This is a genomic window from Deinococcus planocerae (genome assembly GCF_002869765.1).
GTDB lineage: Bacteria > Deinococcota > Deinococci > Deinococcales > Deinococcaceae > Deinococcus > Deinococcus planocerae.
In genome coordinates, this window is sequence record NZ_PNOR01000028.1 from 1 (window position 1) to 57,512 (window position 57,512).

A 57,512-nucleotide genomic window follows, 5' to 3' on the forward strand; every position below is an offset into this window, starting at 1 on the left:
TCGAGCCGGTCGCGGGCGCCGCCCTGCTCGCCCTGCGCGCGGCCCACGCGGGGACGGGCGACCTCGGCGGGTGGCGCGCCGCCCTGGAGGAGACGCTGCCCCCGGAGACGCTGTTTCGCACCTGAACGTTCACCCCTGAATGTTCCTAGGAGACCCGATGACCCCCCCGCTCGCCTTGTCCGGCCTCTACATCTACCCCATCAAGTCGGCGCGCGGCGTGGCGCTGGACCGCTCGCGGCTCGATCTGTTCGGGCTCGACCTCGACCGCCGCTGGATGGTCGTGGACGCCGCGGGCCGCCAGGTGACCCAGCGGGAATGCCCGCGCATGAGTCTCGTCGGGGTGGAGCTGACGCCGGGGGGGCTGCGCGTGACGGCGCCGGGCCTGCCCCCCCTGGCCGTGCCGCGTGAGCCGGGCGGGCCGCCGCGCCTGGTCCACATCTTCCACCAGCCCGTGCACGCCCGTGTCGTGGGCGGGGAGGCGGCGGAGTGGTGGAGCGCGTACCTGGGCACGCGGGCGGCCCTGGTCTTCTTCCCGGAGGAGGCCGAGCGGCGCATGAACCCGCGCTTCGGCACCGCGCGCATCGGGTTCGCGGACGGCAACCCCCTCCACCTCGTCCACGAGGCGTCGGTCGCGGACCTGAGTGGCCGCCTGCGGGAGCCGGTGACGCCCGAGCGATTCCGGCCCAACCTCGTCGTGCGCGGCGGCGCCCCCTACGAGGAGGACGGCTGGCGGCGCATCCGGGTCGGAAGCTTGGAGTTCGAGGTGGTCGAGCCGTGCGCCCGGTGCAGCGTGCTCAATGTCTCGGACGGGCGCATGGGCGGCGAGCCGCTGCGGACCCTGGCAGGCTACCGGCGCCGGGGAAGGCTGGTGGAGTTCGGGCAAAACCTCGTCCACACCGCCCAGGGGGAGGTGGCGCTGGGGGACCCGGTGACCGTGCTGCGGCGGGAGGAGGGGGCGTGAGCGACCGGGAGCCTGCCGGAACCTTCACACGGTGGGCGGTCTGACCGTCTGGGGTGGGCGGCTCGCCTACGGTGGGCCTCCAGGAGGTTTTATGAGCAAAGTGCTGTTCACGACCCAGGCGACCGCGCACGGGGGCCGCGCCGGATACATCGAGACTCCGGATCACCACCTCGGCGTGAAGCTGAGCGTGCCGCAGGAGATCGGCGGCGACGGCGGGGTGGGGACCAACCCCGAGCAGCTCCTCGCCGCCGGGTACGCCGCGTGCTTCCAGAGCGCCATCGGCGCCATCGCCCGGCGCGAGAAGATTTCCTTCGGCTCCTCGCGCGTCACGGGCGTGGTGGGCCTGATGCGCGACGACCTCGGCTACGTCCTCGACGTGGAGCTGCGGGTCGTCCTGCCCGACCTCACCCGCGAGCGCGCGCAGTACATGATCGGCGAGGCCCACAAGCTCTGCCCCTTCAGCCGCGCCCTCCAGGGCAACGTGGACGTGCGCCTCGTGCTGGAGGACGAGGGGCTGGTGGAGGAAGGGCAGGAGCAGGTTCAACAGCAGGCGTGAGCAGAAAGGTCGGGAGCGCGGAGTCCGACTCGGGGCTCCGCGCCTCCTTTCGCTCCCTCTGATCCCCGGCGCGGGTGCGAGGTGGAGCAGAGGGCTGCCCCGCGATTTGGTAAACCGCGTCGGCCCCCGGGGTAAGGTGCCGCATGGACTACGCGCGTCTCGGACAAAGCGGCCTGAAGGTCTCCCGCATCTCCCTGGGCACCATGACCTACGGCGACCCCGCGTGGCGCGACTGGGTGCTCCCGGAAGACGAGAGCCGCCCCTTCGTCGCCCGGGCGCTCGAACTCGGGATCAACTTCTTCGACACCGCCGACATGTATTCCCTCGGCGCCAGCGAGGAGGTGCTGGGCCGGGCCCTGCGCGACTTCGCCCGGCGTGATCAGGTCGTCATCGCCACCAAGGTCTTCAACCCGATGGGGGAGGGGCCGAACGACCGGGGGCTCTCGCGGGGGCACATCATGGACGCGGTGCAGGCGAGCCTCAAGCGGCTGGGCACCGACCACATCGACCTCTACCAGATTCACCGCTTCGACCCCGAGACGCCCATCCTGGAGACGATGACGGCCCTGCACGACCTCGTGCGGATGGGGGCGGTGCGCTACCTCGGCGCGAGCAGCATGCTGGCCTACCAGTTCGCCAAGATGCAGCACGTCGCCGACCTCCACGGTCTGACCCGCTTCGTCTCCATGCAAAACCATTACAACCTCGTCTACCGGGAAGAGGAGCGCGAGATGCTGCCCCTTTGCCGCGAGGACGGGGTGGGCGTCATCCCCTGGAGCCCCCTGGCGCGCGGCTTCCTCGCCGGGAACCGCCCCGCGGGCGGCGAGGCCCAGACCACCCGCGCCCGCAGCGACCGCTTCAGCCACGCGCTCTACCACACCGAGGCCGACTACGCCGTCCAGCGCCGGGTGGTCGAGGTGGCGGGGCGACTGGGCGTGTCGCCCGCCCAGGTGGCGACCGCGTGGCTCCTCCACCAGCCCGGCGTGACGGCCCCCATCGTCGGCGCGAGCAAGATGCCCCACCTCGAAGACGCCGTGGCCGCGCTGAACGTGCGCCTCAGCCCCGAGGACCTGCGCGCCCTGGAGGAACCCTACGTGCCCCACCCCGTGCTCGGCCTCTAGCCCGGGTACACCTCCGTCCTCAGCCCCGGAAAGGCCGCCTCCAGCTCGCGCGCCAGTTGCCGCAATCCCCACAGCTCGGTGCGGCGGTGCCCGAGTGCCACCACGCCCAGCCCCAGCGCGCGGGCCGCCTCCTGCGCCGAGGGCCGCAGTTGGCCCGTCAGGTAGACGTTGACCCCCAGCGAGTGCGTTAGCCCGAGGAGCTCCGGGTTCATCGCGTTCATCAGGGCCACCCGCACGCGGGACGGGTCCACGGGGCCCCACGAGCGGTCCTCGCCCCGCAGCTCGTCTGTCAGCGCCCGGTGGAAGGCCCGCCACTCCCCCTCGGGCGGCGTGGCCGTCAGGCCCACCGGGCGACCCTGCCAGAAGAGGGGCCGCACCTCCTGCCAGCCCAATCGACCCGCGAGGCGCAGGTTGGGCCCGGTCGTCAGTTGCAGGTCGAAGCCGTCGTGCGCGTTCAGGACGCCGAGGGCGGGCAGGGCGCCTCCCAGCCGCAGCGCCCGGTGGAGAAAGAGGGCGTCCACCTCCACACGGTCCGGCAGGTCGGCGGGTTCGAGCGCGAGGCCGAGGGAGGCGACCTCCGGGGGCCCGGCCCGGAAGAGGGGACGCGGCTCGTCGAGATGAACGTGCAGCCAGCGGGCCAGATCGTCGAGGCGGGCGCTCACCGGGTCAGCCTGCCTTTCGCCCGGACCGGGCGCCGCGTGGAATCACGCAATGGCGAGAGTCTTGCCTCCCCGCCGGGCCCGCCGTCCTCCGCCACCCCCCGCGCGAATCGGCCCGGGATGAGAAAAGGGCCCTCTATACTGAGCGCGCCATGAAGCACATCCTTCTCTCCGCCGCGTTGCTGCTGGGGTTCGCCTCCGCCGCGCCCCTCACCGTCACCATCCTCCACACCGACGACCTGCACGGGCACGTCGATCCCGTCAAGGTCGGGGAGGGCACCTACGGCGGTTACGCCCGCCAGACGGCGCTCGTCCGGCGCTACGCGGCGCAGGATCCCAACCCCCTGGTGCTCTCGGGCGGGGACACCTTCCAGGGCACCCTCTACTACAACGTCTACCAGGGCCTCGCCGACGTGCTCTTCATGAACTACCAGGGCTATCAGGCGATGGCGGTCGGCAACCACGAGTTCGACAACGGCCCGGAGGCCCTCGCCCGCTTCGCGCAGAAGGCGCAGTTTCCCCTCCTCGCCTCCAACCTCGACCTCAGCGCCGAGCCGCTCCTGAAGGACCTCGTGAAGCCCTACGCGGTCCTGAGCGTCGGCGGGCAGAAGGTGGGCGTGATCGGCGCGGTGACGCCCGACCTGCCGCTGATCTCGTCGCCGGGCCCGAATGTGAAGATGCTCGAACTCACCGGGAGCCTGAACGCCAGCGTGAAGGCCCTTCAGGACCAGGGCATCGACAAGATTATCCTCGTCTCGCACCTCGGCTACACGCTCGAGCAGGAGGTGGCGAGGACGGTGCCCGGCCTCGACGTGATCGTGGGCGGGCACTCCCACACCCTGCTCGGAAGTTTCGACAACAAGGACTTCCCGCCGAGCGAGGGACCGTACCCCACCGTCGTGCAGAACCCCGACGGCAACCGCACCCTGCTCGTCGCCGCGTGGGAGTGGGGCAAGGTGCTCGGGCGCCTCCAGGTGACCTTCAACGACGCGGGCGCGGTCGAGAGCTTTCAGGGCAACCCCATCGTCGTCTCCGCCGACCTGCCGGAGGACCCCACCGCCCGGCGGATGATCGATACCCTCAGCGTGCCCATCGCCGCCCTGCGCCGTCAGGTCGTGGGCACCACCGCGAACGGCCTGAACGGGGCCCGCGAGGTCGTCCGCCGCCGCGAGAGCACGATGGCGAACGTCCTCGCCGACGCGGCCCTCGACGCGGCGAAGAACGCGGGGGCCACGGTCGCCTTCGTGAACGGCGGCGGCGTGCGGTCGAGCATCGACGCGGGCCCGATCACCTTCGAGGAGGCGATCACCGTCCAGCCCTTCGGCAACACGCTGACGGTCCTCGACCTGACGGGCGCGGAGATCCGGCAGGCCCTGGAGCACGGGGTCGCCACCTGGAGCGAGAACAAGGGCCAGTTCCTCCACGTCTCGCGCGGCATGAGCTACACCTTCGACCCCACCCGCCCCGCCGGGAGCCGCGTCACCGCCGTCACCGTCGGCGGCCAGCCCCTCGTGGATACCCAGACCTACACGGTCGCCATGAACACCTTCACCGCGAAGGGCGGCGACGGCTTCGACGTGTTCAAGAACGCCAGGGGCCGCCGCCTCGACACGGGCACCCTCGACATCGACATCCTGGTGAACTACCTCCGGGCCCGCCCGACCACCGACGCCCAGAACGAGGGGCGCATCGTGATTCAGAACGAGCCGAAGTAAGGCAACTCCAGCAGGGGATGGGGCGCGGCATGGAGGGTGGCCGCGTCCCTCTTCCGTCATCCTGAGCACGGAGCACATGCCCTGGAGCCTGCGGCGCAAGACCGGCTCGGCGTGACGACGTTCTGTGCGGGACCGTCTAGCCCCGCCCGAACTGCGGCGCCCCCTCCCTGATCCGCAACACGCTCTGCCGGAAAAACTCCGGGTCGTTCAGGGCGCGGGCGACCGTGTACGCCCCCTGGACGGCGGTGAACAGGTCGTCTCCAGCCGAGGGCGGCAGGCCGAGCAACACCGTCCGCTGCCGCAGGGCGCCCAGGTAGAGGCCGACGGTCTGCCCCGCCCGCGCCGCCGCCGGGTCGCCGAGCGCGCGCAGCTCGCCCGCCAGCGTGCCGAAGGGGCAGCCGAACTGCGCCGCGCCGGGCGGGTCGGCGAGCAGCCAGTCGAAGTACGCCTCGAACCACGCGCGCGAGGGCAGGGGAGAAAGCCGCGCGAGCAGGTCGAGCAACTCCGCCTCGCAGGCGTCGAGCGCGGCCCGCACGAGGTCTTCTCGCGTCTTGAAGTAGTAGTACATGTTGCCCAGGGGAACGCCCGCCGCCCCGGCCACGTCCTTGAGGGTCGTGCCCGCCACGCCGCTCTCCCGGTAGAGCCGCAGCGCCACGGCCACGATGTGCTCCCGTTTGCTCTGCATCCCTCACCTCCTGCCTGGTTCAAGATGCCATGAAGTCCGCCCGCACCCCGCGAGCCGCTCCCGGGCCTACTCTCAGTTGGAAAGCTGACTGAGTGGAACTCCGGGCGCAAGCCGTGGCCTGGCAGGGTCCCCTTTCGCCTGTTTTCCCAAGGAGGCTCTATGTCGCACCACCCCCGCCGCCCGCTGCTCCTCGCTGCCCTGACGACCGCCCTGCTCGGCTCCGCCCTCGCGGGAGGGAGCGCCGGGGCCGGGCAGTCGGGTGACCTCGACATCAACGGTGCCCGCATCCACTACGTCTCGCAGGGGAGCGGTACGCCGATGCTCCTGCTGCACGGCTACCCCCTCAGCGGCGAGCTGTTCTCGCGCAACCGTGACGCGCTGGCCGCCGCCGGGTACCGCGTGATCACCATCGACCACCGGGGTTATGGCCGCAGCACCGCTCCGGCGGGCGCCCCGGGCAGCCTGGAGACCTACGCGCAGGACGCCCTGGCCGTCATGGACCGCCTCGGCGTCCAGAGGGCGATCATCGGCGGGATGAGCATGGGTGGCCCGATCGCCTTCGAGATGTACCGCCACGCCCCGGGGCGCTTCCTGGGGCTGATCCTGATCGACACCATCGCCAATCCGGCGAGCATCGTCGAGCAGAACCTCTGGAAGGGCATGGCGCAGAAGGCGAGCACCTACGGCCCGCAGTCCCTGGCGCCCGAACTCCTCAAGGACATGCTGACGGGCGAGACGCGCACGCGCCGCCCTGCCGACGCCGCGTTCCTCACCAACATAGTCAAGCAGGCCAGCGTGGCGGCGGACGTGGCGGGGGCCAACGTGCTCGCCACTCGGCCCGACTCCATCCCGACCCTGAAGACCATCACCGTGCCCACCCTGATCATCGAGGGGCTCGAAGATACCGTCTACCCGCCCGAATTCTCCCTGAAGATGGCGCAGAACATCGCAGGCTCGAAGCTGGTGGTCATCCCCGGCGCCGCCCACGCCGCGATCTTCGAGAAGGCCGACGCCGCCAACCGGGCGATCCTCGACTGGGCCCGCACAGTCCGCTGACCCGGAGAGGAGAGGGCACGCCCGGACCGAAGAGCTGGGGCGCCCTCCTTTTCCCGTGATGGCCCTCGCCCCCGTGAGCAGGCCCCTCAGGACCGAGAACAGCGTGTCCATCCCTCACCCTCCCCCACGTTCGGGACCGCCCACCCACCAGCGCCGCCGCGTCGCGTTCGCGGTCAACAGGGGGTGGTCCCGGCGTTCGCCAGGTTCCATTTCCCGCCAACCGTAGCTGAGGCAGGAAAACGTCTCCGGGCCCAAGGAACTCATTCCCTTCACCCGGCGAATGTGTCGCCTCACAGCGTGAGCAGGCTTCGGCGCACCCGATCTGACGGCAGCACGGCACCTGATCCTCTGTGCAGGCTCGGTCTTGAGCCGTCGGGGGAAGGGGCCACCTGTCCCCGTCTCTGGCCGCCCTCAGCCACCCTATGGCGGTTCGGGTAGGCTCAGCAGAAACCGGTTACGATACGACGCGACTCGCCCCGGTGGCTAGACGGCTAGACGAGTATGTGAAGTATTGCTCCAGGTTCTCTGGAGACCTGTAAAGGAATTCACCCAAATTCGGCGCTCTGGAGCCGCTAATCTCTGGAAGGTTCCGGGGCACCTTTCGGCCCCCGGCTCCGGAGGCGAAGGTCATTGTTTGTTCCGCCTCCGTGAGAATTCTCAGCCTATGTTCTGCTTCCAGGAACATATTCGTCAGGCATTGGTCAGACCCACTGCACCTGTTTCCCGTGGGAGGAAGCTTCTCTTGAAAAAGATCAGTCTGAACACCGGCTCACGTGTCGAGGCTCCCGCCCTGATCGTGATCTCGCACCTCCGCTGGGACTTCGTGTTTCAGCGGCCCCAACACCTGATGACCCGCGCGGCGCGCACCCGCCGGGTCTTCTATGTGGAGGAACCGATTTTCGGCGCCGGACCCGACCGTCTGGAGCCGAAGGTCGACGCCAGCGGCGTGACCGTGCTCACCCCCCACGTGGAGGAGGGCCACAGCCCCGCGCAGTCCCAGACCCGCACGGCGCGGCTGCTCGGCGAGTTCGTGCGCGACGAGGGCCTGGAGACCTACGACCTGTGGGTGTACACGCCGATGGAGCTGCCGGTTACTTCGGGTCTGCGTCCACGCGTCACGGTGTACGACTGCATGGACGAACTCGCCAACTTCAAGGGCGCGTCTCCCGAGCTGCGGGAGCGCGAGGCCCGGCTCTTCGCGCAGGCCGACCTCGTGTTCACCGGCGGCCACCGCCTGTACGAGTCCAAGTGCGAGCAGCACGACAGCGCCCACCCCTTCCCGTCGAGCGTGGACGTGCCCCACTTCATGCGGGCGCGGACCGGGCCCGAGGACGCCGCCGACCAGGAGGGGCTGCCCCGCCCCCGCCTGGGCTTTTACGGGGTGATCGACGAGAGATTCGACATCGCCCTTCTCGGTGAGCTGGCCCGCCGCCGCCCGGAGTGGCAGTTCGTGCTTCTCGGCCCGGTGGTGAAGATCGACCCGGAGGAGCTGCCGCGCGGCGAGAACCTGCACTACCTCGGCATGAAGAAGTACGCCGAGCTGCCGACCTACCTCGCGCACTGGGACGTGGCGCTGCTGCCCTTCGCGCTGAACGAGGCGACCGAGTTCATCAGCCCGACCAAGACGCCCGAGTATCTCGCCGCCGGAGTGCCCGTGGTCTCCACCGGCATCCGCGACGTGATCCGGCCCTACGGCGAGCGTGACCTCGTGCGGGTGGCCGACGGAGTGGACGCCTTCGAGGCCGCCTGCGCCGCCGCCCTCACCGAGGCGGGCACCCCCGCCGCCGAGGAGCGCAGAGAGCGGGCCGACCGTTACCTCGCCACCCTCTCGTGGGACCGCACCTGGGCCGAGATGAGTGCGCTGATCGAGCAGGCCGCCGCCGAGCGCGTGGCCGTCGCGGGGGTGGCCGATGACTGAGCCGACCTCCGCAGGGCAGGGCTTCGACTATCTCATCGTGGGCGCGGGTTTCGCGGGCAGTGTCCTCGCCGAGCGGTTGGCCTCAGGCGGCAAGCGCGTCTTGATCGTCGACCGGCGGCCCCATATCGGCGGCAACGCCTACGACTGCTACAACGACGACGGCATCCTGATCCACCCCTACGGCCCGCACATCTTCCACACCAACTCGCGGGAGGTGATCGACTACCTCTCGCGCTTCACGAAGTGGCGGCCCTACGAACACCGCGTGCTGGCGAGCGTGGACGGTCAACTCCTGCCCATCCCGATCAACCTCGACACGGTGAACCGGCTCTACGGCCTGAACCTGACCTCCTTCCAGGTCGAGGAGTTCTTTGCCTCGGTCGCCGAGAAGGTCGATCAGGTGCGCACCTCGGAGGATGTGGTGGTCAGCAAGGTGGGGCGCGACCTCTACAACAAGTTCTTCCGGGGCTACACGCGCAAGCAGTGGGACCTCGACCCCGGCGAACTCGACGCCTCGGTGACGGCGCGGGTGCCGACGCGCACGAACCGCGACGACCGCTACTTCGCCGATGCGTTCCAGATGATGCCGCTGCACGGCTACACCCGGATGTTCGAGAACATGCTCGCGCACCCGAACATCAAGGTGATGCTGAACACCGACTACCGGGAGATCGCGGAGTTCATCCCCTACGGCCACATGATCTACACGGGGCCGGTGGACGCCTTCTTCGACTACTGCTACGGCAAGCTGCCCTACCGCAGCCTGGAATTCGTCCACGAGACGCACGCCGTAGAGCAGTTCCAGGCGGTCGGCACGGTGAATTACCCCAACGACTACGCCTACACGCGCATCAGCGAGTTCAAGCACATCACCGGGCAGCAGCACCGCCACACGTCGGTCGTGTACGAGCTGCCGCGCGCCGAGGGTGACCCCTACTACCCGATCCCCCGCCCCGCGAACCAGGAACTGTACAAGCGGTACGCCGCGCTGGCCGACGAGCGCCCCGACGTGACCTTTGTGGGCCGCCTCGCCACCTACCGCTACTACAACATGGACCAGGTGGTCGCCCAGGCGCTGACGACCTACAAGAAGCTCACGGCGGTCACGCCCGAGCCCGAAGTCCAGCCCGTCGGCTGACCCCAGGAAGGTGAACACCCGCCCGGCCAGCCAAGGCGTCGGGCGGGTGCTTCCTTTCCGCCTCAGCAGGTCCCTCGTCGAGGTGTGTGGAGGGGAGCAGAGGGCCGAGGGCGGTCCTCTTCGCCTTCTGCCTTCCGCGACGTTCGATGGGAAAAGGTGGTCTTCTTGACGTGTCAGGCCCCGGAGGGGAGCGCGAGCGAAGAGGCTCATGTTGAGCGTGGAGAGGCTTCGCCGCGCTCAGCATGACAGCGTTCTTGTGCCTGATGCCCCAGTTGACTGCTGCCCTAATTGAACAGCCGCCGCAGGTCCGCCGTATACTTCGCCAGCTCGTGCGGCGGGGCGAAGGTCTCGGCGGCGCGCAGCCGCAGCTCGAGGACCTCGCTCTCGAAGGGGTCGATCCGCAGGTACTGGTTGGCGAGGAGGACCACCCGGCGGTGGTCGCCCTCTGCCTGCACCCGCTCCATCTGGCGCCGCAATTCCAGCGTGAGGGCCAGCAGCGCCTCGTCGCGCAGGCCCTCGGCCCACTCGCTGTCCTCCAGGTCGGGGAGGAAGGGGCCGCGGTAGAGGGCCAGGGCGCGCGCCGTCTCCCTGCGGGCCAGGGCCTCCCGCAACGCGTGCAGGTCGAGGTCCACGTGGACGTCCCGGCCCAGGAAGTAGCGCGGCGCCTGGTGCGGTCCCTCGAAGCGCACGATCTGGGCGCCGAGCCGGTCACGCAGCTCCTTGAGGCACTGACGCATGTACGCGGCGCCACTCTTGGGGTCCTTTTCCGGGAAGAGGTCGAGCTGCATCTCCGCCCGCGTCCGCCCTGGGCTCAGGGTGATGTACACGAGGAGGGGCACCGTCCCCCCGTAGGTGAAGCGCACCTCCTCGCCGTCCTTGTGCACCGCCTGCCGCCCGAGGGTCTGCACCTGCACGGTGATCACCCCGTCCTCGGGCAGGGTGGGCGCCCCCGCGAGGTGCGCGAGGCGGTCGAGCAGCGGCTCCATGTAGGGCGCGATCTCGGGCTCCAGCACCGCGTAGTGCAGGAGTTCGCTCAGTTCTTCCAGGTCGGGGCGGAATTCGCCCAGTTGCCGCAGCCGCAGCATGTGGGTCAGGGCCTCCTTGAGCGCCGAGGCGACCGTCGCCTCCTGCCGCAGTTGCAGGGCCGCCGCCGCGTGGTGAAGCTGTACGCGCACGAGTTCGGGGCTGGTGCCCGCCTCCCGGAACATCTGCGCGGCCCGCTCCAGGTCGGCCACCGCGCTCGCCGGGTCACCCCGGCGGCGGGCGACCACCCCGCTTGTCGCCCAGAGTTCGGCGGGCCACTCGGCGGGCACGCTCCCGAAGCCGAGCAGCGTGTCCACCGCCCTGCCGTGCTGACCGACGAGGCTCTGGTGCTCGGCGAGGCGGGAGACCACCCAGACCCGCAGGTTGTGGTCTTGCAGGCTCTCGGCAAGAGGCCGCAGTTCTTCGAGCACGTGGATGTAGGTGGGGTAGTCGCCGTTCAGACGCAGGAGCTCGGCCTCGCTCGTCATGAGCAGCGCCCGCAGGCGTGGCGAGTCGGCCTGCTTGAGCGTCCGCTTGGCCTCCCAGAGCGTCTCCCGCGCCTCGGCAAACTCGCCGTGGGCGATCTGGAGTTCGAGCAGGTTCCGCAGGGCGCTCAGGCGTGGGGCGGGGTCGGGCAGGGTGGGCAAGACGCCCACGGCCTCGGAGAGCAGCAGTTTGGCCCGTCTGGGATTGCCGAGCAGCGTGTACATCTGCGCGAGCGAGACGGTGACCCGCGCCGTCCATTCCTCGTTCCCCAGCGCCACGTAGCCGTGCCACGCCCGCTCCACCCGCCGCAGGCCCTCCGCCGTCTGCCCCGCCTGAAACTCCGCGACGCCCCACCAGCGCAGACACCGGAGCAGCACTTCTCCGCTCAGCCCCGGCGCCATCGTCTGAAGGTGCGAGGCGGCCTCCTCGAAGCGCCCCAGCAGCCGCAGCACGTTGCCGAGTTCGACCTGCCCCTCGGGGTCCCCCAGCAGGCTCGCCTTGGTCAGGGCGAGTTCAGCCTCCTCCAGCCGCCCGGTGTTGAGCAGCGAGATCCCCAGAAGACTGTGTTCACGCGCGGTCCGCGCCCTCCCGCTCAGGAGCGTGACGACCCCCTCATACTGCCCGGCCTCGAACTTTTCCTCGACGTCGCTCATCACATGATCCCCAGTTCTTATACGACTCTTCCTTTACCTTGAATCTATGAAAAGCGACACGGGACGGAAGGCTGGCCTGGTTTTCATTGCTATCCTGACGAGTGCATTGACGTTGGCACAGGCCGCCGGGGCCAAGGACTTCGGTCAACGGAGCGTTCAGGAACAAACCGGGGTGTCCGGCGCGCAGGGTGGGGCGAAAGACTTCGGGCAATAAATATGGCGCGCCCCCAGCCCCAGCGCCCCAAGGACAAGCCCGCCCCGCCGGTGCAGCCCGTGCAGGCGACTCCTCGTCCGACCCTGCCCATCATGCTCGGCGGAGCGGTCGACTTCGGTCAACGTTAGAATACACCCCTTCACACGCCGTTTCTCCCGGTGCCTCCCGCCCGGGAGGTTTTCCTTTGGCCCGGTGTATGAGCTTCCCCCGTCAGGAATATTAAGTTTTTCATTCGCCATTGATGCCCTTCCCCCATCCTCCGCACGGCACAATGCCCGACAGGTCTTTCGCCCGGGAGGGCCTGAAGTCCGGCGCCATCTGCGCCCGGTCTCCCTCCCGGCGACGCCGCCTTCCCTTCCAGGAGAGTCCTTGAAGGAACATTCGTTGCAGCACTCGGGTCCGGGACATGGCCGGAGGGGGCCGTGTTCCCGGCGCGTTCGCCGAGCGGGTCGGGCGAACGCGGCAGGGGGAAGTTCGATGGACAACTTGGAATTGTGGGTGGGCGTCGAACCCACCGTGAGCCGGGTCGGAGACGAGACGATGGACCAGCTCGTCCTGGGCGGTTTCGACCGACGACCCCACGACATCGACCGCCTCGCCTCCACGGGCGCGAAGGCCGTGCGCTTTCCGCTGCTGTGGGAACGCACCGCGCCGGGCGACCTCGCGGACGCCGACTGGCGCTGGGGCGCTGAGCGGCTCGCCCGCCTCGCCGGGCACGGGCTGGAACCCATCGTCGGCCTCGTTCACCACGGCAGCGGGCCCTTTCACACGCATCTGCTCGACCCGGGCTTCGCGGACGGGGTGGCCGCCTATGCCCGGGCGGTGGCCGAGCGCTTCCCGCACCTGACGATGTACACGCCCGTCAACGAACCGCTGACGACCGCGCGCTTCTCGGCGCTGTACGGCCACTGGTACCCCCATGCCCGCGACGAGGCGAGCTTCTGGCGGGCGCTGCTGCACCAGCTCCGGGCGACCGTGCTGGCGATGGCGCAGATCAGGAAGGTCAACCCGGGGGCCCGCCTCGTGCAGACCGAAGACCTCGGGCACACGTCGAGCACGCCCGCCCTGCGCTATCAGGCCGACTTCGAGAACGAGCGGCGCTGGCTGAGCCTCGACCTCCTGCTGGGCCGGGTGGACGAGACGCACCCCCTCTGGGGCTACCTGCGCTGGGCCGGGGTGGACGAGCGCGAGCTGCGCTGGTTCGCCGAGCACCCCTGCCCGCCCGACATCGTGGGCCTGAACGTCTACGTGACGAGCGAGAGATTCCTCGATGAGCGGTTGCACCGCTACCCGCCCCACACCCACGGGGGCAACGGGCGGCACCGCTACGCCGACGTGGAGGCCGTGCGCGTGCGCGGCGAGGGGCTGGGCGGCCCCGGAGAGCGGCTGCGCGAGGCCCACGCGCGCTACGGCCTGCCCCTGGCGATCACGGAAGTCCACCTGGGCTGCACCCGCGAGGAGCAGCTCCGCTGGCTGCACGAGACGTGGCGGGCGGCACAGGCCGTCCGGCAGGAAGGGGCCGACGTGCGCGCCGTCACCGCCTGGGCGGCCCTGGGCGCCTTCGAGTGGAACAGTCTGCTGACCCGCCGGAGTGGCCACTACGAGAGCGGGTTGTGGGACGTTCAGGCCCCCGAGCCGCGCCCCACCGCCCTGTTCGGCCTCGCCCGCGACCTCGCCGCCGGGCGCGACCCCGCCCACCCCGTGCTGCGGGGCCCCGGCTGGTGGCGGCGCGGGGAGCGGCTGATCTTCCCGGCGCACGGCCCGGTGCGTGTGGAGAAGCCCGCCGGACCGCCCCTCCTGATCACGGGCGGGGCGGGCACCCTGGGCCGGGCCCTCGCCCGGGCGTGCGAGGGACGCGGCCTGCCCTACCGGCAGCTCTCCCGCCGCGACCTCGACATCGCCGACCCGGCCTCGGTCGAGCGGGCGCTGGACGAGCACCGCCCCTGGGCCGTCCTCAACACCGCCGGATACGTGCGGGTGGACGACGCGGAGGCGGACCCCCGCAACGAGCGCGAGAACGCCCTCGGGCCGCGCCTGCTCGCCCGCGCGTGCGCGCAGAGCGGCGTGCGGCTGCTCACCTTCTCCTCGGGCCTCGTGTTCGGCGGGCGTAAGAGCCAGCCCTACGTCGAGTCGGACACCCCGGGGCCGCTGAACGCCTACGGGCGCTCCAAGCTCGCCGCCGAGCGGGCCGTGCTGGAGACCCTGCCGGACGCCCTCGTCGTGCGGACGGGCGCGCTGTTCGGTCCCCGGGACGGGCAGAACTTTGCGGCCCACGTCCGGCGTGAACTGCGGGCCGGGCGCCCCGTGCGCGCGGCGGGCGACCAGATCGTCTCGCCGACCTTCGTGCCCGACCTCACCCACGGAGTGCTCGACCTCCTGATCGACGGGGCGGGCGGCCTGTGGCACCTCGCCAACGCGGGCGCCGTGAGCTGGGCGGAGTTCGCCCGGATGATCGCCCGCGCCTGCGGCCTCGACCCCCTTCTCGTCGAGGAGGTGCCCGGCTCCGCCCTCGGCCTCCCCGCCCCGCGCCCGGCCTCCAGCGCCCTGGCGAGCGAGCGCGGCTGGCTCATGCCGGACCTCGCGCCCGCCCTCGCCCGCTGGAGCGCCGACGTGGAGAGCGCCGAGCGGGAGATGCTGGCCGCGGACTGAGCCCCGCCCCTGCCAGGAGGGGGGAACGGCAGGGGAGAGGGGCGCGCGGCTGTTGTTCCTCCTCCGTCGTTCAGGGGGGGAGGTCGTCTCGTCAGAGTGTTCCGCCGATGCCGGAAAGGTTTTGCCCGGCGGCGACCGAGAGCGCAGCGAGCGCTTCGAGCACCGCGTCCTGAGCCTGCAAGCGGGCGAAGCGGGCCTGCTTGAGCGCGAGTTGCGTCCCCTGAAGCGTTACCGCACTGATCGTCCCACTCCTGAGCCGCGCCGCGTCCTGGCTGTAGCTCTTCTGCGCGGCGGCCTCCCGGCTTTGCGCCACCCCAAGCTGGGCTGCCGCGTTCTGGGCCGTTTGATACGCCCCCGCCAGCGTCGTCTGCGCATTCTTCTGCGCCGCGTCGAGGCTCCGCTGGGCGTTTGCCAGCGTCGTCCGTGCGTCCGCCAGCGTCCGCGCCGGGGTGAAGTCGTTGTCGGCCAACCTCACGGCCAGTTGCGCCTCGGCCACGTCCTGCTGGGCACTCACCACGCCCGCGAGGTTGGCATTCAGCCCCGTCCGCAGTGAGGCGAGGCTGGTCTTGAGCGAGGGCACGTTGGGGGCTCCCGCCGCCCGCACGTCGCTGCCCAGTCCGGTGAGGGTGGCGAGGCGGGCGGAGGCGAGGTTGACCTGGGCGCGGGCGTCGGTGAGGTCCTCGCTGCTGCCCGCCAGCGTGTTCTGGGCCCGCTGCACGTCAAGGGGGGTGGCGTTGTTGACACTGAGCTTGACCCGCGCGACCTGCAAGGCCTTCTGGTCGACCTGCACCTGGAGGGACTGGAGTTCAACGTTCTCCTGCGCCTCCAGCAGGGCCGTGTAGGCGTTCACGGTATTTTGCAGGGTGGAGAGCCGGGCGGCCCGGAGCCCCACCCGGGCGAGGGCTTCGGTGTTGCGGGCTGAGAGCTTGGCAGCGGCGAGGGTGTTGGGGTCGGCCTGGGCGGCGCGGTTGGTGGCGGCGGCCTTGTCCAGGTTGGCCTGGGCCGTGCGAACGTCCGCTCCATTGGCGAGGGCGGATTGCACCGCACGGGTGAGCGTGACGGCGGACTGGGCCGTCGCCGCCGGGAGCAGCAGTGCGGCGGACAGGAAGACGAAGGGAAGGGCACGCTTCACGGGGCGCCTCCGGCGGCGTTCTGGAGTCGGATGAGATCGAGTTGCACCGTCACGCGCGCCTGCACGAGGTTGCGCCCCGCCTGATCCAGGGCAATCTGCGCGCTCGTCACGGCGTCGGCGGTCCCGGTCCCGGCCCGCAGCCGGGCCTGCGCGGCGCTCAGGGTGGCCTGGGCGACCTGTACCTGGGTGGCGCCCGACCCCAGGGCCGTGAGGTTCGTCTGCGCGGTGCTGTAGAGGGTGCGGACGCTCAGCTCCGCGTTTTGCTGGGCCACCTGCACGCTGAGCTGCGCCTGGGTGACGTTCGCCTGCGCCGCCGAGAGCTGGGCGCGCAGGGCCGGAGAGTACACCACGTAGCTGCCCGTGACGCTGGCGACCACCCGGTTGCCCGCGCCGCTCCCGCCGAAGGGCACGCTGTAGCCCACCCCGGCGTTGCCCGCCTGCACGTCGAGTGTGGCGCTCAGCCCGCCGCTGGTGGCCGGGCCGTAACGCAGGCTGGCCGTGAGGTCGGGCAGGCGCTGGTCGCGCTGCTGTTCCTCCAGCGTCTCCTGGGCGGCGGCGAGGGTGTTCTGTGCCTCGATCACGTCTACCGTATTCGTTCTGGCACGGGTGACGAGAGTATTCAGGTCCGGCAGGGTGAAGGCGCCCGCGGGTTGGGTGGAGAAGGTCACCCCCGTCAGGCTCTGGCCGAGCACCGCCGCGAGGTTCAGCCGGGCGACCTCCAGGTCGCTGCGCGCCTCGAGCAGGGAGGCCTGGGCGAGCTGCACGTTCGCCTGCGCGCTGAGCACGCTCTCCTGGGTGGCGTTGTTCTGGGCGCGCTGGGTGCGGGCGATCTCCAGTTGGCGTTGCCGCAGGGCCAGGGTGTCCTGAGCGAGGGTCACGTCGCGCCCGGCGACCACGGCGGCGAGGTACTGCTGGTACACGTTGAGCCGCGCGCTGGCCTGGGCGGCCTGGAGGCTGGCCTGCGCGAGGGTGAGGCTGCGCTGGGCGGTCCGCAGACTGTTCTGGCCACTCGACCACGGCAGTAGGCCCAGGCTCGCCTGCACGCCGACGCTGCCCCCCAGGCTGCCCGCGGTGGAGGTGGTTGTGCCGTCGTCGGCGGTGGCGGTCGAACCCCCCGCGTAGCTCGTGCTGCCGGTGACGCTGACGCTCAGGCCCAGGGCGCGGCGGGCGGCGTCGAGGTTTTGCCCGGCCACCTGCACGCTGAGCTGGGCCTGGGTCACGCCCGGCGCCTGCGCCAGCCGCGCGAGGGCCCCCTCCAGCGTCAGCGTGCTCGGGTTCGCCGAGGAGGGGGCTGCCGGGCCCGGGGTGGTCTGCGCGCAGGCGCCGCCCACGCCGAGGGCCAGCGCGAGCCCCAGGGCCAGGCGCCCGCCGGACCGGGGGATGGGTGGGGGGGAAGGCCGGGTCATGCGGCCCAGCCTGCGCCGCGCCCGCGAAGGGGCCGCGAAGTGTTGTTGAAGGTTTGTCGAAGGAGCCGGGGCGCGCTGGGGCCACCCTTCGCGGCGGGGAGAGAGGCGGGGCGGGGGCGCTGGCCTTCGTTCAATCTTCGCTGACGACACCTACCATCTAAGCATGAGCGCCCTGATCCTGATCGTGGAGGACGAACCCCAGCTCGCGGAGGTGCTCGAAGCCTACGCCCGCCAGGAGGGCTACCGCACCGAACGCGCCGCCGACGGCCACGCCGCGCTGCGGGTCTACCGCGCCGCCCACCCCGACCTGATCCTGCTCGACATCATGCTGCCGGGCCGCGGCGGCCTCGACGTCCTCAAGACCGTGCGGCAGGGCGGCTCCACCCCCGTGATCCTCGTCACCGCCCGCGCTGAGGAAACCGACCGAATTGTCGGCCTGGAGCTCGGTGCCGACGACTACGTGGTCAAGCCCTTCCGCCCCCGCGAGGTGATGGCGCGCGTGAAGGCGGTGCTGCGGCGGGTCGGCGCGGCCCTGGACGACACCGAGCGTCCGCTGCGGGTGGGGCCGCTGGAGGTCGACCGCCGGGCGGTGCTCGCGCGGGTGAACGGCCAGGCGCTCGGCCTCACCCCGGCGGAGTTCCGGCTGCTCGCCCACCTCGCGCAGGTGCCGGGGCGGGCTTTCACGCGCGAGGAGCTGCTCGCCGCGGCCCTGCCCGACTCGGACGCCCTGGAACGGGTGGTGGACGCGCACCTCGCCTCGGTGCGGCGCAAGCTCGACGCCGCGCGGGCGGGGGGTCTGCTCCACACCGTGCGGGGGGTGGGCTACCGCCTGGAGGCGCCCGCTTGACCTCACCCCCGCCCCGCCTCCCGCCCCGCCCACGCACGCCCAGCCTCGCGGTGACGCTCCTGCTCGCCATGCTGCTCGTCGTGGGGCTGGCGGTGGGGGGCATGTTCCTGTTTTCCAACCTCGCCGTGCGCCGCGAGATCGCCCGCCTGCCGCCCGAGGTCCAGACCTACCTCCGCGAGCGCCAGGAGGCCGAGCGCCGCGGCGAGGAGCCGCCCCCCCCGCCCCGTCCCCCGTCCCGGACCGACGACCCCGAGGCCGCCCCCTCCGGCACCGGCGCATCAGGGTCGGGCACCGGGAATGCCGACGCCGCCCGTTCGCGCGGGTACCGGGGGGGCGGGCTTCCGGTGGTGCTGAGTCCCCGCGCCCGCTCCTTCGTCCGCGACGTGCAGACCAGTCTGGTGCAGGGGGGCCTCGTCGCGGCGGCGGTGGCGGCGTCCCTCAGCCTGCTCCTCGCGCGCCGTCTGGCCCGCCCGATCACCGCCGTCTCGTACGCGGCGGCCCGGCTGGCGCGGGGCGACCTCTCCTCCCGTGCCCCCGTCCTGAGCGGCGAGCGCGAGGTGGCCGACCTCGCCCACACCTTCAACGAGATGGCGGGGAACCTCCAGGCCCTGGAGCGCGAGCGCCAGCAGGCCGTCGCCGACATCGCCCACGAGCTGCGCACTCCCATCGCCGTCATGCAGGCGCGCCTCGACGCCCTCGAAGACGGCGTGTACCCCCTCGAACCCGGCCAGATCGCCCTGCTGAGCACCCAGACCCAGCTCCTGACCCGCCTCGTCGGCGACCTGCGCACGCTGACCCTCGCGGACGCCGGGCGGCTGGGCCTGCACACGCGGGAGGTGGACCTCTCCGACCTCGCTGGGCAGGTCGTGCGCGACCTCGGCGACCGGGCCGGGGCGCGCGGCGTGGCCCTGGTCCTCCACGCCGTCCCCGCCCCCGTCGTGGCCGACCCCGACCGGCTGCGGCAGGTGGCGGCCAACCTCGTCGAGAACGCCCTGCGCCACGCCCGCGCCCGGGTCGAGGTGTGGGTGGAGACGGACGCCGACGCCGCCCGCCTGCATGTGGACGACGACGGCCCGGGCATCCCCGAGGAGAGCCGTGAACTGGTGTTCACCCGTTTCGCCCGCCTCGACGAGAGCCGGGCGCGGGACACGGGGGGGAGCGGCCTCGGCCTCGCTATCGTGCGCGCCCTCGCCCACGCTCACGGCGGGCAGACGAGTGCGGGCCCGTCCCCCCTCGGCGGCGCGAGATTGACCGTGAGCCTGCCTCTGCACCGAGAAGGCAGCCTCGATGTGAGGGGGCAGACACCATAGCGGCCAGCCGTCAATTAATACAAAGCCTTGTCTGGCACTCCCTGCCGCCGATCCTTGCCTCACGTTCGCCCGTCTCTTCGATCGGTCGGTTTTTCGCAGGTTTTCTGTCGCAAGGAGCCTCCACCGCGCTCCTGCTGTGCCCGGTTGCCTAGGCGGGAGCGATGGCAGGGGGTGGGATGCAGGGCGTCCTGGATGCACGTTTGGGTGTATTAATTATACCGGTGGCTGGGCTGGGGAGGCGTCTGCCTTAACAGCGGGTGCAGGCGGCGTTCATCCCCCTGGGGCGCGGGGGGTGAAGGGTAGGGGGGCTGTGGCCGGCGAGGACGCTGCCCACGGCATCTCACCCGAGCCCGGTTCTCAGGAGGACCCTGCCATGACCACGTACCGCAAGCTGGGCCGCAGCGGCCTGCATCTCTTTCCCATCGGCCTAGGCAGTATGCAGTTCGGCTGGAGTGCCGACGAGCCGACCTCGCAGGCCATCATGGACGCGTACTACGAGGCGGGCGGCAATTTCATCGACACCGCCGACATCTACACGACGTGGACCGAGGGCAATCCCGGCGGCGTCTCCGAGGAGATCATCGGGCGCTGGATCAAGGCCCGAGGCAACCGCAATGACATCGTGATCGCCACCAAGGTGCGCGGGCCGATGGGGCAGTTCGGGGGCGAGGGAAGGAAGTCAGTCCACCAGCGCGAGGGCCTGTCCCGCCGCTGGGTCATGCAGGCCTGCGAGGACAGCCTCCGCAGGTTGCAGGTGGACTACATCGACCTGTACCAGGCCCACTGGATCGACAACCAGACCCCCATCGAGGAGACGCTGGAGGCCCTCACCGAACTCGTGAAGCGCGGGTACGTGCGCTATATCGGTTGCTCGAACTACTCCGCGTGGCGGCTGATGCAGGCGCTGTGGACGAGCGACCGGCGGGGCCTGGAAGCCTTCGTGAGCATCCAGCCCGAGTACAGCCTGCTCTCGCCGACGCGGGCCAACTTCGAGCGCGAGCTGATGCGGGTGTGCGAGGCCTACGAGATCGGGATCGTGCCGTGGAGCCCGCTGGGCGGCGGGATGCTCACCGGCAAGTACAGGCGCGGCCAGCCCCTCCCCGAGAGCGTGCGGGCGGACGAGAACGCGCGGCGGCGCTTCAGTGACCGCAACTTCGACATCGTGGAGACGCTGGAGGCGGTGGCGGGGCGGCACGGGGCCAAACCCGCGCAGGTGGCGCTCGCGTGGCTCCTGGCCCAGCCCATGATGACTTCCCCCATCATCGGCGCGAACAACGTCACCCAGCTCGGGGAACTCCTCGGCACGCTGGAACTCCAGCTCAGCCCCGAGGACCTCGGCGAGATCACCCGCGTCAGCGACTGGGAGCGGGCGAGAACCGAGCTGGAGACGTGAGCGCGGGAGCAGTTGGGGAGGGAAGGGCGCTCCCGACCCCGCGCGGAGGAGAAACGAGCACCGAGCCATGACGGACACGAACCCAGAACCGGGCCTCTCCTCGCAGCCCTGGGGCACGGCGCCGGACGGCCAGCCTGTCACGCTCTACGAGTTGCGGAACCGAAGCGGCCTGCGGGCCCACATCACGGACTTCGGGGGCGTGGTCGTGCGCCTCCTCACGCCGGACCGGGAGGGCAGACTCGGGGACATCGTGCTCGGCCACGACCGGGCCGAGGGGTACTTCGACCTCGGCACGTCGCCCTACTTCGGCGCGCTCATCGGGCGGTACGGCAACCGGATCGCGGGCGGGCGCTTCACCCTGGACGGCAGGGCGTACGGGCTCGCGCGGAACAACGGCCCCAACGCCCTGCACGGCGGCGAGCGGGGCTTCAACCTGCGCCTGTGGCAGGGGCGGCCCATCGACGGTGAGAAGGGTCCCGCCCTCGCACTCTCGTACCTCAGCCCGGACGGGGAGGAGGGCTACCCGGGGAACCTCGCCGTGCGGGTGACGTACACGCTGACGGACGACGACTCCCTCCAGATCGACTATCAGGCGACGACGGACGCGCCCACCATCCTCAACCTCACGAACCACACGTACTGGAACCTGAGCGGCGACGCGGGGCGGGACATTCTCGGGCACGAGTTGACGGTGCACGCCGACCACATCACGGCCATCGGCGGGACGCTGATCCCCACGGGTGAGCTCCGGTCCGTGGAGGGCACGCCCTTCGACTTCCGGGAGGGGAGGGCCGTGGGGGCGCGGGTGGACGAGCCGGACGAGCAACTGCGCTTCGCGGGCGGCTACGACCACAACTTCGTGCTGCGGGACGGGGAGGGGCTCAGGCCCGCCGCCGAACTCCGCGACCCCCTCTCCGGGCGGCGGGTCGAGGTCCTCACGACCCAGCCGGGAATGCAGTTCTACTCGGGGAACTTCCTCGACGGCTCCATCGTGGGGAAGGAGGGCCAGGTCTACGGGCACCGCTGGGCCGTGTGCCTGGAGACGCAGCACTTTCCGGATTCGCCCCACCACCCGGAGTTTCCCTCCACGGTGCTGCGGCCCGGGGAGCGCTTCACCTCGCGGACGGTGTACGCCTTCTCGGCGCGCTGAGCACGGCGCCGGGGGGGGGGGTGCGTGAGAAAGGGCACCCGGGGGGGCGGCGGGGTAAGAGCGGTGAGACAGGCCGGGGCTCAGGGTGGAGGAAGTTCCGCGCGGACTCCTCCTCCCGCGGCGCCCGGAGACGCCTGCCCATGTCCACCCCCGCCCAGTTCGCGCGTTACCACCGGCTCGTGCAGGTGCTCGCCGACCTCGCCCGCAGCAGCCGGGACGTGGGGGCGGTCGTCCAGACGGTGCACCGGCAGGCGGAGACGCTCTTTTCCACCCACGTGACCCTGCTGGCGCTGCTTGCCTCGCCGGAGGAGTGGGTGTGGGAGCTGTACGAGGGCCGCCAGCACACGACGAGCCGCCTGCCCTTCTACGAGGAGGGCGTGGTGGAGCAAGCGCTCGGCGGCCCGCTGTCGATTCCCGACCTCACGGCGTACCTCACCGAATTCCCCGTGCGGGTGCGGCGGGTGCTGAGCGCCGAGGAGGTCGTGCTCGACGTGCGGGAGATCGAGGACGAGGCGGAGAGCGTGCACGCGCTCCTGCTCGTGCCGCTGGAGATCGGGGGGAAGCGGGTGGGGGTGCTCTCCATCCAGAGTTACCGGGTGCACGCCTTCGACGAGACCGACCTGCTGTTTCTGGAGCTGCTCGGGCAGCACGTCGCCATCGCCCTGGAAAATGCCCGCTGGCACGCGCAGCTCGAGCGGGCCACCCTCACCGACCCCCTGACCGGCCTGCCCAACCGCCGGGCCTTCGGGGCGCGGGCCGAGCGGGCCCTGGGCGCGGCCCAGACGGGCGAGGCCGCGCCCACGCTCGTGCTCCTGGACATCGAGCGGTTCAAGGGGATCAACGACACCTTCGGGCACGACGTCGGCGACGAGGTGCTCGTGACCGTCGCGGAGGTGCTGGGACGGGCCCTGCCGCCGGGGGCCGCCTTCCGGCTGGGGGGCGACGAGTTCGCCCTGCTCGTGGAGGGAGACCGGGGGGAGGTCGGGCGGGAGGTCGAGAGATTGAACGCGGCCCTGCGGGAGGCGCGGTGGCCGCCCGGCGTCGGCCCGGTGTGTCTCAACGCCGGGGCGGCGCGGGCGAGGCCGGGCGACTCCCTGAGCGTCTGGCTGCGCCGCGCCGACCAGCGGATGTACCACGCCAAGCGGGGCTGCGCCGACCGGGCGGGCACGCGCTGGGGCCTCGACTTCGGCCCCCTCGACTTGGGCCCCCTCGACTTGGGCCCGGCCCCGGGGTGAGGGGATGGGGAGAGGCCGGGGTCAGCCCCAGGGCTCCCGGGCGAAAGACAGGGCGGATGAAGCCGCCACCCCGGGAGCAGCGAGGCCTCCCCGGCGTCGGAGGTGACCCTTCTCTCCGCTCAGGGTAACGACGCTTCTTCTGGCGAATGTTCCGGGACAAGAGGGTTCACTCCTCTCCGTGTGACGAGCATCCCTTGTTGGGCCGAGCACACGCCGCCCGAGCCGACGGGACTCCCCTGTACTCTGGCCGGAGCGATGGACACCGACCTCCCCCACGCCCAGGCCCGACTCCTCCGGCAGACCCTCCGCTCACAGGGCCAGGCGCTGGGGGACGAGGCGGCCCGCGCCGTGGTGGCCCGGTTCTGGGAGCAAGCCGGGGCGAACGGCTCTCCGCTCGGCAGGCTGGACGAGGCGCTGCGGGAACACGGCCTTGCGCTGGACGCGGGGACACGCTCGCGGACGGCCTGGACCCTGCTCGGCGTCGCTGCTCCGGGGGCCGTGCGGTTGACGCCCGGGGCACGGGGCAGGCTCACCCACCTCGTCGAACTCCACGACCTGTCGCTGCCGTCGCGGGCCCGGGAGGTGGGGGGGCAGCTCGCCCGGGAGCGCACGCTGACCGCCGACCTCCGGCGCGCCCGCCCGTGGCTGGGCGGTGGGGAAGGGGTGCGGGACGTGCTCGCCGCCGTCTTCGACAACGAGTGGAGCGGCTTCCTGAGTCTGCTCGGCGAGTTCGGCCCCTGGGTCTATGCGCCCAGCGTCGCCGACCTCCAGGCGCTGTCGCACCGTTACGCGGCCCTCGTGCGGCTGGCCGCGGGGAGCCGGGAGGAGGACGTGCTCGCCGCCGCCGTGCGGCTGGGGCGTGCCTCCCCCGCCGGGTCCCTCCTTGCCCGCCTGGAGGCCACGGCCTACCGCGCCGGGGGTGAACCGCCGTCCCGGACCCCGCCGCCCAGCCCGGACCGACTCGTGGAGGTGGAGCAGACGTTCTGGGACGCCGCCCAGGAACAGGCCCGGGGGCAGCGGGACCGGTGGGCCGCCCGGCGCCGGACGTAGGTTCCATTCCCACCGCCCTCCGCAGGTCGTGAGGCGAATGTTGACAATTCCCCAAGCGCCTGTCATCCTCTTTTTGAACGTTCAAATCATCTGCCCGAGGGGGTGTCATGACCCGAGCCACGCTCCGGGATGTTGCCGCGCACGCGGGCGTCTCGCACCAGACCGTCTCCAACGTGCTCAACGACCACCCGTCCATCCGCCCCGCCACCCGGGAGCGCGTGCTCGACGCGATCCGTGCCCTCGACTACCACCCCAACGCCGCCGCCAAGGCGCTGCGCGAGTCGCGGGTGACCACCCTTTGCTGCGCGTTTTACGGGCACGCGGCGGACGAGATCAATGATCCCTACCGCAACCTGGTGCAGTCGGCCTTCATCGCGGAGGCGAACGCGCGGGGGTACTCGATCACGACGGCGATGTTGCAGGGGGGGCAGCCGGAGGGTCTCCGGGCCCTGCGCACCGCCTTCCTGGGCCGCAGCTTCGGGGGCGTGGTGGTGGTGAGCACGACGCTGCCGCCGGAGTGGATGCGGGCCCTGGAGGGCTGGGAGATTCCCGCGGTGCTGTTCGACCGCTCGGACCCGGCGGGGGGGCTGCCCTCGGTGACCGCCGACTACGCGGGGGGGGTGGCCGGGCTCGTCGCGTACCACGTCGCGCGCGGGCGGCGGGACCTCGCCCTGGTGGGGCCGGGCGACGACTTCGGCACGAGCGCGGTGCTGCGCCGCGAGGGCTTCCTGGCGGCGGCGCGGGCCCACGGGGTGCGCGCCCGGATCGAGGAGGGGGCCTGGACCGCCGAGGCGGGGGGGGGCGCCTTCCGGCGGCTGTGGGGGGGGGGGGAGCGCCCGGGCGCCGTGCTGTGCGGCAACGACCGCATGGGGGCGGGGGCGCTGTTCGCCGCGCGGACGCTCGGGGTGCGGGTGCCGGGGGAGGTGGCGGTGAGCGGCTTCGACGACTTCGAGTTCGCGCGCTACACGGCGCCCAGCCTGACGACCGCCCACGTGCCCCACGGCGAGATGGCCCGCCTCGCGGTGCGGCGGCTGCTGGGCCGTCTGGAGGGCCACGCGCCCGCGCACGAGAGCGCCGAGATCCGGCTCCCCGTCACCCTCGTCCCGCGCGAGTCCGCGTAACGGAGGTTCGTATGACCGCTCCCGTCCAGACGGAATCCGTCGCCCTGCCCGCGCGGGCGCCCACCAAGCGCCGCTCACCCGGCTGGCTGGCGGGTTATCTCTTCATCCTCCCCGCGATCGTCGGCTTCGCGGTGTTCTACCTGTACCCGGCGCTGCGCGGCCTCCAGATCAGCTTCACCGACTGGAACCTGCTCAGCCAGCCGAGGGACGTGGGGCTCGCCAACTACCAGGAGGTCGTGCGCGACCCCAAGTTCTGGTCGGCGCTGTGGATCACGGTGAAGTACGTGCTGTGGAATATCCCGCTCCAGACCGTCCTCGCGCTCATTCTCGCGGTGGCGATGGACCGGCTGGTGAAGAGCATGTTCGTCAAGGGCCTGCTGATCGTCCCGTACCTGCTCTCCAACGTCATCGTGGCGATGATCTTCCTGTGGATGCTCGACCCGCTGCTGGGGATCGTGAACCAGTGGCTCGACCTCACCCCGCTCGGCAAGCAGCCCTTTTTCACCTCCGCCGAGCAGGCGATTCCCACCATCGCCCTCGTGAACGTCTGGAAGCACGTGGGTTTCAACGCGCTGCTCTTTTACGCCGGGCTCCAGGCGATCCCGCGCACCGTGTACGAGGCGGCGGCCATCGACGGGTCGAGCGAGTGGACCACCTTCCGGCGGATCACCCTGCCCCTCCTGCGCCCGGTGACCGTGTTCGTGCTCGTGACCTCGGTGATCGGTTCTTTCCAGATCTTCGACACGGTGGCGGTCACGACCCAGGGCGGTCCGGCGGACGCGACGAAGGTACTCGTGTACTACATCTACCAGAACGCCTTCTCGTTCTTCCGGATGGGCTACGCGACCGCGATGAGCATGGTGCTCTTCGCCATCCTGATCGTGTTCACCCTCGTGCAGATGCGCCTGCTGCGCGCCAACGAGTCGGACCTCGAATGAAGCCCACCGACCCGGGGAGACGAACGTGACCACCGTCCCGCACACCGACACGGCCCAGCCCCCCCGCCCCCGCAGGCCCTTTCCCCTCGGCAGGCTGTTCGCCTACCTCGGCCTCGCGCTCATCATCTTGATCTCGCTGTTCCCGATTTGGATCGTTCTAAAGACGGCGCTGACGCCCACCCGGGCGCTGTTCACCGAGGCCGCGTCGCTGTGGCCGAGCGAGCCCACCCTGATCAACTTCCGGCGGGTGCTGGGGCTGGTCACCCTGGAGGAGGCGCAGGCGGCGGGCGGCTCGGGGAGCGCGGTGAATTTTCTGAACGCGATGAGAAACAGCCTGATCTTCACCGGGCTGATCGTGGTGGGGCAGACCTTCTTCTCGGCGATGGCCGCCTACGCCTTCGCGCGGTTGCGCTTTCCGGGGCGGGACGTGATCTTCACCCTGTTCCTGATCGCCATGATGATTCCGGGGATCGTCCTGTTCATCCCCAACTTCATCACCATCCGCAACCTCGGCTGGCTGAACACGATTCCGGGGATGGTGGCCCCCTTCGTCCTGATGACGCCTTTCGCGGTGTTCTTCCTGCGGCAGTTCTTCCTCTCGCTGCCCCGGGAGACGGAGGAGGCGGCGGTGATCGACGGGGCCGGGCCCTTCACGATCTTCTGGCGGATCACGCTGCCCATGAGCCAGGGCCCCCTCGCCACGCTCGCCATCCTGACGGCGATCGGGATGTGGAACGAGTTCTTCTGGCCCTTCCTGATCGCCAAGGACGAGGCGTCCTACACCCTGCCCGTCGCCCTCCAGGTGTTCCGCACCCAGACGCCGCAGGGCGTGCCCGACTGGACCGGCCTGATGGCGGGCACCTTCGTGGCGGCGGTTCCCGTCTTCCTGCTGCTCGTCTTCCTGGGCCGCCGGGTGGTGGAGTCGCTCGCCTTCAGCGGCACGAAGTAAGGGAGGTCATGTGAAAGGCACCCGCTCCCCACCCTCCCCGCGCGCCCGCACCCTTGCACCGCCCACCCCACTCCCCACGGAGGGACACGTATGAAAAAGCTCCTGACCCTGACCGCCGCCCTGACCGCCCTGACCAGCTCCGCGAGCGCGGCCACCACCCTCCAGTACTGGCTGTGGGACGCCAACCAGCAGCCCGCCTACCAGCAGTGTGCGAACAACTTCACGAGGAAGAACCCCGACATCACGGTCAAGATCACCCAGAAGGGCTGGAACGACTACTGGACGGCCATCACGACGGGCTTTGTGAGCGGCACGGCGCCCGACGTGTTCACCAACCACCTCGCGTACTTCCCCGAGTTCGCCCGGAACAACCAGCTCGTGGATTTAGGCCCCCTGATCAAGCGGGACAAGGTGGCGACGAACATCTACTACCCGGGCCTCGCGCAGCTCTGGACCAAGGACGGCAAGCGCTACGGGCTGCCCAAGGACTTCGATACGGTCGCCATCTTCTACAACGCCGACCTGCTGGCGAAGGCGGGGCTCAAGCCCGCGGACCTCGCCAACCTGACCTGGAACCCGAGAGACGGCGGCACCTGGCAGCGGACCATCGCGCGGCTGACTTTCGACAAGCAGGGGAACAACGGTCTCTCGCCGAAATTCAACAAGAGGCAGGTCGCCCAGTACGGCTACATGACCCCCTACGGGGCGGGCTTCAACGGCCAGACCGAGTGGGCCTTCTACACCGCCACGACCGGCTGGAAGCACAACAACGGCCTGTTCGGCACGAAGTACAACTACGACGACCCCCGCTTCGCCCAGACGATCCAGTGGCTCGCGGACCTCAACCTCAAGCAGGGGCTGATCCCGAGCTTCCAGGAGGTGCAGGCGAGCGGCGGCGACTCGCTCTTCCGCGCGGGCAAGGCCGCCATGGTGACGAACGGGTCGTGGATGATCAGCGACTACACGACCAAGCTGCCCTTCAAGGTCGGCATCGCGCCGCTGCCCAAGGGCCCGGACGGCACCCGCAAGAGCATGTTCAACGGGCTGGCCGACTCGATCTGGGTGGGCTCCAAGAACCAGGACGCGGCGTGGAAGTGGGTCAAGTACCTCGCCTCGGCGGAGTGTCAGAACACCGTCGGGCGCACGGGCGTCGTGCTGCCCGCCATCCCCTCGGCGACCAACCTCGCCGTCGCGGCGCACAAGGCCCGGGGCGTGGACTCCAGCGTCTTCGTGAATCAGGCCAAGGCCAAGAACGGCACCTTCCTCTTCCCGATCACCGACGCCGCCGCGCAGGTCAACGACATCATGACGAGCACCATGCAGCGGGTGTTCCTCGGTCAGGCCAAGGCCGCCGACGTCCTGGGGGACGCCAACGCTAAGGTCAACGCCCTGTTCAAGTAAGGTGAACCGGCGGGGGCTCCCGGTGCTCGCTGGGGGCCCTCCTCCCACCACGTGAGAATTGAACGTTCAACACCTCGCCTCCCACTCTCCTTCAAAAGGTGTCCCATGACCTCTCCCAAAATCGCCATGATCGGTGCGGGCAGCACCGTCTTTGCCAAGAACCTGCTCGGGGACATCCTGGGCTTTCCCGAACTCGCGGGGGCCGACGTGCGCCTCTTCGACATCGACCGGGAGCGGCTCGACGTGACCGAGCAGGTCGCCGGGCGGGTGGCGCGGACGCTCGGCGCGCGGCCCACCGTCACCGCCACGACCGACCGAGAGCGGGCGCTCGACGGGGCCGACTTCGTGATCAACATGATTCAGGTGGGCGGCTACAAGCCCGCCACCGTGACCGACTTCGAGGTCCCGAAGCGCTACGGCCTGCGCCAGACCATCGCGGACACGCTGGGGGTGGGCGGCATCATGCGGGCGCTGCGCACCGTGCCCGTGCTGCTCGACATGAGCCGCGACATGGAGCGGCTGTGCCCGGACACGCTGCACCTGAACTACGTCAACCCGATGGCGATGAACATCTGGGGCCTCGCGCGGCAGACCCCCATCAAGACGGTCGGGCTGTGCCACTCGGTGCAGCACACGGCCTACGAGCTGTCGCAAGACCTCGGCATCCCGGTCGAGGAGATCGACTTCCTCTGCGCGGGGATCAACCACATGGCCTTTTACCTGAAGTTCGAGCACCGGGGCGAGGACCTCTACCCCCGGCTGATGGAGCTGGCCGAGTCCGGCAACGTTCCGGCCTGGAACCGGGTGCGCTACGAGATGCTGCGGCGGCTCGGGTACTTCGTCACGGAGTCGAGCGAGCACTTCTCGGAGTACGTGCCGTACTTCATCAAGCGGGGGCGCGAGGACCTCGTGGAGCGGTTCAACGTGCCGCTGGACGAGTACCCGCGCCGCTGTGAGGTGCAGATCGAGGGCTGGGAGACGCTGCGGGAGAAATTGCAGGACAAGGACGCGCCGCTGGAGGTCAAGCGCAGCGTGGAGTACGGCTCCCTGATCATTCACAGCATGGTGACCGGGCAGCCGCGCGTGATCTACGGCAACGTGATGAACAGCCCCCAGGGCGGCAGCGCGGGCAAATTGATCACCAACCTGCCCGACGAGTGCAGCGTGGAAGTTCCCTGCCTGGTGGACCGCCAGGGCATCCAGCCCACCCGCGTCGGGCGGATTCCGCCGCAGCTCGCCGCCCTGATGCAGACGAACATCAACGTGCAAGCTCTCACGGTCGAAGCCCTCGTCACCGGCAAGCGCGAGCACATCTACCACGCGGCGATGCTCGATCCCCACACCGCCGCCGAACTCGACCTCGACCAGATCTGGGCCCTGGTGGACGACCTGCTCGCCGAGCACGGCGACTGGGTGCCCCAGGAACTGCGCACGGAGCTGGCGGCGGACTGAGAGCCTGTCTGGAAAACGTCTCGGAGGGTGTCCCCGAAAGGTCACCCTCCCCGGTCCCCTGATCTGTGCATCTCGGCCCGGTGGGTGACCGGCCCCTGCGCCCGTCGAGGCATCGTGGATGCCAGGGTGCCACCTTCTGCGTCAAACGTGGCGGGGGGTCGTGGCGCCTGTTCCCCTCTGGAAGACGGTGGGCGACTCTTTCCGGCGGTGGAAGCACGGTGGGTTGTGGGAGCGCCGCGTCGGTGTGCTCCGGGCGCAGACACGCCAGGCCCGGGGACGAAACGCCGTGCCGAACGCCGACAGAGTGGAGTCGAGGAGCGTGAAGACCTCGCTCCCCGGGGAGCCACGCGGACAGGCTACCGGGGGAGAGCCGCGTCGAACACGATGAGCCCCCCTCCAGACGATTTCGCCGGGGGCTGGGCGGCGCTGTAGATGATCAAACTCTGGCGGGGACCCGGTTCGGCGACGGCCACGGGCGGCGCGGAAGGTCTGACGCGCGGGAGCGGTGACTGACGAGGGGGCGGCGTGGCCTGAGCACGGCTGGCCTGCGGCGGCGTGACCAGCGGCGGTTTCGGTCCGGCGGGCGGACGGGCTGGAGCCGGGCCCGCTGCCACCGGCACGCCGCGGCCAGGACCGACCGTGGCGCCTGCGGCGAAGTGCGGGTAGACGCCGAGCACCTTGCGCACGTACGCCTGGGTCTCCGCGTAGGGCGGCACACCCTGGTAGCGCTGGACGGCTCCGGGCCCGGCATTGTACGCGGCCAGGGCGTGGGTCCAGTTCTGAAACTGGTCCCACATCTGGCGAAGGTACCGGGCGGCTCCGTACACGTTCTGATGCGGATCGTGCGGATCGACGCCCAGGGCGGCGGCGGTCTTGGGCATCAGTTGCCCCAGGCCCAGGGCGCCCACCGGACTGACCGCGTTGGTGCAGAAATGACTCTCGGTCCACAGGAGGGCGCGGAGCAGTCCCTGGTCGATGCCGAACGTTTTGGCCGAGCGCTGGACCGATGCCTGAACGTCCGGACTCAGCGGGCCGCAGGCCAGGGCGGGGGAACAACCTCCGCACAGCAGCAGCCAAAGGGCGCGGTTCATGCGCCGGAGCTTAGGGGACCGGCTGGCGGCGAAGCGGTATTGCGCCACATCCCCGGCGACCGGGGGCCCTGGCCTGGCCCGGCGCCGGGCCGCGACCGACGCTCGCCCAGCCGACGGCCCCGCGCACGGAGGCACGCCCGCGCCCCACCGCAAAGGAGGCCGTCTGGTGAAGGGTGACCGGGCTGGGCCGTGTGCGATTTTGCCCCGCGAGGGGTCCGGCCTGCGTCCACCCTGTCCCCATGACGACTTCGAACCTGTCGCGGTTGCCGGTGGCCCGTCCCGGCATTGGCCCGGTTCACGCCCTGCTGGCCCTGGGGACGGCCCTGACCCTGCTGGGCGTGAGCGTGGCCGCGCTGCCGGTGGCGCTGCACCTGGCGCTGGCCTGCGTCCTGCCACGCCGCACCGAGGGGCAGACCATACGCGCCATCGTGCTGCTCTCGGTCACGGCGGCGTCGGCGGCCTGGGCCGCCGCAGGGGGCGTGGTGTGCGGCGACGGCTGGGCGCTGCTGGCCGCCAGCCTCTATCTGGGCGGCCTGAGCGTGCTGACGTTGCGGCGCTGACTCCCACGGCGGTGGGTCGAGGACGAATCCGGGCGAGGCGAGCGGCGAACCGCCCCGGAGGCGTGGGGCAGGACGAGTCCGGGGGAAGCGACCCCCCGGTTTCGCCTGGACGCCTGTGGCCTTCACGGGTGATGGCGAGCTGAGGGCCAAGGCGGGAGTCGGAACACAACCCCGCGTCGGGAAGCCAGCTCGCGTTGGACGGCACCCTGCCGCTCCTGCCGCAGCTCATTTTCTGTGCTCAGTCCCCAGCCGTGAGGTGGTCTTGGGCACTCGACCTGCCATTTGGCCGGGAGGAGAGGCAAGGAATCCGGCGATCAGGACAGGACCGGCAGGATTTCGCGGCACCTGCGGGTCGAGCGCCCGTCACCGTGCCGACGTCAGTGCGACCCCGCCGAGCCCGGTTCCGGTCCCGTGACGGCTTACCGGGCGCCTCGCACAGCCGCGCCGTGTGGTCACCCGACACGGGTGGTGCGGAAGCCGGGGCTCAGGGTGCGCGGTCGGTGTCGGCGCTGAGCGCCCCCGTGGACTGCACGATCAGGTCGGACCCACCCGCGTCGGCACCCGCGCCGCTGGGCGCGAAGGTGGACAGGGGCCCGGCCTGTTCGGTGGCCGCCGGGCGGTCGCCCTCATACACCACGAGTGGAGCCAACGTGACCTGTGCCTCAGCCGCCGGCTGGGCCGTCACACGCGCGGGCGGAGGCGGGGCCGGACGTGGGGAGGGGGCCTCCTGCCGGGCCGGTGGCGAGGCCAGCGCCGCGGAAGGGGCTGGCCCGCTCTGCGTGGCCGGGCGGGGGCGGCGCGGCGGGGTCTGTGACCCACGGTTGGCCGCAGGCGGGGGCGCCGCAGCCTGCGCCTGCACCCTGCGGGATGGGGCTGGCGGTGAGGGCGCCACCACCGGGGTCGGCGTGGCCGGACGGGGACGTGCGACGGGCACGGACGGCGTGATGACCGGCTTCGGGGCCGCGGCTGGTCGCCGTGGCGTCGCCGGGGCCCGGGCCTGCACCGCCGCGGAGCCCCCCCCGGCGGCTGGGGTGGGCGCCGTGACGGGCGTGGGCCTCGTTCCCGTCACCGGGGGGGCGGAGGGCGCCGGAGACGTCACGGCGACGGTGGGGCGAGGGGCAGGCGTGGTCGCTGGGGCGGTGACCGGAGACGGGGCCGCCCCCGGACCCGTGCGGGTGATCCGGTCGGTCGCCTCGCGCTCCGGCATCGGCGCACCCCACATCAGGGCGCCGAGCAGGGCCGCGCCCCACACGCGCCGCGCCGTGACCGCCGGTGGACTCGACAGCGGCGAGCCGTGCCACACCCCCTCCTGCGGTGGTCGTGGACCCGCGGGCAGAGCGAACGTGGCGATGACCCGGGCGTACACCTCGGGATGCCGGAGTTCCAGTTCGTCCAGGGCCACGGCGAACTCGGGCGAGCGTTCGTCGGGAAGCGCCGCACCCAGCACCCCCTCGGCGGCGCGGCGGGTCGCAAGGTCGACAGGCGTCAGGATGTCCACGGTCCCTCCAGTGTCCCTTCCGCTGGGCACGTTGCTCGTGACAGTTCACTATAAACTACGGCTGTGACCCGGGCAGGACGTGTCCTCGCGAACAACGGCCAAGGGTGCCGGACCTGAGCAGGCGGTGAACGGCGTGCCGTGGTCGTGGCTGCTGGCCCTGGGCAGCCTGGCTGCCGACCCGGCGGGAGCCACCGGGCGCTGGGTCTGGGTGTCTGGTCTCGTCCTGGGTCTGCTCGCCGGACTGTGGTGGCTCCGGAGCCCCGCCGCCCGCCGGTCCGCCCGGACCTTCTGGGAGTACCGGCGGCCAGGTCGCCTCGCGCGCGGCTACCTGGGCGTGATCCAGCCGGGCGTGGCCCTGCGGCCAGAAGAGAACCAGCGCTGTCAGCATATGCTGGTGGAGGCCCGGACGCCCGCCGAGGTAGCCGAGCGGTACGTTCAGCCGAACCTGCTGCTCGACGCCCACGAGGGCGTGAGTGTGGTGATGTTCGACCTCGGGGCGGAGGCGCCCGCCGATCTGCGCCCGCTGCTGCCCGCCTTCGTGCCGGGACATGACGTGCAGGTGTTCGCGCCGTATGAGCCGTTCACCCTGCACTTCCCGCTGCTGGCCGGAATCCGGAGCGAGGACGACGCGGCTGGGCTGGCCGCCGCGCTGATCCCGGGCTCGGCGGCGGGTGCCCCGCTGGCGCTGCGGGCCGAGCGCGCCCTGCTGGAAGGGTTGCTGCTGGACGGCGGCCTGCGCTCAGGCGGCCTGGGCGACCTGCTCGCGCTGGCCCGGGCCGGGCCCGACGCCCTGAGCGTGCATCTGGCCCAGGCGGCCCGGCCCGCCCGGCAACGCACCCACCTGTATTTCAGCCTGCGGCACGAGCAGCAGACCAGCCTGGCGAGCGCGCTGGCCCGCACCCTGGCCGCCTTCGGGGACGGGGCCGTGGACCGGGCGACCCGGTCCGCAGAGCGGCCCGGCGCCGAACTCGACCTGGCGGGCGCGCTGACCCGGCCCGCCGCCGTCTACCTGCGCCTCCCGCCGGCGGTGGCCGGCACGGAGTCGGGGCGGGCGCTGCTGCGGGCGCTGCGACACACGGTGCTGCGGACCCTGCGGCAGGCCGGAACCCAGACGGGAGGAGCCCCCCCCCAGCATGTCAGCGTGTACCTGCCGGGACCGCTGGAGGGCGACACGCCGCTGCCGGACCTGGCTCCCGATCTCGCCGCGCTGCGCCTGACCCGGGTGGCCTGCCACCTGGTCCGGCGGCCCGACCCGTCGCCCCGGGCCCGACCGGAGACAGGGCTGGTCGGGCACACCCTGCGGCTGGGGGCACCGCCCCACCGGCCCGCCGAGCTGTGGCTGGCCGACGGGCGGCACACGCGGGTGTGGCTGCCGGGCCCGCGTGAGCGGCGGCTGGGCCCGGTGTCCAACCCGCTGTTCGGCGCCTGGCGTCGGCTGCGGGCCGTTGCGGCGCCGGAAGGACTGGACCTGACGCGGGATCTCGTCTTGCGTCACCAACTGGCCGACCGGGCCGAGCGGGTCGCGCGGACTCCGGGCGGCCAGGATGCGAAGCTGCTGGAGGCCGCCTTCCTGGAGTGGATCGACCGGCGGATTCACGCCGGGCCGTCCGGGGCGCCGCAGGATGCACCCCAGGCCCAGGCCGAGCGGTGGGTGGGGCAGGGTTGGCTGGCGTCCGCGGGTCCGCACGCGCCGCCCGTCCTCACGCGGGGCGGCCTGGAACTGCTGGGCCCGGACCGCGAGCGGGCGTGGGCGGCCCTGCCCCCCACAGTCCTGCCCGCCCCATCGCCGCTCCCCCCTCGCCCGGAGCCGCAGGATCAGGAGGTCGAGAATCCGGTGCTGGCCCGCCACAGCCGCCTGCTGGCCCTGCTGGCCCAGCACCGTGACCTCACTCCCGCCCAGTTCGTGGCGCTGACCGACCTGCCCGAGACCACGGTCCGCCGTGACCTGGGGATTTTGGAGGCCAGCGGTCAGGTACGCAGCACCCGCACGGCGGGCAAGCGGTATTTCCGCCTGGTGTCCGCTCAGGGAGCCGAAGACCGGAACGACGCCGCGACCCGGCAGCACGACGACTGAAGGGAGTCTCGGTCCCCGGGCGTGCCGGACGGTGTGGCGGGCCGTGGCGCAGGCCCCGCACCCACCCCCCCGGGGTCCCACCCCGGTCGACCCCTCTCCGGGAACTGTGGGACCGGCAAAGACCCCGGGGGGAAGGGGAGGGGCCCCTGCTGGTGTACGTCGCCGCCCCCGCCCGACGCGGGGTTCTGTTCCAGGTTCGTCTTGACCACCCCTCGGTTGCCCACGAGAGCGGACCTCTCCGGGCGAGCTGCCGGGGAGACCGGTCCTCCCCCCCCCCCGCGCGGACACGGACCACGGCGGCAGGTGAGGGCAGCCGACCGTTGCTCAAGGTGGCCTGCGCCGCTGGCGGATGGCCTGCGCCGGTCGGGGCCTGGGCAGTGGGGGATCCGCCACGACCCGCCACGCCGTGCTGGGGGGGCTCGGGCCCCCGGCGGACGGGCTGACCGGGCCGCCACTCGTCCGCCACGGGGGCTCATTTGCCTCATGTGGTGGGTGAGCGACCCCTCATGGCGGATTTCTACAGTCGCCCCAAGACCCACAGCTCGCCGCCCGCAGCTCCCCGGACCCCGGAGGTCGGAGGCTTTCCACGCCTTCGCCGCCCGCCCTTCTCCCAGAGACCCGCTCAGGAGGTGAACCATGTGGGACCATCACCGCGCCGCCCCAGGCCGCCAGACCCCGCATGGGGGAGGGCGCAGATGTTCGAGTTGAGCTTTTCCACGGGCAGCGCGGCGCGGCGGGTGTCCGGCAGCGTCCGGACGGACCAGTCCGCCCCCCCGGCCCCAGCATCTGTGGGAGCGGCACCCATGGGGGCGGTCGCCGACCCGGTTCAGGCCCCGACCCCACCCTTCCTTCCACTGGTCACCCCCTTCCCCAGGACCGGTTGAGCGCCGGTGGGCTTTTGCCCGGGGCGGCGCCGGTGGGCATGCTGTACTCGTCGCGGGAGGCCAGGATGATTCAGTCTGGATGGAGGATTCGGGGCCCCGGGGTCGCGTCCCTGCTCGCCTGTCTCAGCCTGAGCGGGCAGGCGGCTCCCGCGCCCGACCGGCAGACCCTGGCCTCGGCCCAGGCGGTCGGGGCCAGCCTGTACGCGGCCACGGGGGAGGTGCTCCTGGTCACGCCGACGCTGCGGTCCCGGGAGGTGGCCGAGGGTCTGCGCCGCGCCGCCACCGAACGGGGCGTGAACGTCTACCTGCTCGCCGACGCCCGGTTCGTTGGCGAGGGGGCCAGCTACCTGGGGGGCCTGAGCCTGATTCCGCGAATCCAGGTGCGACTGGTCCGCGGCCTGCGGGGCGCCCGCGCGACCATCGACCGCCGGGTGCTGCTGAGCGGGCCGCTGCTGGCCGATGTGGTCAGTCCGCTCCGGGGCGAGCCCACCGTGGCGGTTCGGGAGCCGCGGGCCGTGGCGCAGGCCAGCGCGTGGTTTACCCGGACCTGGAACACCGCCGCGCCCTACCGCTACCGTCCCCCCACGCCCCCGGCGCGGGCACGCTGACGGCGGGTGCCCACCTCCAGCGTCCACCCCGCCCGCGCCTGAAAGGAGCCGTATGCTCACCTCCCGCACCCGCCCGGCCCGGCGCCCCGGACCCCCCGCCCTCCGCCGCCTGCCGCTGGGCAGCGTGGCCGTCAGGCTGCTGACCGCGACCATCGGGGGGCTGGGCCTGCTCGCCCTCGCGCTGCACCTGTACCTTCCCGCGCTGCTCCTGTGGTCGACCGCGGTGGTCCTGGTCAGTGTCCGCCAACTGGCCGAGCAGTCCCGCGTCGCCAACGCCCGCTTCGAGGAGATGGCCCGTGAGCTGCGGCTGATCCGCCAGGGGCTGGCGCTCCAGGCCGGGGCCACCGGGACCCGTGAGGGCGCGTCCGGACCCGCCGACCCGGACGCGCCGCGCACGTGACCGCGGTGAGCCCGCCCGGCCTCCCCCCCGCGGACCCGGCGGCCTGGGCGCCGGGGGAGCCCGTCTCCGGCGAGGGCCAGCCGCCGGGCCCGGCCATCGACGGCGTGGAGCTGCTGCTGCGGATGTTGCCCGGGTGGGTCCGGATGCTGGCCGAGCGGCATCAGGACGGCCTGGAGGAGATCGTCATGGACCTGGGCAAGCCGCTGGCGCTGCGGGTCAGCGAGCGGCACCTGCTTGTGGACCGCGAGGTCGAGGAGCGCGACCTCGACTACGTGGTGGACCGGGCCGGGCAGTTCCGGGCCGACAACCGCCTGGGCATCGAGCGCACGCTGCACCGCATCAGCGCCAAGCGTGACCGCTACGACAGCCTGGACGGCCTGACCCTGCGGGTGGCCCGGATGGTCTACGGGGTGGCCGAGCCGCTGCGCCCCTACGTGGACGGCGACCAGGGCATCATGCTGATCGGTCCGCCCGGCGTCGGCAAGACCACCCTGCTGCGCGACATGGTGCGGATGCTGGCCGAGCGGCGTGGTCCGCGGGTCATCGTGATCGACACCTCGAACGAGATCGGCGGGGACGGCAGGCTGGTCCACCCCGGCCTGGGGTCCGCCCGGCGGATGCAGGTGCCCAGCCCGGACCGGCAGGCCGCCGTGATCATGCAGGCCATCGCCAACCACGGCCCGGAGGTGCTGGTCTGCGACGAGATCGGCTACCACGGGGACGTGGCCGTGCTTCAGACCGCCGGGCGGCGCGGCGTCCACGTGATCGCCACCGCCCACGGGCGGGTCTTTCAGGACGTGCTGGAAAACCCGGTGCTGCACCCGCTGCTGGGCGACCTCGACCTGGGCGCGGGCCAGCGCCGCTCCCGGCCCATCTTCGACGTCGCGGTGGAAATCCGGGCCAAGAACCGCTGGCTGGTCCACCCGAGCGTGGCCGCCTCGGTCGACGCGCTGCTGATGCAGGCGGAGCTGCCGACCGTGCCGCTGGGGGAGTGGTGACCCGGGAAAAGGTCCGGGACGGGGCCAGGCCGGGCGGGCGGCCTGCGGAAAAGGCCCCGGAATCCCGCAGGAACACCTCTTCACCAAGGAGTCACACCATGTCCCTCTTCCCCCACCGCCCCGCCGCATCTCCCCTGATCGCCGTGACCCTGGCCGCCCTGCTCGCGGGCTGTGGTCAGCCGACCGGCCCCGTGAACTCGTCCGGGCGCGGTTCGGCGGGCACCCTCGCCGGGCAGGCCCTGCCGGGGCAGGCCACCCCGGACGCCACCCCGAGGGACGCGGGAGTGGTGCGGCAGACGCTCTTCACCGATCAGGCACCCGAGCTGGGCGACTTCAGCGAGCACCGCAGCTATGAGCTGGGCACGCGCGTGCGCCCGCTCGCCAACGGACGCCTCTACGCCATCCGGTACTTCAAGGCGCCCGGCGAGACCGCCGTGCCGTGCGGGGGCTGCGACCACACGCACACCGGGCGGGTCTGGTCCAACGACGGGCGGCTTCTGGCGACGGCCCGCTTCCTCGGCGAGAGCGCCCCCGGTTGGCAGGAAGCCCAGCTCGACCACCCGCTCGCCGTGCAGCTCAACGAGACGTACGTCGTCACGGTGGACGTGAACTCGCATTACGTCGTCACCGTGGGCGGCCTGCAAGGCGGCCTCCTGAACGGCAAGCTCTTCGCCCCCAGCGAGGCGCGCTGCTCGCCCGAGACCGGCGCGGTGAGGGTCTGCGACCCCGGCGTCGTCCGCACGAACGGCGTGTACGGCGACCTCGGGCAGTTCCCGACCCAGACCTACCGGAGCAGCAACTATTTCCGCGACGTGGTGTTCGGCAAGGTCTGGAGCATCAACGTTGGTGGAGGCGCCGTGAAGTGGTTCGGCCCCGACCGCCTCCCGGGCAGCTCCCGCGACGGCGGCGGTCCCACAGGTCAGGTCTACACCACGGGGACCAGGATCGACACGGGGGGTGTGAGCTTCCCGGCGCCGCAGGCGGTGTACCAGAGCGAGCGCTGGTGCGAGCAGGGCTGCACCTTCGGCCTGACGGGCACCGACGCCGACAGAGTGCCCACGTTCACGGCGGGCACCCCGTACAGGGTGCGGCTGCACTTCGCCGAGATCTACTTCTCCCGGCCCGGCCAGCGAAAGTTCGACGTGAGCATCAACGGGCAACGCGTGTTGAGTGACTTCGACATCGTGGCCGAGGCGGGTGGTCCCAACAGGGCCATCGTGAAGGAGTTCGTGGTGCAGCCGGGCGGTGGCCCCCCGCCAAGCACCTTCATCGACATCGGTCTCTTGGTCGGGTCCGCCAACTTCCCGAAGCTCAGCGGCATCGAGATTCTGCCCGCCCAGTAGGGCCGCCCAGTAAGGACGAGACGCCGGGGAGGGCCATGTACGGCCTTCCCCGGTTCAGGTGAGGCTAGGCGGTCAGGGTCCTGATCCGGTCCTGAAACAGCGCCGACCAGGGTCCGGGACGGTCCAGCAGCAAACCGTAGAGCCGGTAGAGGGCCAGTTCGGTTCGGTAAAGCCGGTGACCGAGCTGGGCGATCTGGAGTTCGCGTTTCGCGCGCCGCACTCCCGGAATGGAGCGCAGGGCCTCCAGATCATAAGCGTACAAGATGTTGCAGATGCCCACGTCCGCGAGCGCGAGCGCCACGGGGAGCCCCAGTTCCTTCACCACGTCCCCGGAGCGGCACTCTTCGAGCAGCGCCTGGACGGCGGTACTCCACGCCTGGAGCGCCGGAACGAGCTGGGGATCGGCGGAGGCCGCCGGACGGATGAGCATGGCCTGCAAAGTGGAGAGCATAAGACGACCCAGAAACAACGTGCGGGCAGAGAAGACCGCCTGCCTGTCCAGTGTCGGTGCCGCAGCCGGTTCGGACGGGTGAAATCTCCCCCAGACGTAAGGAGGCCGGGGACCCTCGCGGGTGCTCGCCAGGCCAGCACGAAAAACCGGGGAACGCAGGAGAGACCTGTGTTTCCCGGTCGGGGTGGAGCCTTTACGCGAGCAACCGCTCGATGTCGGCCCTCAATTTCGCGGACCATGGGTCCTGCTGGTCCCTGATGAGTTCATGTAGCGTGGAGAGAGCCTTGACCTGCCTGTGCAGATCGCCGTCAATACGTGTGACCCGCTCCAGGAGTACAGAGGGCGGACGTGACCTCTCGAAGGCGCATCTCAACGATGCGATCTCGTGTCGCAGGACGAGGTTGCACAGCCTCAGCTCGGCCAGGACAACGCCGGTATCCCCGGTCGCCCAGTGCTGGTATGCGTGAAACAGGCGGCTCATTTCGTCATACCAGACGTAGAGGTCAAAAATCAGTCCCTCGACGGACAGGAGATCAGCAATATGCCGTTGAAGCTTCATAAACATGATGGAGCCGGTAAACAACACGCCAGCAGCCAGGCTGCTCGCCTCCAGAGTCTCCCACCACCCTTCTGTCCGACCGGGCGAAACCGCACGTCACCTACCCAACGGCGGTTGGGTAACGCTCATCGCGGTCCTCCGTTCCGTCGACGGAGGAAAGCGCCCCTCAAGTCCGCTCCGACCGCTCTTACGACGGTTGCTCACTTTGCTCGGACCGGATCAGTCCAGCAGCCCCTCCTGCAAGGCCCGCGCCACCGCCTCCGAGCGGCCACGCACGCCCAGCTTGCCGTACACCGAGGCGAGGTGGTTCTTGACTGTGTTGTCCGACAGGTGCAGGGCGGCGGCGATCTTCTTGTTCGGCCAGCCGCGCACGAGCAGCCGGAGCACGTCGCGCTCGCGGGTACTCAGGACGCCTCGGTCGGTGGCCGGGGCCGCCTCGGCGTCCGGCGGGCCTGGAGCCGGGTCGTCCTGAAGCAGCGCCTCCCAGGTCAGGGTGTGGCCCAGCGCCAGCGCGTCTTGCAGGGCCTGGTCGCCCAGGGCGTCCCGGAGGGTCGCGGTCAGGCGGTCTTGCTCGGCGCGCTGCGCCGGCCACGCGCCCGGCCCGCCGCCCCACAGCCGCTGCGCGCCGCCCAGCCGCAGCGCCGCCCGCGTCCACTGCCGCCGCCGGACCGCCAGGGCAGCGAGTGCTTGCAAGAGGGCCGCCCGGTGCGGGTCCGGCCAGGCGGACCCGCCGCCGTCCGGCGGGGCCGCCGCCCGCAGCGCCGCCGCCACCTCGTCCAACTGGCCGAGGTCCAGCAGCGCGGTGCCCAGGTGGAGCTGCGCGCGGGCCGCGCCCGGCAGGTCGCCCAGACGGCGCCGCAGGTCCAGGCAGGCCCGGCCCAGTTCGGCGGCGCCCGCCGGGTCGCCCGAAAGCCGCCGGGCCGCGGCGAGGTTGCTCAGCGCCTCGGCGGCCCCGCGCTCGTCGCCCAGTTCCCGGCGCAGGTCGAGCGCCCGGGTCAGGTGCTCGGCGGCCTGCGGCCAGTCGGCCCGCTGACAGGCCAGCACGCCCAGGTTGACCAGAGCCTCCGCGGTTCCGCGCCGGTCGCCCCGCTGCCGGCGCAGGGTCAGGGCCTGCGAGAGTGCCCCCTCCGCCCGGTCCCAGTCGCCCCGCCGCAGGGCCAGCGCGCCGAGGTTGTTCAGGGCGTCTGCCACGCCGGCGGCGTCGCCCAGCCGGGCAGAAACCTCCCGCTGCGCCTCGAAGGCGTCCCCGGCGCGCGGCAGGTCGCCGTGCAGCGCCCAGGCCACGCCCAGGTCCCCCGTGGCGGCGGCTTCCTGCGGGAGATCGGCGGCGAGGCGGGCGGCCCACAGCGCCTGCTCGGCCCGCGCGGCGGCGGCGTCCAGGTCCCCCTGCTGCCGGGCCAGCACCCCGGCTCCCCGCAGCAGACCGGGGGGGGAGGGGCCGTCTTCCGCCGCGCCCAGGGCGGTCTCCAGCCACGTCCGCCCCTCGACCACGTGCCCGCGCGCCAGCCAGAACGGCCACAGCGTCTCCACCAGCCGCACGCCGTTCACCCGCTCGGACGGGGCCGCGTCCGGGCGCAGCGCCCAGGTCAGGGCCGCCCGGAAGTTGGGCTGCTCCTCGTCCAGCCGGGCCAGCACCTGCACCTGCCTTTCCGAACGCCAGCGGGGGGCGAGTTCCACGGCGTGGTCCAGGCACCAGTGCGCGTGCCGCCGGTGGGCCAGCGCGGTCTCGGCGGCGTCCGAGTGCTCGGCGGCGTAATCCCGGACAATCTCCAGCATCCCGTAACGGGTCTCGCCGTCCGCGCCCGGGCGGGGGATGAGCAGGCTCGCGTCGGCCAGGGTCAGCAGGGTGTCCAGCGCCTCCAGGCCGAGTGAGTCCGTGTCCGCCACCTGCCGGGCCGCCGCCTCGGTCACGCTGCCGCTCACCGCCAGGCGGCGAAGCGCGGCCCGGTGCCCCGGACCGAGCAGGTCGTAACTGGCCCCGATGGCCGCGCTCAGCGACTGGTGCCGGCCCGGACGGTCGGGGGCCGGGGCGGAGGGCAGCGCGAGGCGGCGCTCCAGCCGGGCCAGCAGGGTGCCCGGCCCCACTTGTCCGGCCCGCGCCGCCGCCAGTTCCAGGGCCAGCGGCAGGCCGTCCAGCCGGGCACACAGCCGCGCCACCGCCGCCAGCTCACCCGTCAGGTCCCCGGCTCCGGCGGCCCGGGCACGCTCCAGGTACAGCCGCACGGCGGGGGCGTCCGCCGCGTCCTCGGCGTCCGGAGCCTCCGGCAGCGCCAGGGGGGCCAGCGGCAGGCGCCACTCCCAGCGCAGGTACAGCGGCACGCGGCTGGTCACCAGCAGGGTCAGGTCCGGGCAGGCGCCGAGCAGGTCGCCCAGCAGCGGGGCCGCGCCCGGCACACTCTCCACGTTGTCGAGGATGAGCAGCAGCGGCCCTCCGCGCAACTGCCCGCACAGGCTCCCGGGGGGGTCGGCGGCGTCCAGCGTCCAGCCCAGGGTCCGCGCGATCCGGCCCGGCAGCGCGTCCGGGTGCCGCTCGTCCCCCAGGTCCACGAACCAGGCCCCCCGGGCGTAGCGGCCCAGCACCGCCCCGGCGAGCGCTACGGCGAAGCGGGTCTTGCCCACGCCCCCCGGTCCCTGCACTGTAAGCAGCCGGGCTCCGCTCGACAGCAGCCCCGCCGCCTCGGTCAGCACGGCCCCGCGCCCGATCAGCGGGGTGGGCTGGGCGGGCAGATTGTGCGGGGGGGAGGCGGGCGTGGTCATTCGGACGGACCCCAGGGCAGCATACCGACCGCGCCGGTGCCCATCAGTGGCCTGGCCCGTCCAGCAGCACCACGCCGCCCTCCAGACGCAACCGGACCGATCCGGGGCCGCCGGCAGGCTCCCCGGTGCGCGCGTCGCGCCAGTCGCCGGGGGGCAGCGCGACCTCCGCCTCGTGCGGCCCCGCACGCCGGCTGACCGCCACCAGCACGCGGTCCACCTGACCATCGGCGTGAGAGAAGGTCCGCAGGTAGCCGAAGGCGTCCGGGTCGACCGGAAAGAGGCGCAGGCTGCCCTGCCCCAGGGCCAGGTGGGTGCGGCGCAGTCCGATGAGCGCCCGCACGAAGGCGCGCAGGCTCTGGTCCCAGCGGGTCTCATCCCAGGGCATGGTGGCCCGGTTGTGCGGGATGCCGCCCGCCTGAGGCTGGCCCAGCCCGATCTCGGTGCCGTAATACAGGCACGGCACCCCCGGGTAGGTCAGCAGCAGGGTCAGGGCCGTGCGCACCCGGCCCGGGTGGTGCTCCAGGCGTGTGGCGAGGCGCGGCACGTCGTGCGAGTCGAGAGAATTGAACTGGCTGAGGGCGACCTGCGGGGCCAGCACGTGGTAGGCGTCCCACAGCAGGTCCAGCAGCTCGGCGGTGGTCATCCGGGAGGGGCGACCCTGGTAATGCCTCCCGGACAGCCACTCCATCACCGGAAAGCCGAAGCCGTGGTAGTTGGTGCTGCCGTCCTCCCCGCCCTCGCCGTTCAGGGCCGCCTCGGGGTCGAACAGGCGCTCCCCGAAGACGTACGCCTCCGGGTTTTCCTGCCGCACGGCGGCCCGCAACCGGCGCAGCACCTCCAGGTTGCCCGCGTCGGTGCCGCCGCGCCCGAGCCCCTGCGCCACGTCCAGCCGCCAGCCCGCCGTGCCCCGGCGCAACCAGCGGCGCACCACCGAGTCTTCGCCCTCGATCATCTCGTGGGAGGCCGCCTCCGAGGCGTAGTCGATCTTGGGCAGGGTCGGCACCCCGTAGAACGCCGCGTAGGGCAGCGGCCCGCCCGCCGGGTCCGGCAGGGTGAACATGGTCCGCTCGGGTGAGTCCGGGTCGGCGAGCGCCCTCAGGAACAGGGGGTTCCGGTTACCGGTGTGGTTGAACACCCCGTCGAGCACCACCCGCAGCCCCAGCCGCCCGGCCTCCCGCATCATCACGTCGAAGGCGGCCTGCCCCCCCAGGTGCGGGTCGACGGCCCGGTAGTCGGTGGTGTCGTAGCGGTGGGTGCTGGGGCTGGTGAAGATCGGCGTGAGCCACAGGGCGTTCACGCCCAGCTCGTGCAGGTACGGCAGCGCCTGCGTCACCCCCTCCAGGTCGCCGCCATAGTGGGCCTGCATGTCGTGGTCGGGGTGGGGCGGGTCGGTCCAATCTGGCCGCGTGACCGCTCGTCCCTCGTACACGTCCTCGCCGGGCCGCACGTCGTTGTCCGGGTTGCCATTGCGGAAGCGGTCCGGGAAGATCTGGTAGAACACGCTGCGCCACGGCCACGTCGGCGTCCGGTCCCCGGCGCGGTACTGAAACCAGTCGCGGTAGGGGCGGCGGGCATGCCCCAGCCCGGCGAGGCTGAAGTGCAGGGTGTCGTCCGGCAGCTCCAACTGCCAGGCGTACCGCACCTGTCCGGCGTGCAGGGTGACCTCCAGTTCGAACCAGTGCCCGTCGCCGTCGAGCGCAGAGATGGGTCGGGCCGGAAAGTTCATGATCTCGCCGTGCCGCAGCAGCAGCAGGCGCGCCGCCTCCAGCGGCAGGGCCGTCTTGAGCCGCAGGGTCAGGGCCGCGCCCTGCGGCAGCCCGGGCCCACTGGTATAGGCGGGCGTGTGGTCGTGCCACGCCAGGACCTCTGAGAGCGGAATGGTCAACGGAACTCCTTTGCGCAGCGCGCAGGGCTGGTTCGGCGGAGGATCGGGCAGGAGCATACACCACAAAAAAAGCCCCCTCCATCGCAAAGCGAAAGAGAGGACTTTCTTATCGGCTTGGAAGCTAAGCGGCAGGGCTTAGGACCAAGGCTGTTCTTGGAGGCAGGGTGCCTCTTAATGTTCCGTCATTGGAGACAGAGACGTTATGAGGACGTTCGGTCAGTTCCCGCAACTCACCTTCGGAGGCGAAGGCAGAGACCGAGATTTGACCTGGCAAATCAGATAGCTCGACCTGCCTGTCCCAAACGTTGACAACAACCATCACAGGAGACTGCCCATTGATGAATCTAGCGAAGGCGAGCACACCGTGACCAGAATACCGTTGCTCATAGTCCCCCCAGACGACCGACTCGTTTTCTCTTAGCTGGTTAAGGGTCGTGAGCCGAGGTTTCAACGTTTGCTTCTCTGGGGAGAAGTTCATGGGCTGTCTGTTTGAGACTCGCCCCAGTTTGTCTAGGCCCAGGCCCTCAAGCAAGCACTCCGTCCCATACGTAACTACAGGAGTGCCTGGGAGGGTATACACCAGGGTTAGCATCAAGTCAACTCGCTCTACGGCGTCTCCATACTGAACACCGTTTTCCAGACAAACGGTGATAACACGATCTGTGTCGTGGTTATCAACGAAGTTTGCTAAGAGTCCGTGTGATGGGACCACGTTAAGGGTTAAATTGATCGAACCACTTGTATGGTCCACGTCGGCCTGATTCCCAGGCTTACTGAACTCTTTGACGAGTGCGTAGTACCATATATAATTGGTTGTTGCAATTCCCAACAACCAGAACGGAACATGATTCCAGACGTCTCCATCGTACACTTCGCCGATAATAGGCACTCCCTTGCAGGGACCCCACCGAGTGATATACTCTACCCATTCGCGGCTACAATGTTTTATGGCATCGAAGCGAAATCCTACAACCTCCCACCTCTTGAATTTCTTGTACATTCGGTTCAAGAATGCACTAACGAGGGGGTGGAGCTGTCTCAGGTCTGGGAGACCTGATAACGGCGTGACCTCGAACTCCTCCTGTGGATTCCCCTGCTCCTGTGCGCGTCGTACGTCTCCTTCCGTGTGGAAGCATTTGGGAACCGACTCCAAATCGGGGGTTCCGTACCCCCTATGATTTGGAACGGTATCGAGGAATACCTTTATTCTGTTTTTCCCGAAGATCTTCACCAACAGGCGGAACATCGTTTTTGTGCCAAAACGGGGCTCTACCAGAAGCCGCAAGATCGTTAACGGATGAAACCCATGAAATGGGTCATAAAATTTATCCCCTACCCAGGTTCCTTCACTCTGCTTTTCAATGGGAGACAGCATAACTGTCTTAAACCCCATCGTCACTATATGAGGAATACTCAGGATTATTCCGAGAAAATCCCCCCCGTACCACTTGTCGTGGTCAAAAGCACTAGAATTTGACGGCCTGCTCCTACGCAAGCGGTCTATTACAACGTAGTAAAGTGCCCCAAAAAGTCTAAGATCAGTCACAATAGCTCCAAATTTTCATTGTACGCAACTCCCCCCTTCAGAGGGGGAGTCGACGTCATCCTAGCTCGATCCACCCGGCAGCCGGGGCAAAAGCCCACGCAGCCGGGGAACGAAAAAACCGCGAACCTTCAGCCAGACTGAAGATTCACGGTTTTGGTTGACACTCGGTTGTTGGTTAGCGGCGGCGCAGGAGCAGCAGCACAGTGCCGAAGAGCACCAGGGCGGCTGCGGTCGCGCTGCCGACGACCGTATAAACGATGGAGGCGCCATACTGCGAGGCACTGAGACCTATCAAGTATGAGGCGCTGCCGGTCGCCAAGGCCCGCCACAACTCTATGAAACCGCTGAGAGTTGCGACGAGTTGCGCTGGAACAAGCAAAGTCAGTACCTGCCCCGCATATATTGAACAGGAGATGGTCGCCATTCCCTCCAGAATCTTAAGTGCTATACCAACTTGGAGGTTTGGTGCCACTCCCGCACATGCAATGGTCGTCGCTAGCATCACAGACGCCACAAGTACGTCCCTGCCCTTTACGACTCTTTGCCTGTCGACGAAGAGGTATATCCCTTTCTGACGCAGGGAAGTCGTGGCTACGACGGCGATGATCTCGCCAAGCAGCCCCGCTCCCTCGTACCAACCCAAGGCGGTTGGTTGCATACCCCAGTCCCCGATCAAAGCGACGGCCGTAATTCTCACGGCAAAATTGACTTGAACCGTCGTGAATACCGCTAACATCGCCAGATAGGTGGGGTGAGTCAGGGCATACCGTAACCCAACTCCCATATCTACGAAAATTTCTTCGACGCGCTGGGCGAGCAGTCCCCAGAAACCTGCGGATTGCTGCGGCCCTGGCGCTACAACTTCCTGGCGAGCCCCATTGTCCAAGCTGGCGAACAGCACTGCTGCCACCATGAATGTCGCGGCGTTGACGCCGAAAACTCCAATTCCAATCGTACCGACGAGGGTTGCGCCCACGACCAAGGCCACCTGCTTGGTGACTTGTCCACTGACGGTGGCCATCTGTTGTGCTCGGTCCAACCCGGCGCCAGGTGCGATTGTCGTTATTGCGCGGTTGTACACCGCGGCGAAGAAGGAGTCTCCACACCGCCTAATGACTTGAACCACAATCACCAAGGGGATGATTTTGTAACCAAACATTCCGAGTGTCGCTACACCCAGGAGAATGTTTATAGAGAGTGCCGCCCTCCTCAACGACATCTTTCCGGCAATGGTGCCCAAGGGGAACGCCAGAAGCGTGGCAAAAATATATGGAATGGACTCTATCTTGGCGATCATTCGTAAAGCTTCGGCGTCACCGAAGGTTAGGGCCAATAACGCGCGTAAAGCCATTCTGTCGAGCTCGTTTCCGAACTCGCTAAAATTTTGGGCTGCCAAAAACCGGCCAAGGGGGCCTTTTAAAAATCTGCTGGCCCGGGTCAGCAGTGAACGAAGCTTGCGCATAAAATAAAACCAAAAATGAGTTGTCATGCATCGCGCTCGGCGAGCGCTTCAGCTTAACCCTCTGCGGCCTTTGCCGAGGTGGGGCACCGTACAGGACAACGCCGGGGGGCCACACAAACGCCGCATCCGGCAGGTGGAGCGGCGGCCTTGTCTCCAGTCTGGCCGTCGGTCGAGCCGGTCCCGGTGGACGGCGACGGTCAGACCATCCGCACAGAGCGCCCGGTGTAGGTGACCGCTCAGGACCCGGCATCCACCCCCTCGCGCCGCCGCCGCCCTCCTTTCCAGCCCTTGCACTGCGCTCAGGACGGCGCCCAGCGGACCCCGGGGGCTGGAAACGCGGCGTAGTGGCCCCGGCCCGGGGGCGCGCGTGGGGAAATGCCGGGTGGTGCCGCCGCTCCCTGCCAGGCTCTGTAGATACGGCCATCCGCCGTAGGTTCTTCTCTTCGCGCAGAGTGCGCGTGATGTATGACAACTGTTGAAACGTCTCGGCGCCGCGCCGCGTGGCTCGGTGCCCTTCTGATGCTCACCGGCATCTTTGCCAGCGGACCGTTTTTCTGGATCACGACGAGGCTCATGGTCCAGGCCCAGTTCGCGGACGTGGCCCTCGCCACGGCGGAAAATTGGGGCTCTGGGGCCAATCTGCTTGCGGCCCTCCTCCTCACCACCGCGCGCCGCCGCGGCTGGATGAGGTGGGTGCCCACGACCAGCATGCTGGTGTTTTTGCTCGTGTATGCCGCCCTGCTGACTGGGGCGGTCTTTGAACTCTTCGACGCCAGGGCCTTCCTGATCTTCGGATCGGTCAGCCGAATCGCCTTCATCCCACTGACCGTCCTGGTGGCGGCGGAGGGCTTCGGGAATTCGGGCTGGGCCGCCACGGCGGCGAGCCTGATGTACCTGGCGGAATCGGCGGCCCTCCAACCGGTGGCCGCCGCAGTCGCCGCTCACGCTCCTGGCGTGGCGTACGGCATGGGCGCGGCCACCACGGCGCTCGCCGTGATCGGGACCCTGCTGGTGCGGCGCTTCGGCGCGGCGCCGGGACAGGGGCGCACCCCGGAGGCCACGCGGTTGGTGAGTCGCCCGCTGTTCGGGGCGCTGGCGGGCGCCTATTTGCTGTTGCAGGTGGGGTACTTTGCGCGGGATACGTTTTCGGTCGCCATCTGCACCCTGATGGGCGTGAGCGGCGCCGGGATCGGCTGGTGGAGCAGCGCTTCCACCCTCGGCGAGTCGGGTGTGGCGCTCGCCTTCCTGGCCTGGCCGCTCGCCCCTGCCCACTGGCAGGACCGACTCGCCCCCCGGGCCAGACGCCTGGCGCGGTGGGTGGTCCTCGGCGCCTTCGTGACGTTCGCGTCCGCACTCGCCTTCACGGCCCTGGGTGCGGGCAGGTGGCCGGTTTCCTCCCTCTTCGGCGTGCGCCTCGCCGTCGAGGGTCCGGCGGCGGCGACCGTCGAGCGTGTGGCGGAAGGGTACGTCTACGCCGTGTTCGGCCAGTTGCGAGACGGCCAGGCGCCCGCGCTGGTCTTCGACGCCGTGGGGCGTCTGATTCCCATTCTGGGGAGGGGCCTGCTCTACCTGGGGTGGTCGGTTCAGCAGGCCTACCTGGGGACGGCGGTGCTCAGCCTCGGCCTGCTGGTGGCGGCCTACGGGTGCCGGCGTTTTCTCGCGCACGTCTTCATCGATGTGCTGGGGGGCGGTTTCATCCCGGTCCAGACCGACTCGCCGCCCTCACCGACCAGAGGCAACAGCAACTACACGGCGGGCCGGCGCCACAGGCTCGACCGCCGGGCACGCCGCAGCGGGAGGTGCTCGCCGGCCAATCTGGCTCGGCTTCAGCGCGATAGGTAGATGAACAGGGAGAGGACCGGTCTGCTGGTCTTCTCCCTGTTCTGTTGTCCTGTTCTCGTCCTGCCGACGGGTCAGGGGTGAAGCCGAATCAAACGGACCCGGCGCGGGTCGCCGGATCTGGGTCCGGGGCCTCCTCCACGGGGAAGCCCACCGGACCCTGGCGGTTGGCGCCGATGCGGCAGAAGACCGTCTGACCGGTTCGCCAGCCGGCACCCGCGGCATTCTGAACGAACAGCCGGTGTTCCAGGCCGTTGTGACAGTCCACCCGGACCAGGGCCCAGCCCCTGGGGTCCAGGCGTTCGACCACGCCGTCCGTCACGGCGCCCAGCACGAACACGTCCTCGGCGCGCTGCTCCTCGGCGCCGCGCAGGGGGGGCAGGACCCGGAACAGGACCCGGGCGCCGCGGCGAAGCGGGACGTCGACGGCCAGGTTGCGCGGCTGGAAGTAGTAGATCATCCCGCCCTGGTCTTCCAGGAAGCCGAAGGTGCGGCCCGTGCGCAGCACCGTCCCCCGCACCCAGCGGCTGAGCGGCGTGTCTGCCCGCGCCCCTGGGTCCGGCGCCTCGTCACGTGCCGGGCGGGCCGCCCGCGCCCGGGGCCCGGCCCCCGTGACCCGCGGTGCTTGCAGGTCGCCGGGCCGCAGCCGGTCCCACAGCACCTCGTGGCACAGGGTCACGGCGCCGCCCGCCGCGCCCAAAGACCGCGACCCGCCCAGCAGCGGCGCGGTTGTCGTCGTCAGGCCGCTCAGCCGCGCGGCCTCGTCGTCACACAGCAGCGCCCCCGGCTGGCCGTGGAGCAGGCCGCGCAGCGCCTCGGCGCGCTCGAGGGCGGGGCCCATGAACCCGGGGGCCTGGCCCGGGGCCTGAAGTTGGCCGACCCGTCCGGTCACCAGCGCGGCGGCACCGGTCCAGCCGTCCTGGGCCGCGGCCCGCAGCACGGCGGCGGCACCCTCGAGCGCCAGCAGGGCGTGGGTCTCGGGAAACACCAGCGCCAGCCCGCCCTCGACGGGCACCTCGCCCAGGGCCTGCGGGCGCAGCGCCGCGACCTCGGCGCGCAGTTGGGCCTCCGCGCCCGACGTGGTGATCACCAGCACGGCGCCCGGGAACACCTCGGCCCGTCCGTTCGCGCTCCTGCTCAGGTTGTCTGCCGTCATGACATCCTCCTCGGGGGCGCCCGCGCCCGGCACCGTCCCGGGCCGCCACGCTCGGCGCCCGGGATCGGGTCATTGTCACGGCGGCCTTCCCCACCTCGGCGGGGAACCGCACACCGGCGGGGGGGCCAGACGGGGGCGGGGGTCAGGGCGGCGCGCCCGCAGGAGCGCGAGACCGCGGCGGGCCTTGACCGTGCGGCCCCGATCCGCGGGCCTCCTCGGTCCGCGCCCGACACCTCCGGAACGCCCCACCGGGCTCTCGTCGCCCCGGCTGGTCCGTCTGGACCCCCGGCCCGGGTGGTCCGTCTGGGCCTGTCGCCCGGCGGAGGGCGGGGCGCAGCATGTCCCCACGCGGTCCGGCCCGCCCCACCGGGGGCCAGCGACGCGGGCCATTTCGGCAGGTTTTCGTTCTGGAGGTGTGACTCGTGATGCGGCACAGCGACTGGTCCGGTCTCCATCTGACCCTTCCGAGCCCCAGGGTCGTCTGTCTGTGCGGCGCCGAACGTTTCCGGGCGGCCTTCGCCGCGCTCGACCGTCGGCTGACCGACCAGGGCTGCGTGGTGGTGACCATCGCCAACCCGGCCCGCGCCTGCGACGGCCAGGACCCGGCTGAGCTGCCGCACGCCCGCGCCGACCTGCACAAGATCGAGTGGTGCGACGAGTTCGTGGTGCTCAACGTCCACGGCTACATCGACGAACTGACCCGCCAGCACCTGCGCCACGCCCAGCGGCTGGGCAAGCGGGTTCGCTTCGTGGACCCGCTGGGCGGCCAGAGGCGGCCCGAGCGTCCCGACCTGCCCGGGCAGGACGCGCCGCGGCGCGCGGCCAGTCCGGTGTTCACCCCCGCCGAGGGGATCACGGTGGTGGGGGAGGGCACGGTGATGGACCTCACGGCGCCCTTCAAGGTGCGCGGCGGCGCGGTGCTGCTGTACGGACCCGACGAGACCCGGCCCGCCTGCACGCTGGTCAGCGAGCACGTCTGGCCGGGCGTGCAGTGGGTGCCCGAGGTCTGGTACGCCGAGGCCGCCAGCCACACCCAGGTGGTGCGCTACAGCGCCGAGCCCGCCGCCCTGCAACCCATCGGCGAACTGATCCGCTGGGCCATCGCCACCAGCGGCCAGATCTGGGAGCGGATGCTGTGGGGCCTGCTGCTCGTCGATTCGGTGGCGACCCAGGAGGAACTCAGCGCGATCATCGGGTGCAGGCGCGAGTCGGTGACCACCGCCATGCGCGACTTCCGCGCGCGGGAGCTGATCGAAAAGGTGGATGGCCGCATCCGCCTGACGGCCAAGGGGCTGGTGTACGCCGCGCAGCTCGGCGCGCTGGAGGGCGCGGACGCCGGGGCCGACCTCGGGGAGGCCGAACTCGGGAGCCTGGCCGCCCTGGTGGACCCGGACCTGAACTGACCCCGCCCCACCCGCGGCGAAATTTTTCCCGGCACGGCCACGGACAGGCCGTGCAATAGGTCCGTGCCCCACGGACGACCAGGAGGAAGCGCATGACCCTGCCCCTTTCATCGCCCGCGTCGCCCCGGCCTGCGACCCCGCCGGCCCCCACGGCGGGCGGCCCGGCGGTGACGCTCCACCTGAGCCTCACGCAACTGGTGATGGGCCGCTACCGTCCCCGTCAGCGGTTCGACGCCGCCGCGCTCGACGCGCTGGCCCGCTCGCTGGCCTCGCACGGGGTCGCGCAGCCGCTCCTCGTTCGCCCGCTGGAGGGCGGCGAGCCGGGGGAAGGCCGCTACGAGATCGTGGCGGGCGAGCGGCGCTACCTCGCCGCGCAGCAGCTCGGCCTGACCCACCTGCCCGCGGTGGTGCGGCGGCTGAGCGACGAGGCCGCGCTGGAACTGTCGCTCGTCGAGAACCTGCAACGCGAGGACCTGAACGAACTGGAGCAGGCCGAGGGCGTGCTGCGGCTCCTGGCGCTGCGGTTGGGGCGCGAGGTGGGCGGCGTGCGGTCGCTGCTCTACCGCATGGACAACGAGGCCAAGCACAAGGTTACCCAGCAGGTGTTGGGTAGCGAGGACGCCCGGACGGTCGAGCGGGTCTTCGCGGAGCTGGGCACCCTGAGCTGGGCCAGTTTCGTCTCCACGCGCCTGCCGCTGTTCTCGCTGCCCCCGGACGTGCTGGAGGCGCTGCGTGCCGGGGTCCTGAGTGCGGCGGGCGCCCGCTTGCTGGGACGCCTGCGCGACCCGGCTGACCGGGCCCCCCTGCTCGCCGAGGTCTGGGACGCGCCCCCCGGCGACGCCGAGCTGCGCAGGCGGGTCCTGACCGTGCTCGGCGCCTCCCGCTCGCAGCTCCCGGCGGCCCAGCCCCCGGCGGCCCAACCGGGACCGCCCGCCGCCCGCCTGACCGCCTGGGCCCACACGCTGCTGGGCGGGCGCCGCTGGCGCAGTCCGGCGCGGCAGGCGCGGGCCCAGGCGCTGCTGGAGGAACTCGCCCAACTGCTCTGTGCCGAGGAGGACGATGATGCGCCCGTCACGCCGTAGCCCGCGGGTCTGGGCCATCTGCCGCGCCCGCCCGGACTCACCGCCGGGCTCACTCCTGATCCTGCTGCTGTGCCTGCTGGCCGCGCTGTGGTGGCCCGGCAGCGGGCGGGCGCAGAACGCGACCTACTTCGCCGCCGACCTTCAGGCCGCGCCCCGCACGGTGCTGGTGTCACCCGACTACCTGACCGTGATCGAGTTCTACCAGGAGGTGGACCAGATTTCCTCGGGCCGCCCGGAGCTGCTGCACGTGGAGGCGTCCGGCGCCAAGGTCTACGTGTCCGCGCTGGGACGCTCGGGGTCGACCGATCTGGTGGTCGAGGTCGGCGCGCGGACCCAACTGCTGCGCGTCGAGATCGTCCCGGGCAACAACACCCGGCGCTATGTGGTGCGGCTCGACCGGCCCGCCCCCCCGCTCAGGGTGACCCCCCCACCTCCGCCTCCGCCCGCGAGCCGCCCGGCCCCGGCCCGGACGGTCAACCCCGCCTGGCTGTCGTTCCGGGTGACCGCAGGAGACCTGGACGGGCGCCCAGACGCGGTGACGCTGCTCTTCGCCGTCGAGCACCGGGGCAGCGCGCCCCTGCTGGTCCTGAACGCCGCCGACCTGAGGGTGCGGCAAGGCGGCACGGCGGTGGCCGTGCAGGTTCGGCAGGGCCTCGACCCGGCCACGCTGCGAAGGGGCCGCACCCATCAGGGCACCCTGGTGCTGCGTCTCGGTGCGGCCCAGCGGCGCGGCGCCCCCATCACGCTGAGCTGGACGCTGCGCGACCCGAGCACCCAGACCAGCTACGTCGTGGAACGGCGCCTGGACGCGCGCACCCTGGCCCCGGTCCGGCCCTGAACTCCCCGTAGGACACACGCGTGAGGTGAACCATGAAGACCGCCCCCCCAACCCCTGAGGATGCCCGGACCCGCCGCCCGACCCGGTCCCGGCTCACGGCGGCCCTGGGTCTGCGCTGCCTGTCCTTGGGCGCCCTGGGCCTGGGAGCGCCGGGCCTGCCCTCCGTGGCCCGCGCCCAGGTCCCCTACGTGGGCATCGTGAGCCTGGTGGACATCGGCGCGAGGCCGGGCGTGCAGCGGGAAGCCGGGCGGGGCGGCCTGGTCGCCGTGCCGGGCGTGAACCCGGACGGACTGCCGCTGGTCGAGCTGATCCACGTGCAGAACCTGCTGGCCTGCCGCGCGCAGAGGCGGGCGTCCGGCGGCCCGGCCCCCTGCCCCCGCTACGAGTGGTCCGTGCCCTTCATCCCGGAGCCCAGCGCCCTGAAGCTCGAAGAGGCGCTGTCGCGCGCCTGGAACGAGTTCGACGCCCGCTCGACCTGGTACATGAACTCGCTGCTGAACACCACGCCCGATCCGGGGGACCTGGGCGTGGTGAGCAGGGTGGTCCCCCGGCCCGTGCGCGGCGCGGCCAGGGGACTGCTCGGGAGGCTGCTGCCCTCGACCCAGGGTTACAGCGCGCGCGGCAACTGCGGACCCGACGAGGCGGGCCGCGTGGACGAGTACCTGGACGCCTGGAACGCCAACCCCGCAAGAGCCATCGACGCCAGGCTGTTTTGTGACGCGCTGGCAAAGGCGCAGGCCAGCGCGCGCCCCAGCTACAAGCCGGGGGCGAAGTGCGCGGTGATCGACACGCCCGCCGTGACCGACTGGGCGGAGGTGAACCGCCGCTGGAAAGCCGCCTACACGCAGGCGGTGGAGGTGTACTACCCCGAATACTGGCAACAGGTCTACGCCGCCGTGCGGCGGTACATGCCCGGGTCGCTGGCCTGGGACGGCCTGTACCCGCTGGGCGGGCCGGTCGGCACGGTCGGCGGGGCCCAGCTTCAGCCGGTGTTCGCCCCGGGCCGCCGCACCGCCCAGTATCAGGCGCTGGCCCGGCGCGCGCAGGCGCAGGACCCGAACGGCGCCCGCTACATCCTGGGCCACTATCCCTATCCCGGCGTGGTGGGGGCCTGGGGGCCCCGGGTGCCGCGCCCGGCCACGCCCCCCCTGGGCCGGGCGTGGCCGGGCATCTCCAAACTGGAGGTCCTCAAGTACGGCCTGGCCGGGCGCGAGGACATCTTCGCCCGGCCAGGGCAGTGGTGGAGCATGAGCAAGACCCGTGGGGCGGCCCCGACCGGCCCGACCGGCGCGGGGGACCTGCGGGAGACCGAGGGCGTGGGCGCCGTGAGCTTCTTGCACCTGTACCCGCGGATAGATACCCTGACCACGCCGCGCGCCGCCGAGTACCACCGCTGGTGCTTCCTGTCCTACACGCCCCCGGTCCCGGTGCTGGTGCGGCGGACCCTGCCCAGCGTCGCCCAGGGCATCAATGCCACGCTCGGCGGTCTCACCCGCGTGCACGTGCGCTGGGAGACCGCCCCCGAGGGCTATCCGCTGCACGGCGTGCGCGGCCAGCCCAACCAGGGGGCGCCGGGGCCGGACAACCTGACCGGAAAGCTGCCGACCGTCGATCCGTCCAGGATCGTGATGCCCCGGATTCCGCCGCGGCAGGTCATGGAGCGGGCGCCGCAGGCCGGGGCCGGGGCCGACCCGCCGGGCAGCCCCCCGCCTCCCCCCGCCGAACAGCCGTCCGGAGCGGGTGGCCCCGGAGCCAGCGGGTGCGTGCGCCCGAGCAGCGGCACCCAGAGTCAATGTCTGGCCCGCCTGATTCTGAACGACGGGCGCATCGACCTGGGGACCAGCAGTTCCACACACGGCGGCAGCCCGCGGCAGAACATCCTTGACGCGGTCAACGGACGCTCCACCCCGGCGGGCTGTGGCGAGCGCACCCCGAACTGCGGACGCCGCATTCAGCTCAGCGCCCGCCTGCTGCAAAAAATGCTCGCACTCGCGGACAGGGGTTCCTACCGGGTGACGGCCATCGCGGGCGGCGGACACAGCGGCAGGTCGTCTCACTACACGGGGGACGCCATCGACATCGGCACCTGGGCGGGCATCCACCTGGGCCGCCCCAGCGCGGGACACACCCAGGCCCGCGATGCCTGCCTGGCGGTGGGCGCCCGGCCCTGGCAGACCTTCAACGCCTACAACGACCCCAGGCATCACAGCGATCATGTGCATTGCGATTTCCGGTGACGAGGAGGTTGCCCTGACGGCGGGGCGCCGCTTCTTCCAAGGACCGAGGCTGCCGCCCGCCGCCCCGCCGTAGGCAAGCTGCCCCGCTCTGGGCCAGGCATAACCCCACTCCCTCCTTTGCGGGCCGTCCGTGTGAACGGCCCTGTTTTATCGGTCGGGCTGGGGCTCACCGCGTGATGTCCGGGAGGTCGGGCGCCGCGGTGCCGGGCAGGGCCACCTCACGCCGAACGCAGTCTTCCCCCCACGAGAAGGGAGAAGACTGCGCCGGCAGAGTGATCTTTCCCGACTTCCTCCGCAGCGGCGTGGGTCGGCCCTGCCCGGCACCGGGCGTCCCGGTGTCCCCTGATCTTCCGCGCGGGCCCCCGGTGGGGCGAGCCGAGGAAAACGGCAGAGAAGCGGTCGCCGGGAGAACTCCTCTCCCGGCGACGCTTCCCCGGCCCGGTGACCGTCGGGTCAGCTCTTGCCGCTCCCCAGCACGGTGATGAGCAGCGGGGTTCCCCGGTCCACCTGGGCGATGCGCTCCAACGCCTTCTGGGACGGCGGCACGGCGAAGAGGCGGGCGATGGCCCCCGCGACGGTGGTCCCGAGCTGCGGCGGCACGCGGGTGGTGGTCTCGCGGTCAC

Annotated in this window: 47 protein-coding genes (1 of these 47 running past the window's edge); 32 read left to right on the plus strand and 15 right to left on the minus strand. The window is 71.0% G+C overall.

Annotated elements, in window-relative coordinates; all coding sequences use genetic code 11:
• Positions 1–157: 157 nt before the first annotated feature.
• From A7B18_RS15220 to A7B18_RS15230, 3 genes are all read left to right on the plus strand, one after another.
• Complete coding sequence (locus tag A7B18_RS15220) at positions 158–961, plus strand: MOSC domain-containing protein (protein WP_180970186.1); 804 nt, start codon at positions 158–160, stop codon at positions 959–961.
• 91 nt (positions 962–1,052) lie between these two features.
• A complete protein-coding gene (locus tag A7B18_RS15225) occupies positions 1,053–1,517 on the plus strand; it encodes an organic hydroperoxide resistance protein (RefSeq protein WP_102127554.1) in 465 nt (154 codons plus the stop codon).
• A gap of 143 nt (positions 1,518–1,660) precedes the next feature.
• Positions 1,661–2,638 carry an aldo/keto reductase gene (locus tag A7B18_RS15230; RefSeq protein WP_102127555.1) on the plus strand — a complete coding sequence of 326 codons (978 nt, stop codon included), beginning with the start codon at positions 1,661–1,663 and terminating at the stop codon, positions 2,636–2,638.
• On the opposite strand, the gene A7B18_RS15235 is transcribed toward A7B18_RS15230, so the two are convergent.
• Entirely contained in the window at positions 2,635–3,300 is a 666-nt protein-coding gene (locus tag A7B18_RS15235; RefSeq protein WP_102127556.1) for a Nif3-like dinuclear metal center hexameric protein, read from the minus strand. The genes A7B18_RS15230 and A7B18_RS15235 overlap by 4 nt on opposite strands.
• Positions 3,301–3,449: 149 nt before the next feature.
• Here A7B18_RS15235 and A7B18_RS15240 point away from each other — a divergent pair, with 149 nt between their 5' ends.
• Positions 3,450–5,012, plus strand: a complete 1,563-nt coding sequence (locus A7B18_RS15240) for a bifunctional metallophosphatase/5'-nucleotidase (RefSeq protein WP_102127557.1) — start codon at positions 3,450–3,452, stop codon at positions 5,010–5,012.
• A gap of 136 nt (positions 5,013–5,148) precedes the next feature.
• On the opposite strand, the gene A7B18_RS15245 is transcribed toward A7B18_RS15240, so the two are convergent.
• Complete coding sequence (locus A7B18_RS15245; protein WP_102127558.1) at positions 5,149–5,697, minus strand: TetR/AcrR family transcriptional regulator; 549 nt, start codon at positions 5,695–5,697, stop codon at positions 5,149–5,151.
• A 159-nt stretch (positions 5,698–5,856) separates the two neighbouring features.
• Here A7B18_RS15245 and A7B18_RS15250 point away from each other — a divergent pair, with 159 nt between their 5' ends.
• From A7B18_RS15250 to glf, 3 genes are all read left to right on the plus strand, one after another.
• The gene (locus A7B18_RS15250; protein WP_102127559.1) at positions 5,857–6,753 is read left to right on the plus strand and encodes an alpha/beta fold hydrolase; all 897 of its coding nucleotides are present in this window, start codon (positions 5,857–5,859) and stop codon (positions 6,751–6,753) included.
• A gap of 742 nt (positions 6,754–7,495) precedes the next feature.
• Positions 7,496–8,671, plus strand: coding sequence for a glycosyltransferase family 1 protein (locus tag A7B18_RS15255; RefSeq protein ID WP_425430336.1), 1,176 nt, complete (start codon positions 7,496–7,498; stop codon positions 8,669–8,671).
• Complete coding sequence (glf, locus tag A7B18_RS15260; RefSeq protein ID WP_102127561.1) at positions 8,664–9,809, plus strand: UDP-galactopyranose mutase; 1,146 nt, start codon at positions 8,664–8,666, stop codon at positions 9,807–9,809. The genes A7B18_RS15255 and glf overlap by 8 nt, the downstream gene beginning before the upstream one ends.
• A gap of 284 nt (positions 9,810–10,093) precedes the next feature.
• Here glf and A7B18_RS15265 read toward each other — a convergent pair whose 3' ends face one another.
• The gene (locus A7B18_RS15265) at positions 10,094–11,971 is read right to left on the minus strand and encodes an SARP family transcriptional regulator (protein ID WP_102127562.1); all 1,878 of its coding nucleotides are present in this window, start codon (positions 11,969–11,971) and stop codon (positions 10,094–10,096) included.
• A 46-nt stretch (positions 11,972–12,017) separates the two neighbouring features.
• Between A7B18_RS15265 and A7B18_RS22045 the strand changes: the two genes are divergently transcribed.
• The 3 genes from A7B18_RS22045 to A7B18_RS15270 all read left to right on the plus strand — a co-directional run bounded on the left by A7B18_RS22045 (position 12,018) and on the right by A7B18_RS15270 (position 14,834).
• Positions 12,018–12,185, plus strand: a complete 168-nt coding sequence (locus A7B18_RS22045) for a hypothetical protein (protein ID WP_180970187.1) — start codon at positions 12,018–12,020, stop codon at positions 12,183–12,185.
• Between the two features lie 2 nt (positions 12,186–12,187).
• A complete protein-coding gene (locus A7B18_RS22905; protein ID WP_281260165.1) occupies positions 12,188–12,313 on the plus strand; it encodes a hypothetical protein in 126 nt (41 codons plus the stop codon).
• 349 nt (positions 12,314–12,662) lie between these two features.
• Positions 12,663–14,834 (plus strand): family 1 glycosylhydrolase, encoded by a 2,172-nt coding sequence (locus tag A7B18_RS15270; RefSeq protein ID WP_102127563.1) that lies wholly within the window; start codon positions 12,663–12,665, stop codon positions 14,832–14,834.
• 91 nt (positions 14,835–14,925) lie between these two features.
• On the opposite strand, the gene A7B18_RS15275 is transcribed toward A7B18_RS15270, so the two are convergent.
• Together A7B18_RS15275 and A7B18_RS15280 are read right to left on the minus strand one after the other, a co-directional pair.
• Positions 14,926–15,966: a TolC family protein gene (locus tag A7B18_RS15275; protein WP_102127564.1), complete on the minus strand. Its 1,041-nt coding sequence runs from the start codon at positions 15,964–15,966 to the stop codon at positions 14,926–14,928.
• Entirely contained in the window at positions 15,963–17,372 is a 1,410-nt protein-coding gene (locus tag A7B18_RS15280; RefSeq protein ID WP_102127565.1) for a TolC family protein, read from the minus strand. Before A7B18_RS15280 ends, A7B18_RS15275 begins: the two co-directional genes overlap by 4 nt.
• Before the next feature lie 163 nt (positions 17,373–17,535).
• Here A7B18_RS15280 and A7B18_RS15285 point away from each other — a divergent pair, with 163 nt between their 5' ends.
• The 11 genes from A7B18_RS15285 (at position 17,536) to melA (ending at position 30,218) form a co-directional block, all read left to right on the plus strand.
• Complete coding sequence (locus tag A7B18_RS15285; protein ID WP_102127566.1) at positions 17,536–18,219, plus strand: response regulator transcription factor; 684 nt, start codon at positions 17,536–17,538, stop codon at positions 18,217–18,219.
• A complete protein-coding gene (locus tag A7B18_RS15290; protein ID WP_245872913.1) occupies positions 18,216–19,529 on the plus strand; it encodes a HAMP domain-containing sensor histidine kinase in 1,314 nt (437 codons plus the stop codon). The genes A7B18_RS15285 and A7B18_RS15290 overlap by 4 nt, the downstream gene beginning before the upstream one ends.
• A 373-nt stretch (positions 19,530–19,902) precedes the next feature.
• Entirely contained in the window at positions 19,903–20,922 is a 1,020-nt protein-coding gene (locus A7B18_RS15295; protein ID WP_102127567.1) for an aldo/keto reductase, read from the plus strand.
• 67 nt (positions 20,923–20,989) lie between these two features.
• The gene (locus A7B18_RS15300; RefSeq protein WP_102127568.1) at positions 20,990–22,072 is read left to right on the plus strand and encodes an aldose epimerase family protein; all 1,083 of its coding nucleotides are present in this window, start codon (positions 20,990–20,992) and stop codon (positions 22,070–22,072) included.
• A 140-nt stretch (positions 22,073–22,212) separates the two neighbouring features.
• Positions 22,213–23,307 carry a GGDEF domain-containing protein gene (locus A7B18_RS15305; RefSeq protein ID WP_102127569.1) on the plus strand — a complete coding sequence of 365 codons (1,095 nt, stop codon included), beginning with the start codon at positions 22,213–22,215 and terminating at the stop codon, positions 23,305–23,307.
• 255 nt (positions 23,308–23,562) lie between these two features.
• Positions 23,563–24,357, plus strand: a complete 795-nt coding sequence (locus A7B18_RS15310; protein WP_102127570.1) for a hypothetical protein — start codon at positions 23,563–23,565, stop codon at positions 24,355–24,357.
• A gap of 107 nt (positions 24,358–24,464) precedes the next feature.
• A complete protein-coding gene (locus A7B18_RS15315; RefSeq protein ID WP_102127571.1) occupies positions 24,465–25,478 on the plus strand; it encodes a LacI family DNA-binding transcriptional regulator in 1,014 nt (337 codons plus the stop codon).
• 11 nt (positions 25,479–25,489) lie between these two features.
• Positions 25,490–26,416: a carbohydrate ABC transporter permease gene (locus A7B18_RS15320; protein ID WP_102127572.1), complete on the plus strand. Its 927-nt coding sequence runs from the start codon at positions 25,490–25,492 to the stop codon at positions 26,414–26,416.
• Positions 26,417–26,441: 25 nt separating this feature from the next.
• Positions 26,442–27,365: a carbohydrate ABC transporter permease gene (locus tag A7B18_RS15325; RefSeq protein ID WP_102127573.1), complete on the plus strand. Its 924-nt coding sequence runs from the start codon at positions 26,442–26,444 to the stop codon at positions 27,363–27,365.
• A 90-nt stretch (positions 27,366–27,455) separates the two neighbouring features.
• Positions 27,456–28,766, plus strand: a complete 1,311-nt coding sequence (locus A7B18_RS15330; protein WP_102127574.1) for an ABC transporter substrate-binding protein — start codon at positions 27,456–27,458, stop codon at positions 28,764–28,766.
• Positions 28,767–28,871: 105 nt separating this feature from the next.
• Positions 28,872–30,218: an alpha-glucosidase/alpha-galactosidase gene (melA, locus tag A7B18_RS15335; RefSeq protein ID WP_102127575.1), complete on the plus strand. Its 1,347-nt coding sequence runs from the start codon at positions 28,872–28,874 to the stop codon at positions 30,216–30,218.
• Positions 30,219–30,574: 356 nt separating this feature from the next.
• Here melA and A7B18_RS15340 read toward each other — a convergent pair whose 3' ends face one another.
• Positions 30,575–31,309, minus strand: a complete 735-nt coding sequence (locus tag A7B18_RS15340; RefSeq protein ID WP_102127576.1) for a lytic transglycosylase domain-containing protein — start codon at positions 31,307–31,309, stop codon at positions 30,575–30,577.
• 239 nt (positions 31,310–31,548) lie between these two features.
• Between A7B18_RS15340 and A7B18_RS15345 the strand changes: the two genes are divergently transcribed.
• A complete protein-coding gene (locus A7B18_RS15345) occupies positions 31,549–31,869 on the plus strand; it encodes a hypothetical protein (protein WP_102127577.1) in 321 nt (106 codons plus the stop codon).
• 484 nt (positions 31,870–32,353) lie between these two features.
• Here the strand turns inward: A7B18_RS15345 and A7B18_RS21520 are convergent, their stop codons facing one another.
• Entirely contained in the window at positions 32,354–33,367 is a 1,014-nt protein-coding gene (locus A7B18_RS21520) for a hypothetical protein (RefSeq protein ID WP_146009556.1), read from the minus strand.
• A 124-nt stretch (positions 33,368–33,491) separates the two neighbouring features.
• Between A7B18_RS21520 and A7B18_RS22910 the strand changes: the two genes are divergently transcribed.
• The 5 genes from A7B18_RS22910 (at position 33,492) to A7B18_RS15370 (ending at position 39,674) form a co-directional block, all read left to right on the plus strand.
• The gene (locus tag A7B18_RS22910; RefSeq protein ID WP_102127578.1) at positions 33,492–35,441 is read left to right on the plus strand and encodes a DeoR family transcriptional regulator; all 1,950 of its coding nucleotides are present in this window, start codon (positions 33,492–33,494) and stop codon (positions 35,439–35,441) included.
• A 949-nt stretch (positions 35,442–36,390) separates the two neighbouring features.
• On the plus strand, positions 36,391–36,933 hold the full coding sequence (locus A7B18_RS15355) for a phospholipase D-like domain-containing protein (RefSeq protein ID WP_102127579.1): 543 nt from the start codon (positions 36,391–36,393) through the stop codon (positions 36,931–36,933).
• A gap of 52 nt (positions 36,934–36,985) precedes the next feature.
• Positions 36,986–37,333 carry a hypothetical protein gene (locus A7B18_RS15360; protein ID WP_102127580.1) on the plus strand — a complete coding sequence of 116 codons (348 nt, stop codon included), beginning with the start codon at positions 36,986–36,988 and terminating at the stop codon, positions 37,331–37,333.
• Positions 37,330–38,331, plus strand: a complete 1,002-nt coding sequence (locus tag A7B18_RS15365) for an AAA family ATPase (protein ID WP_219722144.1) — start codon at positions 37,330–37,332, stop codon at positions 38,329–38,331. Before A7B18_RS15360 ends, A7B18_RS15365 begins: the two co-directional genes overlap by 4 nt.
• 98 nt (positions 38,332–38,429) lie before the next feature.
• A complete protein-coding gene (locus tag A7B18_RS15370; protein ID WP_102127581.1) occupies positions 38,430–39,674 on the plus strand; it encodes a DUF4082 domain-containing protein in 1,245 nt (414 codons plus the stop codon).
• 64 nt (positions 39,675–39,738) lie between these two features.
• Here A7B18_RS15370 and A7B18_RS15375 read toward each other — a convergent pair whose 3' ends face one another.
• From A7B18_RS15375 to A7B18_RS15400, 6 genes are all read right to left on the minus strand, one after another.
• A complete protein-coding gene (locus A7B18_RS15375; protein ID WP_146009557.1) occupies positions 39,739–40,113 on the minus strand; it encodes a hypothetical protein in 375 nt (124 codons plus the stop codon).
• Positions 40,114–40,318: 205 nt separating this feature from the next.
• A complete protein-coding gene (locus A7B18_RS15380; protein ID WP_102127583.1) occupies positions 40,319–40,711 on the minus strand; it encodes a hypothetical protein in 393 nt (130 codons plus the stop codon).
• A gap of 192 nt (positions 40,712–40,903) precedes the next feature.
• The gene (locus A7B18_RS15385) at positions 40,904–43,441 is read right to left on the minus strand and encodes a tetratricopeptide repeat protein (protein ID WP_102127584.1); all 2,538 of its coding nucleotides are present in this window, start codon (positions 43,439–43,441) and stop codon (positions 40,904–40,906) included.
• A 43-nt stretch (positions 43,442–43,484) separates the two neighbouring features.
• Positions 43,485–45,326 carry a glycoside hydrolase family 13 protein gene (locus A7B18_RS15390; RefSeq protein WP_102127585.1) on the minus strand — a complete coding sequence of 614 codons (1,842 nt, stop codon included), beginning with the start codon at positions 45,324–45,326 and terminating at the stop codon, positions 43,485–43,487.
• A gap of 121 nt (positions 45,327–45,447) precedes the next feature.
• Entirely contained in the window at positions 45,448–46,872 is a 1,425-nt protein-coding gene (locus A7B18_RS15395; RefSeq protein WP_146009558.1) for an alpha-amylase family glycosyl hydrolase, read from the minus strand.
• 175 nt (positions 46,873–47,047) lie between these two features.
• Complete coding sequence (locus A7B18_RS15400; protein WP_146009559.1) at positions 47,048–48,361, minus strand: MFS transporter; 1,314 nt, start codon at positions 48,359–48,361, stop codon at positions 47,048–47,050.
• A 438-nt stretch (positions 48,362–48,799) separates the two neighbouring features.
• Here A7B18_RS15400 and A7B18_RS15405 point away from each other — a divergent pair, with 438 nt between their 5' ends.
• Positions 48,800–50,176: a hypothetical protein gene (locus A7B18_RS15405; protein WP_180970188.1), complete on the plus strand. Its 1,377-nt coding sequence runs from the start codon at positions 48,800–48,802 to the stop codon at positions 50,174–50,176.
• 88 nt (positions 50,177–50,264) lie between these two features.
• On the opposite strand, the gene A7B18_RS15410 is transcribed toward A7B18_RS15405, so the two are convergent.
• Complete coding sequence (locus A7B18_RS15410) at positions 50,265–51,329, minus strand: hypothetical protein (RefSeq protein WP_102127589.1); 1,065 nt, start codon at positions 51,327–51,329, stop codon at positions 50,265–50,267.
• Between the two features lie 425 nt (positions 51,330–51,754).
• On the opposite strand from A7B18_RS15410, the gene A7B18_RS15415 reads away from it, so the two are divergent.
• From A7B18_RS15415 to A7B18_RS15430, 4 genes are all read left to right on the plus strand, one after another.
• Positions 51,755–52,732 (plus strand): helix-turn-helix domain-containing protein, encoded by a 978-nt coding sequence (locus A7B18_RS15415; RefSeq protein WP_102127590.1) that lies wholly within the window; start codon positions 51,755–51,757, stop codon positions 52,730–52,732.
• Between the two features lie 92 nt (positions 52,733–52,824).
• A complete protein-coding gene (locus A7B18_RS15420; RefSeq protein WP_102127591.1) occupies positions 52,825–53,814 on the plus strand; it encodes a ParB/RepB/Spo0J family partition protein in 990 nt (329 codons plus the stop codon).
• On the plus strand, positions 53,795–54,652 hold the full coding sequence (locus A7B18_RS15425; protein ID WP_102127592.1) for a hypothetical protein: 858 nt from the start codon (positions 53,795–53,797) through the stop codon (positions 54,650–54,652). Before A7B18_RS15420 ends, A7B18_RS15425 begins: the two co-directional genes overlap by 20 nt.
• Before the next feature lie 32 nt (positions 54,653–54,684).
• On the plus strand, positions 54,685–56,889 hold the full coding sequence (locus A7B18_RS15430) for a hypothetical protein (RefSeq protein ID WP_102127593.1): 2,205 nt from the start codon (positions 54,685–54,687) through the stop codon (positions 56,887–56,889).
• 453 nt (positions 56,890–57,342) lie between these two features.
• On the opposite strand, the gene A7B18_RS15435 is transcribed toward A7B18_RS15430, so the two are convergent.
• On the minus strand, positions 57,343–57,512 hold the final stretch of the coding sequence (locus A7B18_RS15435; RefSeq protein ID WP_180970189.1) for a hypothetical protein. Its footprint extends 904 nt past the window's final position; 170 of the gene's 1,074 nt are visible here — the last part of the coding sequence; its start codon lies beyond the right edge, outside the window; it ends in the stop codon at positions 57,343–57,345.

What these genes read in the sequence shown, in the direction of transcription:
- A7B18_RS15220 (WP_180970186.1), top strand. Translation starts at nt 158, where the DNA reads ATGACCCCCCCGCTCGCCTTGTCCGGCCTCTACATCTACCCCATCAAG.
- A7B18_RS15225 (WP_102127554.1), top strand. Translation starts at nt 1,053, where the DNA reads ATGAGCAAAGTGCTGTTCACGACCCAGGCGACCGCGCACGGGGGCCGC.
- A7B18_RS15230 (WP_102127555.1), top strand. Translation starts at nt 1,661, where the DNA reads ATGGACTACGCGCGTCTCGGACAAAGCGGCCTGAAGGTCTCCCGCATC.
- A7B18_RS15240 (WP_102127557.1), top strand. Translation starts at nt 3,450, where the DNA reads ATGAAGCACATCCTTCTCTCCGCCGCGTTGCTGCTGGGGTTCGCCTCC.
- A7B18_RS15245 (WP_102127558.1), bottom strand. Translation starts at nt 5,697, where the DNA reads ATGCAGAGCAAACGGGAGCACATCGTGGCCGTGGCGCTGCGGCTCTAC.
- A7B18_RS15250 (WP_102127559.1), top strand. Translation starts at nt 5,857, where the DNA reads ATGTCGCACCACCCCCGCCGCCCGCTGCTCCTCGCTGCCCTGACGACC.
- glf (WP_102127561.1), top strand. Translation starts at nt 8,664, where the DNA reads ATGACTGAGCCGACCTCCGCAGGGCAGGGCTTCGACTATCTCATCGTG.
- A7B18_RS15265 (WP_102127562.1), bottom strand. Translation starts at nt 11,971, where the DNA reads ATGAGCGACGTCGAGGAAAAGTTCGAGGCCGGGCAGTATGAGGGGGTC.
- A7B18_RS22045 (WP_180970187.1), top strand. Translation starts at nt 12,018, where the DNA reads ATGAAAAGCGACACGGGACGGAAGGCTGGCCTGGTTTTCATTGCTATC.
- A7B18_RS22905 (WP_281260165.1), top strand. Translation starts at nt 12,188, where the DNA reads ATGGCGCGCCCCCAGCCCCAGCGCCCCAAGGACAAGCCCGCCCCGCCG.
- A7B18_RS15270 (WP_102127563.1), top strand. Translation starts at nt 12,663, where the DNA reads ATGGACAACTTGGAATTGTGGGTGGGCGTCGAACCCACCGTGAGCCGG.
- A7B18_RS15280 (WP_102127565.1), bottom strand. Translation starts at nt 17,372, where the DNA reads ATGACCCGGCCTTCCCCCCCACCCATCCCCCGGTCCGGCGGGCGCCTG.
- A7B18_RS15285 (WP_102127566.1), top strand. Translation starts at nt 17,536, where the DNA reads ATGAGCGCCCTGATCCTGATCGTGGAGGACGAACCCCAGCTCGCGGAG.
- A7B18_RS15295 (WP_102127567.1), top strand. Translation starts at nt 19,903, where the DNA reads ATGACCACGTACCGCAAGCTGGGCCGCAGCGGCCTGCATCTCTTTCCC.
- A7B18_RS15300 (WP_102127568.1), top strand. Translation starts at nt 20,990, where the DNA reads ATGACGGACACGAACCCAGAACCGGGCCTCTCCTCGCAGCCCTGGGGC.
- A7B18_RS15305 (WP_102127569.1), top strand. Translation starts at nt 22,213, where the DNA reads ATGTCCACCCCCGCCCAGTTCGCGCGTTACCACCGGCTCGTGCAGGTG.
- A7B18_RS15310 (WP_102127570.1), top strand. Translation starts at nt 23,563, where the DNA reads ATGGACACCGACCTCCCCCACGCCCAGGCCCGACTCCTCCGGCAGACC.
- A7B18_RS15315 (WP_102127571.1), top strand. Translation starts at nt 24,465, where the DNA reads ATGACCCGAGCCACGCTCCGGGATGTTGCCGCGCACGCGGGCGTCTCG.
- A7B18_RS15320 (WP_102127572.1), top strand. Translation starts at nt 25,490, where the DNA reads ATGACCGCTCCCGTCCAGACGGAATCCGTCGCCCTGCCCGCGCGGGCG.
- A7B18_RS15330 (WP_102127574.1), top strand. Translation starts at nt 27,456, where the DNA reads ATGAAAAAGCTCCTGACCCTGACCGCCGCCCTGACCGCCCTGACCAGC.
- melA (WP_102127575.1), top strand. Translation starts at nt 28,872, where the DNA reads ATGACCTCTCCCAAAATCGCCATGATCGGTGCGGGCAGCACCGTCTTT.
- A7B18_RS15340 (WP_102127576.1), bottom strand. Translation starts at nt 31,309, where the DNA reads ATGAACCGCGCCCTTTGGCTGCTGCTGTGCGGAGGTTGTTCCCCCGCC.
- A7B18_RS15345 (WP_102127577.1), top strand. Translation starts at nt 31,549, where the DNA reads ATGACGACTTCGAACCTGTCGCGGTTGCCGGTGGCCCGTCCCGGCATT.
- A7B18_RS15355 (WP_102127579.1), top strand. Translation starts at nt 36,391, where the DNA reads ATGATTCAGTCTGGATGGAGGATTCGGGGCCCCGGGGTCGCGTCCCTG.
- A7B18_RS15360 (WP_102127580.1), top strand. Translation starts at nt 36,986, where the DNA reads ATGCTCACCTCCCGCACCCGCCCGGCCCGGCGCCCCGGACCCCCCGCC.
- A7B18_RS15370 (WP_102127581.1), top strand. Translation starts at nt 38,430, where the DNA reads ATGTCCCTCTTCCCCCACCGCCCCGCCGCATCTCCCCTGATCGCCGTG.
- A7B18_RS15385 (WP_102127584.1), bottom strand. Translation starts at nt 43,441, where the DNA reads ATGACCACGCCCGCCTCCCCCCCGCACAATCTGCCCGCCCAGCCCACC.
- A7B18_RS15400 (WP_146009559.1), bottom strand. Translation starts at nt 48,361, where the DNA reads ATGACAACTCATTTTTGGTTTTATTTTATGCGCAAGCTTCGTTCACTG.
- A7B18_RS15405 (WP_180970188.1), top strand. Translation starts at nt 48,800, where the DNA reads ATGACAACTGTTGAAACGTCTCGGCGCCGCGCCGCGTGGCTCGGTGCC.
- A7B18_RS15410 (WP_102127589.1), bottom strand. Translation starts at nt 51,329, where the DNA reads ATGACGGCAGACAACCTGAGCAGGAGCGCGAACGGACGGGCCGAGGTG.
- A7B18_RS15415 (WP_102127590.1), top strand. Translation starts at nt 51,755, where the DNA reads ATGCGGCACAGCGACTGGTCCGGTCTCCATCTGACCCTTCCGAGCCCC.
- A7B18_RS15420 (WP_102127591.1), top strand. Translation starts at nt 52,825, where the DNA reads ATGACCCTGCCCCTTTCATCGCCCGCGTCGCCCCGGCCTGCGACCCCG.
- A7B18_RS15425 (WP_102127592.1), top strand. Translation starts at nt 53,795, where the DNA reads ATGCGCCCGTCACGCCGTAGCCCGCGGGTCTGGGCCATCTGCCGCGCC.
- A7B18_RS15430 (WP_102127593.1), top strand. Translation starts at nt 54,685, where the DNA reads ATGAAGACCGCCCCCCCAACCCCTGAGGATGCCCGGACCCGCCGCCCG.